Origin of the sequence: Spirillospora sp. NPDC048911 (genome assembly GCF_043198015.1) — a bacterium.
Taxonomy (GTDB): domain Bacteria; phylum Actinomycetota; class Actinomycetes; order Streptosporangiales; family Streptosporangiaceae; genus Spirillospora.
On the sequence record NZ_JBICUD010000010.1, the window covers coordinates 1 to 55,976 of the forward strand.

52 protein-coding genes and 3 pseudogenes (1 of these 55 running past the window's edge) are annotated in these 55,976 nt (G+C 69.1%); 31 read left to right on the top strand and 24 right to left on the bottom strand.

Annotated elements, in window-relative coordinates:
* Positions 1-1,145: 1,145 nt before the first annotated feature.
* The 7 genes from ACGFNU_RS36825 to ACGFNU_RS36855 all read left to right on the top strand — a co-directional run bounded on the left by ACGFNU_RS36825 (position 1,146) and on the right by ACGFNU_RS36855 (position 10,693).
* Positions 1,146-2,876 (top strand): histidine ammonia-lyase, encoded by a 1,731-nt coding sequence (locus tag ACGFNU_RS36825; protein WP_392601210.1) that lies wholly within the window; start codon positions 1,146-1,148, stop codon positions 2,874-2,876.
* Positions 2,869-4,371, top strand: coding sequence for an NAD(P)/FAD-dependent oxidoreductase (locus tag ACGFNU_RS36830; protein WP_392601211.1), 1,503 nt, complete (start codon positions 2,869-2,871; stop codon positions 4,369-4,371). Before ACGFNU_RS36825 ends, ACGFNU_RS36830 begins: the two co-directional genes overlap by 8 nt.
* 474 nt (positions 4,372-4,845) lie before the next feature.
* Positions 4,846-5,430 carry a hypothetical protein gene (locus tag ACGFNU_RS36835; protein WP_392601212.1) on the top strand — a complete coding sequence of 195 codons (585 nt, stop codon included), beginning with the start codon at positions 4,846-4,848 and terminating at the stop codon, positions 5,428-5,430.
* Between the two features lie 155 nt (positions 5,431-5,585).
* Positions 5,586-5,759, top strand: a complete 174-nt coding sequence (locus ACGFNU_RS36840) for a hypothetical protein (RefSeq protein WP_392601213.1) — start codon at positions 5,586-5,588, stop codon at positions 5,757-5,759.
* Positions 5,760-6,232: 473 nt separating this feature from the next.
* Positions 6,233-7,243 carry a septum formation family protein gene (locus ACGFNU_RS36845; protein WP_392601214.1) on the top strand — a complete coding sequence of 337 codons (1,011 nt, stop codon included), beginning with the start codon at positions 6,233-6,235 and terminating at the stop codon, positions 7,241-7,243.
* A gap of 313 nt (positions 7,244-7,556) precedes the next feature.
* Entirely contained in the window at positions 7,557-8,549 is a 993-nt protein-coding gene (locus tag ACGFNU_RS36850; protein WP_392601215.1) for a serine hydrolase domain-containing protein, read from the top strand.
* Positions 8,550-8,695: 146 nt separating this feature from the next.
* Positions 8,696-10,693, top strand: coding sequence for a protein kinase (locus tag ACGFNU_RS36855; RefSeq protein WP_392601216.1), 1,998 nt, complete (start codon positions 8,696-8,698; stop codon positions 10,691-10,693).
* Between the two features lie 50 nt (positions 10,694-10,743).
* Here ACGFNU_RS36855 and ACGFNU_RS36860 read toward each other — a convergent pair whose 3' ends face one another.
* The 5 genes from ACGFNU_RS36860 to ACGFNU_RS36880 form a co-directional block, all read right to left on the bottom strand.
* The gene (locus ACGFNU_RS36860; protein ID WP_392601217.1) at positions 10,744-11,190 is read right to left on the bottom strand and encodes a hypothetical protein; all 447 of its coding nucleotides are present in this window, start codon (positions 11,188-11,190) and stop codon (positions 10,744-10,746) included.
* 154 nt (positions 11,191-11,344) lie between these two features.
* On the bottom strand, positions 11,345-11,587 hold the full coding sequence (locus tag ACGFNU_RS36865; RefSeq protein ID WP_392601218.1) for a hypothetical protein: 243 nt from the start codon (positions 11,585-11,587) through the stop codon (positions 11,345-11,347).
* 52 nt (positions 11,588-11,639) lie between these two features.
* Complete coding sequence (locus tag ACGFNU_RS36870; protein ID WP_392601219.1) at positions 11,640-12,317, bottom strand: hypothetical protein; 678 nt, start codon at positions 12,315-12,317, stop codon at positions 11,640-11,642.
* A 124-nt stretch (positions 12,318-12,441) separates the two neighbouring features.
* Positions 12,442-12,975, bottom strand: coding sequence for a phenolic acid decarboxylase (locus ACGFNU_RS36875; protein WP_392601220.1), 534 nt, complete (start codon positions 12,973-12,975; stop codon positions 12,442-12,444).
* Positions 12,976-13,116: 141 nt separating this feature from the next.
* The gene (locus tag ACGFNU_RS36880; RefSeq protein WP_392601221.1) at positions 13,117-14,262 is read right to left on the bottom strand and encodes a hypothetical protein; all 1,146 of its coding nucleotides are present in this window, start codon (positions 14,260-14,262) and stop codon (positions 13,117-13,119) included.
* A 271-nt stretch (positions 14,263-14,533) separates the two neighbouring features.
* Between ACGFNU_RS36880 and ACGFNU_RS36885 the strand changes: the two genes are divergently transcribed.
* Positions 14,534-17,371 (top strand): hypothetical protein, encoded by a 2,838-nt coding sequence (locus ACGFNU_RS36885; RefSeq protein WP_392601222.1) that lies wholly within the window; start codon positions 14,534-14,536, stop codon positions 17,369-17,371.
* Here ACGFNU_RS36885 and ACGFNU_RS36890 read toward each other — a convergent pair.
* A complete protein-coding gene (locus tag ACGFNU_RS36890) occupies positions 17,366-20,281 on the bottom strand; it encodes a glycosyl hydrolase (RefSeq protein ID WP_392601223.1) in 2,916 nt (971 codons plus the stop codon). The two genes, ACGFNU_RS36885 and ACGFNU_RS36890, sit on opposite strands and share 6 nt — an antisense overlap.
* A gap of 167 nt (positions 20,282-20,448) precedes the next feature.
* Here ACGFNU_RS36890 and ACGFNU_RS36895 point away from each other — a divergent pair, with 167 nt between their 5' ends.
* Positions 20,449-20,817 carry a bleomycin resistance protein gene (locus ACGFNU_RS36895; protein WP_392601224.1) on the top strand — a complete coding sequence of 123 codons (369 nt, stop codon included), beginning with the start codon at positions 20,449-20,451 and terminating at the stop codon, positions 20,815-20,817.
* A 16-nt stretch (positions 20,818-20,833) separates the two neighbouring features.
* Here ACGFNU_RS36895 and ACGFNU_RS36900 read toward each other — a convergent pair whose 3' ends face one another.
* The 4 genes from ACGFNU_RS36900 to ACGFNU_RS36915 all read right to left on the bottom strand — a co-directional run bounded on the left by ACGFNU_RS36900 (position 20,834) and on the right by ACGFNU_RS36915 (position 23,160).
* Positions 20,834-21,232, bottom strand: coding sequence for a helix-turn-helix domain-containing protein (locus ACGFNU_RS36900; protein ID WP_392601225.1), 399 nt, complete (start codon positions 21,230-21,232; stop codon positions 20,834-20,836).
* Complete coding sequence (locus ACGFNU_RS36905; RefSeq protein WP_392601226.1) at positions 21,151-21,522, bottom strand: DUF6879 family protein; 372 nt, start codon at positions 21,520-21,522, stop codon at positions 21,151-21,153. The genes ACGFNU_RS36900 and ACGFNU_RS36905 overlap by 82 nt, the downstream gene beginning before the upstream one ends.
* A 355-nt stretch (positions 21,523-21,877) precedes the next feature.
* Positions 21,878-22,552 (bottom strand): hypothetical protein, encoded by a 675-nt coding sequence (locus tag ACGFNU_RS36910; protein WP_392601227.1) that lies wholly within the window; start codon positions 22,550-22,552, stop codon positions 21,878-21,880.
* Between the two features lie 20 nt (positions 22,553-22,572).
* Positions 22,573-23,160 (bottom strand): hypothetical protein, encoded by a 588-nt coding sequence (locus tag ACGFNU_RS36915; RefSeq protein WP_392601228.1) that lies wholly within the window; start codon positions 23,158-23,160, stop codon positions 22,573-22,575.
* Between the two features lie 234 nt (positions 23,161-23,394).
* Here ACGFNU_RS36915 and ACGFNU_RS36920 point away from each other — a divergent pair, with 234 nt between their 5' ends.
* Both ACGFNU_RS36920 and ACGFNU_RS36925 read left to right on the top strand, forming a co-directional pair.
* Complete coding sequence (locus tag ACGFNU_RS36920; protein WP_392601229.1) at positions 23,395-25,737, top strand: WD40 repeat domain-containing protein; 2,343 nt, start codon at positions 23,395-23,397, stop codon at positions 25,735-25,737.
* A 136-nt stretch (positions 25,738-25,873) separates the two neighbouring features.
* The gene (locus ACGFNU_RS36925) at positions 25,874-26,239 is read left to right on the top strand and encodes a hypothetical protein (RefSeq protein ID WP_392601230.1); all 366 of its coding nucleotides are present in this window, start codon (positions 25,874-25,876) and stop codon (positions 26,237-26,239) included.
* Positions 26,240-26,293: 54 nt separating this feature from the next.
* Here ACGFNU_RS36925 and ACGFNU_RS36930 read toward each other — a convergent pair whose 3' ends face one another.
* Positions 26,294-27,304 (bottom strand): BtrH N-terminal domain-containing protein, encoded by a 1,011-nt coding sequence (locus ACGFNU_RS36930; protein ID WP_392601231.1) that lies wholly within the window; start codon positions 27,302-27,304, stop codon positions 26,294-26,296.
* Between the two features lie 113 nt (positions 27,305-27,417).
* Between ACGFNU_RS36930 and lexA the strand changes: the two are divergent.
* Positions 27,418-28,073 (top strand): annotated as a pseudogene (gene lexA, locus ACGFNU_RS36935) (transcriptional repressor LexA).
* A gap of 59 nt (positions 28,074-28,132) precedes the next feature.
* Here the strand turns inward: lexA and ACGFNU_RS36940 are convergent.
* On the bottom strand, positions 28,133-28,960 hold the full coding sequence (locus ACGFNU_RS36940; RefSeq protein ID WP_392601232.1) for a helix-turn-helix transcriptional regulator: 828 nt from the start codon (positions 28,958-28,960) through the stop codon (positions 28,133-28,135).
* Between the two features lie 102 nt (positions 28,961-29,062).
* Here ACGFNU_RS36940 and ACGFNU_RS36945 point away from each other — a divergent pair, with 102 nt between their 5' ends.
* Both ACGFNU_RS36945 and ACGFNU_RS36950 read left to right on the top strand, forming a co-directional pair.
* A complete protein-coding gene (locus ACGFNU_RS36945; protein ID WP_392601233.1) occupies positions 29,063-29,809 on the top strand; it encodes an SDR family oxidoreductase in 747 nt (248 codons plus the stop codon).
* A gap of 9 nt (positions 29,810-29,818) precedes the next feature.
* The gene (locus ACGFNU_RS36950) at positions 29,819-30,577 is read left to right on the top strand and encodes an SDR family NAD(P)-dependent oxidoreductase (protein ID WP_392601234.1); all 759 of its coding nucleotides are present in this window, start codon (positions 29,819-29,821) and stop codon (positions 30,575-30,577) included.
* A gap of 37 nt (positions 30,578-30,614) precedes the next feature.
* On the opposite strand, the gene ACGFNU_RS36955 is transcribed toward ACGFNU_RS36950, so the two are convergent.
* From ACGFNU_RS36955 to ACGFNU_RS36970, 4 genes are all read right to left on the bottom strand, one after another.
* Positions 30,615-31,064, bottom strand: coding sequence for an RNA polymerase sigma factor (locus tag ACGFNU_RS36955; protein WP_392601668.1), 450 nt, complete (start codon positions 31,062-31,064; stop codon positions 30,615-30,617).
* A gap of 392 nt (positions 31,065-31,456) precedes the next feature.
* Positions 31,457-31,681 (bottom strand): hypothetical protein, encoded by a 225-nt coding sequence (locus tag ACGFNU_RS36960; RefSeq protein WP_392601235.1) that lies wholly within the window; start codon positions 31,679-31,681, stop codon positions 31,457-31,459.
* Positions 31,678-32,133, bottom strand: a complete 456-nt coding sequence (locus tag ACGFNU_RS36965) for a hypothetical protein (protein ID WP_392601236.1) — start codon at positions 32,131-32,133, stop codon at positions 31,678-31,680. Before ACGFNU_RS36965 ends, ACGFNU_RS36960 begins: the two co-directional genes overlap by 4 nt.
* A 167-nt stretch (positions 32,134-32,300) precedes the next feature.
* A complete protein-coding gene (locus ACGFNU_RS36970) occupies positions 32,301-33,149 on the bottom strand; it encodes a hypothetical protein (RefSeq protein ID WP_392601237.1) in 849 nt (282 codons plus the stop codon).
* A gap of 198 nt (positions 33,150-33,347) precedes the next feature.
* Here ACGFNU_RS36970 and pafA point away from each other — a divergent pair, with 198 nt between their 5' ends.
* On the top strand, positions 33,348-34,706 hold the full coding sequence (gene pafA, locus ACGFNU_RS36975) for a Pup--protein ligase (protein ID WP_392601238.1): 1,359 nt from the start codon (positions 33,348-33,350) through the stop codon (positions 34,704-34,706).
* A gap of 95 nt (positions 34,707-34,801) precedes the next feature.
* Here the strand turns inward: pafA and ACGFNU_RS36980 are convergent, their stop codons facing one another.
* Positions 34,802-36,364: a cellulase family glycosylhydrolase gene (locus ACGFNU_RS36980; RefSeq protein WP_392601239.1), complete on the bottom strand. Its 1,563-nt coding sequence runs from the start codon at positions 36,362-36,364 to the stop codon at positions 34,802-34,804.
* 579 nt (positions 36,365-36,943) lie between these two features.
* Positions 36,944-37,450, bottom strand: coding sequence for a hypothetical protein (locus tag ACGFNU_RS36985; RefSeq protein WP_392601240.1), 507 nt, complete (start codon positions 37,448-37,450; stop codon positions 36,944-36,946).
* Between the two features lie 397 nt (positions 37,451-37,847).
* Here ACGFNU_RS36985 and ACGFNU_RS36990 point away from each other — a divergent pair, with 397 nt between their 5' ends.
* The 3 genes from ACGFNU_RS36990 to ACGFNU_RS37000 all read left to right on the top strand — a co-directional run bounded on the left by ACGFNU_RS36990 (position 37,848) and on the right by ACGFNU_RS37000 (position 39,024).
* Positions 37,848-38,423: a transposase gene (locus ACGFNU_RS36990; RefSeq protein ID WP_392601241.1), complete on the top strand. Its 576-nt coding sequence runs from the start codon at positions 37,848-37,850 to the stop codon at positions 38,421-38,423.
* Positions 38,424-38,599: 176 nt separating this feature from the next.
* Positions 38,600-38,788 (top strand): hypothetical protein, encoded by a 189-nt coding sequence (locus ACGFNU_RS36995; protein WP_392601242.1) that lies wholly within the window; start codon positions 38,600-38,602, stop codon positions 38,786-38,788.
* Complete coding sequence (locus ACGFNU_RS37000) at positions 38,770-39,024, top strand: IS30 family transposase (protein WP_392601243.1); 255 nt, start codon at positions 38,770-38,772, stop codon at positions 39,022-39,024. Before ACGFNU_RS36995 ends, ACGFNU_RS37000 begins: the two co-directional genes overlap by 19 nt.
* Positions 39,025-39,043: 19 nt before the next feature.
* Here the strand turns inward: ACGFNU_RS37000 and ACGFNU_RS37005 are convergent, their stop codons facing one another.
* Positions 39,044-39,478, bottom strand: a complete 435-nt coding sequence (locus ACGFNU_RS37005; protein WP_392601244.1) for a hypothetical protein — start codon at positions 39,476-39,478, stop codon at positions 39,044-39,046.
* Between the two features lie 625 nt (positions 39,479-40,103).
* Here ACGFNU_RS37005 and ACGFNU_RS37010 point away from each other — a divergent pair.
* Positions 40,104-40,733, top strand: coding sequence for a class I SAM-dependent methyltransferase (locus ACGFNU_RS37010; protein WP_392601245.1), 630 nt, complete (start codon positions 40,104-40,106; stop codon positions 40,731-40,733).
* 14 nt (positions 40,734-40,747) lie between these two features.
* On the opposite strand, the gene ACGFNU_RS37015 is transcribed toward ACGFNU_RS37010, so the two are convergent.
* Positions 40,748-41,646 (bottom strand): IS5 family transposase gene (locus ACGFNU_RS37015; RefSeq protein ID WP_392601669.1). Its coding sequence is split into 2 segments (ribosomal slippage): positions 40,748-41,308 and positions 41,311-41,646, totalling 897 coding nucleotides; the frame shifts between segments, so codons are not numbered across the junction.
* A 301-nt stretch (positions 41,647-41,947) separates the two neighbouring features.
* On the opposite strand from ACGFNU_RS37015, the gene ACGFNU_RS37020 reads away from it, so the two are divergent.
* The 3 genes from ACGFNU_RS37020 (at position 41,948) to ACGFNU_RS37030 (ending at position 44,836) form a co-directional block, all read left to right on the top strand.
* Positions 41,948-43,057 (top strand): SDR family oxidoreductase, encoded by a 1,110-nt coding sequence (locus tag ACGFNU_RS37020; RefSeq protein WP_392601246.1) that lies wholly within the window; start codon positions 41,948-41,950, stop codon positions 43,055-43,057.
* A gap of 7 nt (positions 43,058-43,064) precedes the next feature.
* Positions 43,065-44,408 (top strand): wax ester/triacylglycerol synthase domain-containing protein, encoded by a 1,344-nt coding sequence (locus ACGFNU_RS37025; protein ID WP_392601247.1) that lies wholly within the window; start codon positions 43,065-43,067, stop codon positions 44,406-44,408.
* A gap of 182 nt (positions 44,409-44,590) precedes the next feature.
* Positions 44,591-44,836, top strand: a complete 246-nt coding sequence (locus ACGFNU_RS37030) for a hypothetical protein (RefSeq protein WP_392601248.1) — start codon at positions 44,591-44,593, stop codon at positions 44,834-44,836.
* Positions 44,837-44,856: 20 nt separating this feature from the next.
* Here the strand turns inward: ACGFNU_RS37030 and ACGFNU_RS37035 are convergent.
* A pseudogene (locus ACGFNU_RS37035) lies at positions 44,857-45,363 on the bottom strand (hypothetical protein); the annotation flags it as partial.
* Positions 45,364-45,406: 43 nt separating this feature from the next.
* Between ACGFNU_RS37035 and ACGFNU_RS37040 the strand changes: the two are divergent.
* On the top strand, positions 45,407-45,622 hold the full coding sequence (locus tag ACGFNU_RS37040) for a hypothetical protein (protein ID WP_392601249.1): 216 nt from the start codon (positions 45,407-45,409) through the stop codon (positions 45,620-45,622).
* 100 nt (positions 45,623-45,722) lie between these two features.
* Here the strand turns inward: ACGFNU_RS37040 and ACGFNU_RS37045 are convergent, their stop codons facing one another.
* Positions 45,723-46,355, bottom strand: a complete 633-nt coding sequence (locus tag ACGFNU_RS37045) for a WS/DGAT domain-containing protein (RefSeq protein ID WP_392601250.1) — start codon at positions 46,353-46,355, stop codon at positions 45,723-45,725.
* A 519-nt stretch (positions 46,356-46,874) separates the two neighbouring features.
* Here ACGFNU_RS37045 and ACGFNU_RS37050 point away from each other — a divergent pair.
* From ACGFNU_RS37050 to ACGFNU_RS37080, 7 genes and pseudogenes are all read left to right on the top strand, one after another.
* Complete coding sequence (locus tag ACGFNU_RS37050; RefSeq protein WP_392601251.1) at positions 46,875-47,981, top strand: zinc-binding dehydrogenase; 1,107 nt, start codon at positions 46,875-46,877, stop codon at positions 47,979-47,981.
* Complete coding sequence (locus ACGFNU_RS37055; protein WP_392601252.1) at positions 47,978-49,510, top strand: aromatic amino acid lyase; 1,533 nt, start codon at positions 47,978-47,980, stop codon at positions 49,508-49,510. The genes ACGFNU_RS37050 and ACGFNU_RS37055 overlap by 4 nt, the downstream gene beginning before the upstream one ends.
* A gap of 254 nt (positions 49,511-49,764) precedes the next feature.
* Positions 49,765-50,412: a hypothetical protein gene (locus tag ACGFNU_RS37060; RefSeq protein WP_392601253.1), complete on the top strand. Its 648-nt coding sequence runs from the start codon at positions 49,765-49,767 to the stop codon at positions 50,410-50,412.
* Positions 50,413-50,460: 48 nt separating this feature from the next.
* Positions 50,461-51,147 (top strand): O-methyltransferase, encoded by a 687-nt coding sequence (locus ACGFNU_RS37065; protein WP_392601254.1) that lies wholly within the window; start codon positions 50,461-50,463, stop codon positions 51,145-51,147.
* A gap of 250 nt (positions 51,148-51,397) precedes the next feature.
* Positions 51,398-51,997, top strand: a complete 600-nt coding sequence (locus ACGFNU_RS37070) for an SDR family NAD(P)-dependent oxidoreductase (RefSeq protein ID WP_392601255.1) — start codon at positions 51,398-51,400, stop codon at positions 51,995-51,997.
* Positions 51,998-52,722: 725 nt separating this feature from the next.
* A pseudogene (locus tag ACGFNU_RS37075) lies at positions 52,723-52,935 on the top strand (ISL3 family transposase); the annotation flags it as partial.
* A gap of 55 nt (positions 52,936-52,990) precedes the next feature.
* Positions 52,991-53,773 carry a transposase gene (locus ACGFNU_RS37080; RefSeq protein WP_392601256.1) on the top strand — a complete coding sequence of 261 codons (783 nt, stop codon included), beginning with the start codon at positions 52,991-52,993 and terminating at the stop codon, positions 53,771-53,773.
* Between the two features lie 14 nt (positions 53,774-53,787).
* Here ACGFNU_RS37080 and ACGFNU_RS37085 read toward each other — a convergent pair whose 3' ends face one another.
* On the bottom strand, positions 53,788-55,281 hold the full coding sequence (locus tag ACGFNU_RS37085; protein WP_392601257.1) for a transposase: 1,494 nt from the start codon (positions 55,279-55,281) through the stop codon (positions 53,788-53,790).
* Between the two features lie 180 nt (positions 55,282-55,461).
* Between ACGFNU_RS37085 and ACGFNU_RS37090 the strand changes: the two genes are divergently transcribed.
* Positions 55,462-55,593, top strand: coding sequence for a hypothetical protein (locus ACGFNU_RS37090; RefSeq protein ID WP_392601258.1), 132 nt, complete (start codon positions 55,462-55,464; stop codon positions 55,591-55,593).
* Here ACGFNU_RS37090 and ACGFNU_RS37095 read toward each other — a convergent pair.
* Positions 55,581-55,976 carry the 3' portion of a pyridoxamine 5'-phosphate oxidase family protein gene (locus ACGFNU_RS37095; RefSeq protein WP_392601259.1) on the bottom strand. The gene runs 33 nt beyond the window's last position, so 396 of the gene's 429 nt are visible here — the last part of the coding sequence; its start codon lies off the right edge, out of view; its stop codon occupies positions 55,581-55,583. The genes ACGFNU_RS37090 and ACGFNU_RS37095 overlap by 13 nt on opposite strands.

Genomic DNA, 55,976 nt, shown 5'->3' on the forward strand with positions numbered 1-55,976 from the left:
CCGTGCACCTCCCCGGTCGAGACGGTCAGGTCCAGACCGTCGAGCGCCCGGGTCCGCCCGAACGTCTTCACCAGCCCGGAGATCGCGATGGCGGCCGAATGCTCGGGGGCGGCCGGACGTCCTGGCCCGGAACGCGAAGAGGATCCCAACATGAACTCCAAGCTCCGCCAGCGCCGGAGCCGGCGCAAGAGACCTTGGTGCCGGAATCAGAGCCCCACCAAGACACCCCGCCTCGAGCCACCGATCTCGGCAGCTCGTGCCAGACCTGACGCAAAGGACCAAAGACCCTTCCATCGCTCTGCCGTGACCCGGTTCTGACCGCGCGTATCAATCGCCGGCAGCCCGGCACTTTAATGTCTGGCTATTCAAACCCGCGAACACAGGCGGGAAAGTTGAGATAGATGCCCTGCATGTTAAGACGGAACGCCAGAGTGAGGGAGGATTGCCGGAGTGACAGTATTGTATCCGTTTGAATAGGTATCGCATCGTGATGTGTCGATCTAGCGTGTGCAACTGATCGTCAGGACCGAGGCATGGGAGCCCGGATGAGCCTCTTTCGCGATTTCGCCGAGCTATGCCAGGTCCCGGGAAAGCGGCCCCGTCAGGACGAATACCTCGTCATATATCAGGAGAGTGCCGACAGGTTCACCCACGGCGACCGACGGCTATCGGCGGAGGTGCCTCGACGGCGAATGTCCTGGTCAGAGCGGGTTTTGTGGGAGAGTGGCCCGCAAATTCCTCGCGCTGGCGCCGCTGCCCCTCCTGCTAGGAGAGATGTATCTCACAAGCCGGGATGCGTACACATTCAATTACAGACTGGAGCGTCTGCGCTCGCCGGGCTCTCTTCCTGGCGAGGAGCCAAGGGTGCGGGCGCGCTGCAATTTCTGCCGGTCACATCCAATGTGGATCCAGTTCTTACCGTGGACCGTGCCGCCGCCGAGACATATGACCATTCCCAACTCGGCCGCGCCGTGGACATGAGCCGCCGGCTCGGCAGCGCTTTTCATGCCGAAGTTAATGCCTTCCGGAGAGTGATGGACACGTTCCGGCCGGGCGCTGGTGATCCAAGACCGCTGCCTGAGGCTCGACCACACCATCCACGTCAGCGACGACCTCACCGAAAGCCGCCGCGTTGAGGAGAACCCATGCCCCTCCCTCTGGTCGAGATCGGACCGCGACCCCTGACCCGTGACCAGATCATCGCGGTAGCGCGCGACAACGCCGACGTCCGTGTCTCCGAAGCCGCGCTGCGCGCCATGGGGATGGGCCGGATGCAGCTGGAGGCCCTGGCCGCCGCGGGACTCCCCGCCTACGGGCTGACCACCGGCGTGGGGGCGCTGATGAACGAGCGCGTCGCCCAGCATCAGCTCGCCGAGATCCAGCAGGCCCTGGTCGATTCGCACGCCGCGGGGGTCGGCGCGCCGGTCGAGGCCGAGACCGTGCGGGCCATGGCCCTGCTCAGGCTTCGCACGCTGGCCACCGGACGCACCGGAGTCCGCCCGGTCATCGCCCGCGCGCTGGCAGGCCTGCTCAACGCGGGCCTGGTCCCGGTCGTGAACGAGTACGGATCGCTGGGCTGCTCGGGTGACCTGGCCCCGCTGGCCGCCGTGGCCGCCGCGCTCACCGGCCGCGGCCACGTCCTGGTCCAACGCGAGCCACATCCCATCCCGCCCGCGTCCGTCACCCCCACCGCGTCCGTCACCTCGACTGCGTCGGTTACGCCGACTGCGTCCGTTACGCCGACTGCGTCCGTTGCGTCGGCCGCGTCCAACGGGCTTGCCGCGTCGGCTGCGTCGGTCACGTTCGCCGCGTCCGGCGCGTCGGCCAGGTCTGGGCGGGTGCGGCCTGCCGCTCAGGCGTTGCGGGAGGCGGGGTTGAGTCCGGTTCGGCTGGCGCAGAAGGAGGCGCTGGCGTTGATGAACGGGACGGAGGGCATGCTCGGCATGCTCATTCTGACCACGGCCGACCTGCGGGCGTTGCTGGACGTCGCGGACCTCACCGCCGCGCTCAGCCTGCAGGCCCTGCATGGCACGGACCGGCCCTTCTCCGCTGAGCTTCAAGAGCTGCGGCCACATGCCGGGCAGGCCCAGGCCGCCGCGCATCTGCGTGCCCTTCTCGCCGGGTCGGGGCTACTGCGCGTCCATGGTGACGGGACGCAGGATCCGTACTGCCTGCGCTGCGTCCCCCAGGTGCACGGCGCCGCGCGAGACGCGCTGGCGTACGCCTTGGGAGTCGCCGATCGCGAGCTGGCGGCCTGCGTCGACAACCCGGTGCTGGTGGACGGACGTCTGGAGTCCAACGGCAACTTCCACGGCGCGCCGCTCGCCCATGCCATGGACTTCCTCGCGATCGTCGTCGCCGACCTCGCCGTCATGGCCGAGCGACGCACCGACCGGATGCTCGACCGGACGCGGTCCCAAGGGCTGCCGCCGTTCCTCGCGGCCAGGCCCGGGGTCGACTCGGGCTACATGATCGCGCACTACACGCAGGTGTCGCTGGTCGCCGACCTCAAGCGGCTGGCGGTTCCGGCCTCGGTCGATTCGACGCCCACGTCCGCGGGACAGGAAGATCACGTCTCGCTGGGCTGGTCGGCGGGCCGCAAGCTACGCCGAGCTTTGGAGCTGCTCCGGGGCGTGCTCGGGATCGAGTTCGTCACCGCCGCGCGCGCCGTCGAGCTGAGGGCTCCCGACCGGCCCGCGCCGGCGTGCCAGGACGCGATCGACCTGCTGCGCACCGAAGTTCCCGGGCCCGGGCCGGACCGCCATCTCGCCCCCGACCTCGCCGCCGCCATCGACCTCGTCACCTCACCCGCACTGCTCGGCATCGTCAGCCGACCGGCCGCCGATCTCCTCGAAGAAAGGTCCACCCATGTCTGAGCGCATCCTTGTCATCGGAGGCGGGCCCGCAGGAAGCACGGCCGCGGCCCTGCTCGCCCGCGCGGGCCGCGACGTGCTGCTGCTGGAGCGCGCCGTCTTCCCCCGCTACCACATCGGCGAGTCCCTGCTGCTGTCGTGCGTGCCCGTGCTCCATGCGTCCGGCGCGTACGACCGCGTGGCCAAGCACGGATTCCAGGTCAAACGGGGGAGCGTCTTCCGCTGGGGCACCGACGCGTGGGTGATCGACTGGCCGAACATGGTGCATCCGGACGCGCATTCCTGGCAGGTCCATCGCGCCGAGTTCGACCACGAGCTGCTGCGGAACGCCGCCGACCAGGGCGCGAAGATCGTCGAGGGCGCCACCGTGAAGCGGATCGTCTTCGAGGACGGACGGGCCGTCGCCGCCGAATGGGTGCACCGCGACGACCCGGAGAACGTCCGCGTCACCGAGTTCGACTTCCTGGTGGACGCCTCCGGCCGCACCGGCGTCCTGACCAAGGGACACTTCGACAACCGGCAGCAGCACGACGTCTTCCAGAACGTCGCCACCTGGTCGTACTGGAAGGACGCCGAGATCCTGGCGGGGTCGCCGGAGGGCTCGGTCAACTCGATCTCGACCGACGGCGGCTGGTTCTGGGTCATCCCGCTGGCGGGCGGCGAGATCAGCATCGGTCACGTCACGCACAAGGACCTCTTCGCTGAGGAGCGTCCCAAGTTCGCGTCGCTGCAGGAGTACTACCTGCACCAGATCCGGTCCTGCGAGACGCTCGATCCGATCGTCGAAGGCGCCACGCAGGTCGAGGACGTCCGCGCCGAGCAGGACTACTCGTACGTGGCGGACGCGTTCAGCGGGCCGGGGTACGTCGCGATCGGCGACGCCGCGTGCTTCCTGGACCCGCTGCTGTCGACCGGGGTGCACCTCGCCCTCTACAGCGCGCTCACCGGCGCGGCGGCGGTCAACTCGGCGCTGAACGGCGACCTGTCCGAAGAGGAGGCGCTGTCGTTCTTCGAGTACGCCTACCGGCGCGCCTACGCACGCCTCATCACGCTGGTCTCCCACCTCTACCAGCGCTACGACGGCAAGGACTCCTACTTCTGGCAGGCGCAGCGGCTGGTACTGGCCGACCACGCCGACCGGCCGCCGATCCACTCGTTCATGGAAATCATCTCCGGCAACACCGACATGCGGGAGGTCTCGGACGTCAGCACCCGCATCATGACGGACGAACTGATCGTCGCGGCGGACCAGGCCCAGCGGACCGCGGGGGAGCACCGCGTGTCCGGCACCCTCGGCGTCGACATGCAGCCCCTGCGGGACCTGTGGGCCGATCCGTCCGACCCGAGCCGGCTCTCCGCCGACCTGGACGGCGTGTACGTCACCACCGACCCCGTCCTCGGCCTGGCCCGCGCGCCGAAGCCCCAGACCTCGAACGGCAACGGCGCGGAGGCGCACGCGTCGAACGTCGGCGGCGTCCCGAAGGAGGCGAAGGCGTGAGCGCCGTCCAGGACGTCCGCCACTGAAGCGCTCTCCGAGGCGGCAGGTGCCACGCCAGGTGCCTGCCGCCTCGGGACGCGGGCCATTGCGAATATGCATCGCGGCAAGCGGATGTCAAGATGCCGCCGGGCCATTTTTGGCGTTGCGCCTCGCAGATTATCGCGGGCGACTCTCGCCAATCCTCGCCAGATGACTCAAGAGAAATCTGAATGAAGTAATAGTTAATTCGCCGCTAATAATGGCGAACGAGGGCCATGTGGAGACGCCGTGACCGGCGAGCCGATCGGAATGACACTGCTTTTTGGCCTTCGGGTGTGGGTTTCAGGGACGATGTGAATAGTGCCAAGGGGCCTATGGGCAACGGATCTTGATTCTCGATAATCAAGTTGCCGTCGATCGCGGCGATCCCAGGGATCGTCGGTGATTATCTGTGACGGCGCCCAGTCCCCATCTCCTTTCCAGGAAGGCACACACGTGTCGCTGAAGAAGCTTGTGCCCCTCTCCGCCGCCGCGCTGACCACGGCGAGCCTCGTGGCGGCCGCCCCGGTGGCCTCCGCCTCCGCGGTGGCCTCCACCGCCCCGTCCGCCGCCGCCCCGTCCGCCGCCGTCGAGGTGGAGGCCGGCAAGGTCACCGTGGCCAAGGCCGGTAAGGCCACGCATGTCGCCTACACCCAGTGCAAGGCGAAGGGCCGTTGGGGAAAGGGTTACATCAAGACCGCCGGCAAGCCCACCAAGAAGCGTCCGCTCGTCACGGTCGTGGAATGGGGCTACGCCATCCAGAAGACCAAGGGCAACCACAAGAACTCGAGCGTCAAGTCGCTGCCGGCCGTTCACGAGAGCGGTGACAACTGGCGCCTGTCCGGTGGCCCCGGGTACACCGGATGGAAGGCCATCGAGGACAACAAGTGGCACAAGGGCAAGCAGATCCAGCGGCCGTCCATCGGCAGGGGAGCCATCGGCGAGAACGCCATCAATTTCTGGTTCGACTTCGACAAGGGCACCGGCGGCTACTGTGATGCGCCGCTGATCCGCTACTCCAAGCTCAAGCCCATCAAGTAGCGCGATAACGTCGTCGGCCATCGGAGCCCTTTGCAACGGTGGCCGACGGCATCGATTCACACCGGGGCGCCCCGTCCTCTCGCTCGAAGGGCGGCGGGGCGCCGTCCGGCCGGCACCGGTCGCGGTGATGGGCGGGTACTGAGAGCTTGATCGTCATGCCCGTGCCCCGCGCCGGCCTGGAGTGGATGCTCTCGCCCGGCCTCCGCAAGGAGCACCTCCAGGCCGACGACCGCGCCCTTGTCGCACGCCTCGCCGCCGAACTCGACCTCCATCCCACCCCCGAGCACGGCGTCACCGCGGACGGTTTCGACGTGGAGGTCCCCCCTTGAGCTGGACGTCCCGACCGGGTGGAGGCGCGAGCCCGACGTGAACGGCGCGGGAGTCGGAGCTCCCGATGTACGAACGCCTCCGGTGCTCAGGGGCCGGACGATCACAACCTCGCAACGCCGTCCATTTCGCTCTATTACGTCCCATATCGTTCCACCTTGTGACTGTGCCACTAGACGGTGACGAGAACGCCTGGGTCTCGCCCGACGCCGCCGACCCCGCCGGACCGCCGACCCCGCCCGCTCCATCCGCTTCCGACCCCTCCGTTCCAGGCCAGTCCGACTCCGGCACGTCCGAGCCTGGCGCGTCCGACTCCGGCACGTCCGAGCCCGGTCTGCCCATGCCCGACGCATCCGTCCCCGGCCAGCCCATCCCTGGGACGTCCACGCCGGGCGTATCCACACCGGGCGTATATGCGCCTGGCGCTTCCGCCCCCGGCGCATACGTACCCGGCGCATATGTGCCTGGAGCGGCCATGCCTGGTCCGTTTGTCTCTGGTCCGTATGCCTACCAGCCGCCGGTCGCGCCGAAGACCAACCGGCTCGCCATCGTCGCGCTGGTCGTCGGGCTTGCCGGTGGGGTCGTCTTCGCGGTGGGCTTCGCCATTGCCGCGCTCGTGCAGATCAAGCGCCGGAACGAGAAGGGGAAGGGCCTGGCCATCGGCGGTCTCGCAGCCGCCGCGGCCTGGGTGGTCGGCATCGTGGCCGTCGTGGTCGCCGCGTACTCCTTCGTCCCGGATCGCGACGAAGCCGGCCGGATCAGCAAGAGCGGCAAGGCCCTCGTCTCGACCCTGAAGGTGGGCGATTGCTTCACCGGCTTCGGCGCGGACGCCACGAACATCCTCGTCACGGCGTTGCCCTGCTCCAAGCCCCATGACGGCGAGGTCGTCGCCAAGGTCAAGCTCCCTGACGGCTCGTTCCCCGGCAGGGCCGAGACCGAGCGGCAGGCCGAAGCGGTATGCGAGAAGGAGATCGGGACGGTCTACGACCGGAGCCGCTACGTGGACGACCTCGACCTCTACGCGTCCTCGCCCGACAAACTGGCCTGGGACGACGGCGACCGGAGCGTGGTGTGCATCATGCGATACACCGGCGGCGGCCTGCTGACCTCCGCTCTCACCGACACCATCGACCGCGACCTCACGGCGTGGCAGGACGTCCGGCAGGGCCAGTGCCTTCGGAAATGGACGAACGAAGGCTTGCTGCGCACCATCGCGTGCACCGAACCCCACAAGGTTCAGGTCATCGCCACCCACGAGGTCACCTGGGGGCCGCGTTGGCCGGGTGACAAAGCTGCGAAGAAAAAGGCCTGGGAGGGGTGCGAGAAACGCATCGACTCCATCTTCGGCAAGCGCGAGCCGTCGGCGCGCGTCGAATGGCAGTACGTGAGTCCGACGAAGTCGCAATGGGAGGCGGGCATGCGCAAGGTCATCTGCCTGGCCGAGGCGGAGTCCGGCACTCTCGACCGTTCCATTCTCCCGCGTTGACATGGAGGGCGTCTGACGGCGTTCGCTGCCGCCGATCCGGTGCGTGCGTCCCCTGGAAGAGGGACGCCGCGTTCGCTCGGCGGGGGGACGACGCCGGTCGGCGTTCTCCGTAGCGTTCCGGAGCGTGAACGCCAATCGTTGTTTCCGAGATGTGAGAACGGTCGCGGTAGCGGCCGTCGCGATCAGCGCGGTCAGCGCCTGCGGGGTGGCCCGGGATCCGGGTAACGCCGCCCTTCAGGGCGCTGACCGCCCGAGCGCGGCACCGTCGCACGAGCCCGCCGATCCGTCCATTCAAAGCTTCCTGGACAAGGCCATGCCGAAGGGGCCTGGCGGCACGGTCGTCGCGGCCCATAATGGCCGGCTCGTGCATTGCAAGGGATTCGGGCTCGCCGATCGCGCGAAGAAGATTCCAGCGAGCTGCGATACCGCCTACGACATCATGTCGATGACCAAGCAGTTCACCGCCGCCGGAATCATGAAGCTGGAGATGCTGGGCAGGCTGCGGGTCACCGACCCGATCAGCACGTTTCTCGGCCCGGTGCCCGCCGACAAGCGGCACATCACGGTGCACCACCTGCTGACGCACACAGCCGGCTTCGACGACGAGGCGACCGGGGGCGACGACTACGATCCGGCCTCTCGCGAGGTCATGCTGGACGCGGTATTGAAGTCCAAGCTCCAGTCCAAGCCCGGAGCGGAGTTCCACTACTCCAACGCCGGATACAGCCTCCTCGCGGCGATCATCGAGAAGGTCTCGGGCGTCGGCTATGAACAGTTCCTCGCCACACATCTCTTCGCGCCGTCCGGAATGACACGGACGGGGTACGTGCTGCCGCGATGGGAACGTGACCAGATCGCGGTGGAGTACGACGAGCACGGAAAACCGCAGGGCAAACCATACGAACATCCGTGGACCGCCGACGGCCCCTACTGGTTCCTTCGCGGCAACGGCGGCATGCTGTCGACGCCGCGCGACATATTCCGCTGGCACCGCGCCCTGGAGGGCGACGAGGTTCTGTCCGCGTCCGCCAAGCGCAAGATGTTCAAGGCGCACATACGCGGCGGCGAATGGCATGGCGGCACGCTCTTCTACGGATACGGCTGGGCCATCACCCTTTCCGGCGGCCGCCGCATCATCGAGCATGACGGCGGCAATGACTGGTCGTACGGTGAATTCGCCCGCTTCCCCGACACTCGAGCGCTGGTGTTCTGGATCAGTAACCAGGCCTCCCAGGACGGGCAGTGGAACCTCCAGGATCAGAACGTGAAGCTGACCCTCGGAATCGAGAAACGCGCCCGCGACTGAACGATCGCCGGCCCACCGCCTGGCGCGCCGACCACGTCAGAACCGCCGCGAGGCCGCGTCGCCCCCCGCCGTGCGGTTGTTTCCGCCGACCTTGTCGGCTTTGTGGCCCTAGCATGATCCCCTTCGGCGCTTCTTCGAGGGGGACGATGGACCCGCTGCGACCGCACGATCCGCGGCAGATCGGCCCGTACCGCCTGCAGGGCCGGCTCGGTGCCGGCGGCATGGGCGAGGTCTTCCTGGCGGGCTCGCCCGGGGGCCGCGAGGTGGTGGTGAAGGTCATCAGGCCCGAGCTCGCCGACAGCCCCAACGCGCGCCGCCGCTTCGCCCGCGAGGTCGCGGCGGCGCAGCGGGTCGGCGGGTTCCACACCGCGCAGGTCGTGGAGGCGGCGCCGGACGCCGATCCGCCGTGGATGGTGACCGAGTACATCCCCGGTCCCTCCCTGCAGCAATTGGTCAAGGAGGCCGGGCCGTTCTCCCCGGAGAACGTGCGCGCCCTCGCCGCCCAGCTCAGCGAGGGCCTGGCCGCGATCCACGCGTGCGGGCTGGTGCACCGCGACCTCAAACCGGGCAATGTGATCATGGCCGGCGACGGGGCACGGATCATCGACTTCGGCATCGCGCGCCTGGACGACGCGAGCGTGCTCACCGAGAGCGGCGCGGTGTTCGGGACGTACGCGTTCATGTCCCCGGAACAGGTTCACGCCGGTGACATCGGGCCTGCCAGCGACGTCTTCTCGCTGGGCGCGGTGCTCATGTTCGCGGCCACCGGCAGCAGTCCCTTCGCCGCCGCCACCATCCCGGCGATCGTTCACCGGATCGTCACGACCGAGCCCGCTCTGGAAATGCTTCCCGATGACCTGCGCGGGCTGATCGCGGCCTGCCTGGCCAAGAACGCGGCCGACCGCCCGTCCGCCGCCGACCTGCTGGGCTGGCTCTCCGGCTCGGGCGGCGCCCTCCGCCTCCCCGCGACGGTGCCCTCCACCGCCGTCCCGCCGCACGCCGTCCCGCCACACGCCGTCCCGCCACACGCCGTCCCGCCACACGCTGGAACGACGACCAGCGGAGGCGCGCCGGCCGGTGGCCCGGAGACGACGCGGCCGGGCTCGATGCCGCGCCGCCGTTTCCTGCTGGCCGGGGTCGTCGGCACGGGCGCCGCGGTCGCCGTTCCGGCCGTCATCGTGTCCATGCGAGACGACGGTGCGAAGGCCGGGCCCAAGAACACTCCGAAATCGAGCCCGCAACCGGCGAAGAAGGTCTTCGACGGGGCGCTGGCCGGGCATGGCGCCGAGGTCACCGGCGTGGCGTTCAGTCCCGACGGCGCGATCCTGGCCAGCGGCGGCGCCGACGGCCTCATCCTCGTGTGGAACGCGATGACCGGTCAACGCGTCCGGTCGCTGGAGGGCCACACCTACCCGCTGGTCTCGATGGCCTTCAGCGCGGACGGCAAGACCATGACCACCGGCGCGGAGCTCGTCCGGATCTGGAACCTGGACACGGGCCGGCAGCTCCGCGGCATCGCCACCCAACGGCGGACCGGGTTCGACTCCGGGCTCTCCGCGCTGGCCTGCAGCCCGGACGGGCGCTACCTGGCCACTGACGGACGCGACGGAAAGGCACTCCTCTGGAACGTCACCCCCGGCAGAATCATCCGTTCGCTCACCGGGCAGGCCGGCGCCGCGCTGGCCTTCACACCGGACGGCCGCGGGCTGGTCGGCGGTGGCCGCACCCTACGTCAGTGGAACGTGGCCGACGGTGCGCTCGTCCGGACGTTCGCCAAAGCGTCGGGGCCGGTCCACGCGATCGCGCTCAGCGCGGACGGGCGGTTCCTGGCCGCCAGCAGCGACACAAGCCCCGTGGCGCTCTGGGACTTCGCCACCGGCAACAAGATCCGCGACTTCACCGGCAGGGGGAACTCCTCCGGCCCGATCGCCCTCAGCCCCGACGGCAAGCTTCTGGCCAGCGCTTCCCGCGCCGAAGATCCGGCGGCCGAGGAGATCACCGTGTGGGACGTGGGCACCGGCCAGGTCAACCGCATCCTCAAACGCCATACCGGCAGCGTCCAGGCGCTCGCCTTCCATCCCAACGGCACGGCACTGGCCAGCGCGAGCCAGGACCGAAGCGTCCGCCTGTGGAACCTGACCTGACCACGGCGGCACCACCGTCCGGAAGGCCTTGACCTGGCCCGCGCTGGAAGTCAGATGTGGGCTCTGACCTGCCGCACCGGATGCCCGAGCGCGTTCGACAATGCCGCCAGCTCCTCCTCGTCGAACCAGGTTCGCTTCGGGTTCCAGAGGGTGATCTCGAAACGGGCGAAGCCGGACGGCCAGTCGTAGCGCAGCGCGTCGAGCGTCGTCCGGCCGCCGCAGCAGGGGACCCGGACGTCGACGGTCGTGCGGCCGGAGAAGTGCGCGTCCAGGCGGCCGGACCACCATTCGGTGTCGACCGAAGCGCCGCACAGCGGGCACTCGATCTGTACCAGCTTCTCGCCGCGGGGGATCACGGTGAGCGTCTCGTACCAGGTGACGTCCATGCCGTCGGGAACCGCGAGGGCCGTCGCCAGCGCGGCGGCGCCGTCCGCGGCGTCCTGCTCGGGCTGCCAGTAGGGATCCGCCGGAAAAATCGACAGTACTTCGTCACGCATTCGATCCCTCAATCAACGACGCCCGCGAGAGTGATCATGATGCTCGCACCGCCGGGCCGCGTCGTTGACTATCTGCGCACACTTGCTGCACATCCGCGCAGTGCGGAGCGTCACGATGCGGTCGCTGGCCGCAGGGCGTCGTGGAGGCCGACCGCTAGCCGACGTCCTCGCCAGCGGCGGGGCCGTGGAGGCGGCTGAGATCGCCCGCGACCTCGGTGAGCTCCTCGATGTCGGCGCAGTAGGCCAGCAGGGCGCCGTGCCGGGTGACCAGGTAGAGCTCCTGGCCCTTGCGGGCGCGCGGGCACCAGTTGCGGGCCAGGGTCAGCTGGGCGTCGTCCAGGACGATCACGTCGACGCGCAGACCGTCCGGTCCGATCAGGTAACGCCCGTGGCCCATGAGGAGAGTGTCCTCTTTTGCATAGGTATGGGCTAGAGCCTGAGCCGCGCCGTCAGCCGTTGCGGACGACGAGCCATTCGGCGTCCTGGACGTAGTAGCCGAACTCGCTGCGCAAGGCGCTGACGACGGCGTACATGTGTCCGGCGCCCCAGACGACGGCCACGTCTATCGAGTCGTCATGGCGCTTGCGGTGGATCTCTCCGAGGGTCGCGACCAGCCGTTCGTCACGGTCGTCGATGACCCTCTTGCGTATCGCGCGCGCCATCCGGCCCCGCACCCAGCGGTCGTCGTGCACGTCGGCCTCGTCCAGGCTCGACATGCCGCGCGGGTCCCGGTAGCGGCCGAGCAGCCGCAGGCCCACCGCGGCCGCGGAATCCACGGCGGTGTCCAGCAGCCGTTCGGTTCCGGTCCGCTCGGGCTCGGGCTCGTCCGTCGCGCTCTCGAAGATGACCGGGACTCCCAGCGACTCCAGGTCGAGGGCCGCCGTCTGATCGATCAGCCCGTCCCAGCGGAGCCTCGCGATCCGTTCCTGGACCGGAGCGCTGCCGGCCCGCGCGCCCTCGGCCACGATGAGGGCGCAGCCGGCGGCGCGCCCGGCGACCTGGTCATAGAAGCTCTGCTCGCCCACATGGACCATCGGAAAGAGCACGAAGCGCAATGCGGACGTCCGCCGTCCCAGAGTCAGGACGGCCGACCGCACGCCGATGACACTCGACTCGATGAATTGCATCGGCGCCCCCTACGGCAACCCACCCCCACTCATAAGACTCGTAAGAGGGCATTTCGGTTGCATGCCGTTCCAGGGGGTCGCCAGGCTGAGCCTTACTTTGTCAAGGCCAGCGGTTCGGAGGCCGTCAGTTCGTGCGTCCGGCGAAATCGGGCGGCAGATCACCAGGGGCGACGGAGATGACCTCCTCGTCGTCCTCGCCGACCTTCTCGAAGAGGGTGATCTTCGCGAACTCCGGCACGGTGACGATCGGGTGGGTGGGGCCCGCGTCGCGCAGGGCGCGCATCTCGTCGAGATGGTCGTTCTGGAACAGGACCGTTCGTCCGGGATCGTCCTCCACCCAGCGCGGGAAGAAGATGACCCCGTGCAGCAGGCGCTTGGCGGGCAGCACGTTGACGCTGACCGACGTGCCCGTGGGCTCGTTCCACGACACCTTGTAGACGTCGTCGTCCAGCCGGACCAGATCCACCTCCTGGTCTTTGACCCAGCGACCGCCGACCATCCCGCTGTGGATGCGGTAGTCGATGGTCGTGGCGTTCTTGACGTACATCTCGTACCGCCAGCCGTTGGCGTACGTGTAGATGAAGCGATGCCCCACGATGCCCGACAGATCCTGTGCGGGCACGACGTCCTCGACGATGCTCTCCCCCGAGCCGTCCATGCTCATCCCCTCCCGGCCCTGATTCGCGATGCCGAGGTCGTACCCGCCGGAAACCGTTCATCACGCCTTTCACCCGGGGGGTAGCGCGGGCCGGTGGGGAGCTGGCACCGGCCCGCGCGGGCTTGTCAGGCGGACGCTGGTTCAGGGGCGGACGGCGTGCTCGGCGCAGGTGCCAGAGGTGGCGGGGGAGTGCCGGCGCGCGCCCGTGACGCAGGGGTTGGCGCGGCTCGGGCTACGGGTCGCCGCACGCGCCGAACGCGGCGGCAGGCCGCCGAGATCCTCGACTGTCCCGTCCAGGTTCCAGCGGACGGCGTGCAGGACGCCGTTGACGTTCGCGTCACCGACGATGACGCCCGCGTCGTTGATGCCGGCCGCGTTGCCGCCCGAGCTGCCGGGCAGCAGGGGGAGCGCGGTGATCGTTCCGTTCGCGTCCCAGCGCACCGGGGTGCCGGTGTTGGTCGCGGAGATGGACGTGCCCACCGCCACCCCGCTGTCGTTGATCCGGTACGGGCTGGCCTCGACGTGACCTGGAAGGGTGCCCAGCAGCGTGGCGGCCCCGCTGGGCGACCACCGCACCGCCTTCGGCCGGCCGGAGATCGTCGCGGTGCCGACCACGGTGCCGGATCCGTTGATGTCGCCGCCCCACGAGGACGTCTCGCCGGGGACGGCGTCGAGCGGGGTGACGGTTCCGGTGGGGCTCCAGCGCACCGCCCTCCCGCGGGTCCCGGTGGCGTCGGCGTCGCTCCATCCGGTGATCTGGCCGTCGTCGTTGACGCCCCACGCGCCGCCGTCGACGCCGCCCGGCAGGAGGGGCAGGACGGTTCGCTGCCCGTTCAGGCTCCAGCGGAGCGCGCCGTACTCCCACGACCAGCCGACCGCGTCGCCGGAGGCGTTGACGTCGGTGGCGCTGGAGAGATTGTCCACGCCGGGCTCGAGATCGGTGATCTGCCCGTTGGCGTTCCAGCGCACGGCGTGGAAGTTGACGGTGAATTCGAGGTCGGAGTCGCCGACGACGACGCCCGACTCGTTGGCTTCGTTGGCGTAGGCGCCGGCGGGTTCGTACAGGCCGTCGAGGACGGTGATCCGCCCGTCGGTCTCCCATCGCACCGCCCGCTCGGAGGACGATCCGACGATCACGCCGTTGCCTTCGATCGCCGACGCCCATGTCCGGCCGATCGCGTTCGGTGCCGCCGGGGCGGCCTGCGCGCCGGCCGCGTCAGCCTGCGCGGCGGTCGCGCCGCAGACCACCGCGGTGACGCCCGCCACCAGCGACGCGGCAGCCGACACTCCTCGCCACCTCGGCTTTCGCGTGCCACGCCGCTTGCAGGACGTACCTCGTTCGAACCGCATCTGTGGCCTCCCAAGACTGGCGGCGCCGTGGTCCTCTGCGCCGCCTCAGAAAGGGGTGTCGGCCAAGCACCGTATTCGAGCGCGCACAGTGCATCGGGGGTCCGAACACAACAGTGCGCGCAGACTAAAGATCTGTGCACTGATCCATAAGAAGGGGAGGTTGTTGATCTTCCGGATGTGCGGCGGACGAATGCGGAAAGATCTGGTCATGGCTCGCGAACCGCTGCATCCGCTGTCCGCGCACGAGGTCGAGAAGCATCCCCGCGTGGAGATGAACGTGGACCTGGCGATGTATCGGGAGGCGCGCCGGTACGGGGTGCCGCGGTGGTCGATCGAGGCCGCCACGGAACGGCGGCTGGCGGGGGACACCGCCGGTGCCTGCGAGGCCGCCGACGTCGAACTGGACGTCGATCTCGTCGCCGCCGGGGCCCATGGGCAGGAGATCGCCGATCAGGTCGCCGACGACCTGCTCCACCTCGCCCCGGATCTGCTGCTCTGGAACGTCCCGCGGATGCTCGCGCCGCGCGGCGGGGTGGTCGACACGATCGGTGTGCTCCGGCGGTATCCCGTCCGCGGCGAGGGCCACGTGACGTTGACGATCGAACGTGGGCGCGGCGCCGATCCGACCCGTCCGCTCGTCCGGCTGCGGACCGCCACGACGGGCGAGGCGCCGCCGTTCCGCAGATACGGGATGTACCGCCTGCACCCGGCTTTCTGGGACGTCCGGCGCACCGGCGACCTGCGGGCCCTGTGCGGGGGCGCCGGCCGGATCCCGTTCTTCCACGCCGACGGCCGCCGCCTCGGCGTGGCCGAACTCCCCGGCGGCCCCCGTCCGGACGACCCGGTCGCCCACGCGGAGTGGCTCACGCTGCTGTGGGATCACCAACGCACCGCCGAGGCCCTGACGGCCTGCGGGATCACCGCCGACGAGGACGCGCTGGCCGACTGGCGGATCTGGCCGCCGATCGCCCTGGAACGCCTGGTCGCCGAGGCCCGGGGCGTGCTGGATTCGGCGTGGGCGCCATCGGGCGGGGGCGGGCCCGAGGAGATCTGGCTGGACGAGTACCGGGAGTATTCGGGGTCGCCCACTCTCCAGCTGTCGTTCGCGGCCGACGGGGCGGTGTCGATGCGGCACCGGTATGCCGGCCCGGACGAGCAGCGATTCCTGTCCACGCCCGAATACCGGCACCCGGTCGACTTCGATCTGCTCCGGTTCGGCCACCTGGAGCCGGACGATCTGCATCCGCTGGTTCGGCAAGCACTCTTTCCCGCACTGGAGCCGAATCCGCAGAGCGGTCCTCCGCCATCCGCGTCCGGTGACCAGAAGGACCTGCTGGGCCGGGCCGAGTACGGTGACTCGCCCGGGGTGATCGCGCTTCTGGACGCCGGCGTCGATCCCGCCGTGCACGCCGATCGGGGCCAGTCGTTGCTGCATCTCCTCCCCGTCCTCGACCACGAGGCTCTGCTTCCGCGGCTCCTGGCGGCGGGCTTGGACGTCAACGCCTTCGACGACATGGGCCACACGCCGCTGCATGCAGCGATGGAGGCGGCGCCACGGGGAATGCGCCACACCAGCGACCTGGTCCGCCGGTTGCGGGCCCTCGGCGGCATCGACACCTGCAAGAAACGGCAGATGCCCTGCAGCCCGCACGATTTCGAGAAGCCCGAAGACCCAGCGCGCGACGAACAGCCAGCGCATGACGAAGGGTCGACGCGCGACGAAAGGCCGGCCGCCCCGTCCGCCGTCACCCTCGCCCACGCTCGATCCGCGGCGTCGCGTTCGGACTCCCGCACGATGGCCCGCCTGGCCCGGGTGCTGTACGCCGCCGGGTCGAGCCCCCGCGACGTCCTGCGCGAATGCTTCAAGGCCGACTTCCCGGACGAGTTCTTCCTGATCGCGGAGCACCTGCTCGACGAGCAGGGAGCGTTCGACTTCACCGTCCAGCCCTGGCTCATGGCCAGACCGCCCCGCCGGGGCGAGGCCGCGGCGCACACACGGCTCGATGAATGGTCGGAGGAGCAGATCCTCGCCCACGACCCTGATCTGGTTCCCCTGGTGGACCTCCAAAGCCGCCACGCGACCCACGGCGGCATGGTGCTCTGCTACCGGTTGAGCGAACTCCGCGCCGGCCGTTCCACGGTCTTCGGCATCTCGCCGTTCGAGCTCGACGCCGGTGTGGAGCGGTGCGGCGCGTCCCTGCTGGACGCCCTGCTCACTTACCACGTCGAGGTCGAGCGCTGGCTGAAGGAGCGCGAGGGGTCCAGCCGGGGCGACGACCGCGCCGCCGACGCCAGGTCGAGGGCCGCGATCGAACCCGTCCTCGCCCGGCTACGCCGCTGGCTCCCCGACCGGGACGAGACCCTCCCGCACGAAGAGGACTCGATTCCACGTCTGCGCGCGGCGGCCTCGCGCGCGGACTTCCACTCGATGGCCCTCCTCGCGCGGGCGCTGTACAAGGCCGGAAAGGATCCGCGCGAGGTACTGCGCGAGTGCTACGGGGTCGGCTTTCCAGACGAGTTCTTCCTGCTCGCCGACGTCTATCCGGATCTCGTGGCGGACTTCACCGACCAGCCATGGAAACTGGCCGTCCCTCTGGAGAAGGGCGGGCCGCCGCTGCGGCCGGGCCCAGGGGCTCGGTTCGAGAAGCGCATCCTCGCCCTGGATCCCGATCTCCTCCCGCTGCTGTCGCTCTACACCGACTACCGGCACGCGCACGGCGACATCGAAGCACCGCCGGCCGCCCGGCACGGCGGCCTGCTGATCTGCTACCGCCTCAGCGACCTCGGCGAAGGCCGCTCCAGTACCTACGGCGTTCCCTGCACTCCCTACGGCGACGAGGCCGAAGCTTTGGCCGCGTCCGACATCACCTACTGCGGAACGTCCCTGCTCGAAGTCCTGCACGAGCACTTCGCCGACCGTCACCACCTGGACGAGTGGGAGATCATGCAACCGTGGAACCGCGGTGCCGGATCCATCGACGACGATGAGGTGGACGCCTCACGAGAGGCGATGGAGGAGATCGAGGAACTGCGGCGCCGCCTATGAGACCGGCCGTTCGCCGTACGGGACGAGCCGGACCGGGCCCGTCAGGCCGTACGGCTGGCGGCCGGCGCCACCGTAGACGCCGGGGTCGGAGACGCGCAGCCGGTTGTTGAGGGTGGTCGCCACCTCGATCTCGATGGTGTTGGTGCCGCGCCGCAGGTACGGGCCGGCGTCGACGACGGGGTTGAAGAGGTTGACGGGCGGCAGCCGGCGTCCGTTGACCGTGACCCGGCAGGTGTCGAACACCTCGCCCAGCTCCAGATAGGCGCCGCGCCACGCCGCGTCCAGGTCGACGGTCGTGATGTAGCGTCCGATGCCCGAGACGTCGGCCAGTTCCGGAATGTCGGGCCAGGGCTTGAGGCCGTCCAGCGCCAGGTCGTGGCGGACGATCTCGGTTTCGGTCGGGGTGGCGCCGGGGCGGAAGTCCTCCACCTTGAGCCGCCAGCGGGCCGGGGTCAGCGGCGCGGGCAGCGGGCCGACGGTGGTGCGGACGGTCCGGCCGGTCGAGAGGGTCGTGGTGAACGTCCCGGCGGCCGTCGACCGGAGCACCGGGCGTCCGCCGTCGTACCGGATCTCGGGGGCATCGGTCGCGGTGGCGTGCGGGCCGCCACGGCCCGGCCGCGCCAGCACGATGATCGTCGCCTCGGCGGGACGCAGCGCGACGCGAAGCGTGACCCGGTCGCCGTCGGCCCGGTACACCGCGACGCGTTCGAGCTCGCCGGTCCACGGGTCGAGCCGGTGGGGGACCGCCCGGCGATCCGTCCGGGTCAGGGTGACGTCGTGGTCGATGGGCGCGACCGGCGGCTTGACCGTTTCGGCGTGCTTGCCGTTGACCAGGTAGTAGTGGTCCTTGCCGTCCAAGACCCGGTGCGCGTTGAGCAACGTCGAGCTCGCCGCGTACCGGACGTCGGGCGTGACCCCGAGCGCGGCGAGCGCGCCCGGCACGTCGGCCTCGGCCGCGACCTGGCGGACGGTGGGCCGGGCGAACACCTCGGCGAGGACGGCTCGCAGCTTCTCGTTCTCCCCGTCCGCGGGCACGCCGGGCACGGTGGCACCGGACCAGTCGCCGAGGAAGACCAGCGGCAGCCCCGCCTTGGTCAGCCGGAGCAGCCGCCGCGCGGTGTCCAGCGGCATGGTGCGTTCCATCCCGGCGAACCGGTCACCTTCCACAAAAATCGCCTTGTAGCCGGGCCCCCGGGGCGCCAGCCGTCCTCCCGAGACGGTCGCGCTGGGCAGTTCAAGCAACGGCGCACTCACGAATTGGTGGGTCCACCCAAGCGGAACACCTGCCGCGGTCACCCAGGCCGAGCCGATTCCGGTCTTGGTGTAGCCCTTCTGGCGGAACACCGCGATGTCGACACGATTGACCCCGGTCTGCATGGTCTGGTGGACACGGCCCAGATACGCGGCGATATCCGGCGCGTGCCGCCAGCTCGGCTGGCGCGGCCCCCACGACTCGGAGAAGCCGACGGTGCCGTTGTAGGGGGTGAACGCGGCGAAACCGGGCCACGCGACGCCGGGCGCGGTCGCGTAGGAGAAACCGTGCAGGACGGTCTGGTTGAGCCCGGCGGCGTAGGCGCCGCCCATGGTGCGCAGCAGCTTCTTCCACGTCGTGTTGTACGCGCCGCCCTGGTAAGCCCCTGCCTCGCACGACAGAACAGTGCGCCCCGCCATGTCACGGCCACCGGCCAACGCGCGGTAGTCGTCAAGGTTGCGGAAGCCGAGCGATTCACCCTCGGGAACATCGACGATCGAGGCGCTCCGAATAGCGTCGGTCTCCAAGCCGTACGGCTGGGCGCGCATCTTCAGCCCGATCGAGTGCGCCCACTTCGTCAGAGCCGCGAAGTGGTGCTCGTTAAACAAATCAGACACGGTCAGCCAGAAGTCGTGCCTGACCTGCGCAGTGATCTTGGCTTCATACGCATGCACGGGGTTCTCGTTCTTGCGCACGATCACCGGGAGGTAGGGCCACAGCGCGTAGCCGCGGCGCTTCTCGAACTCCTCGGGAAGGTCCGGGGTCCAGTTGAGGGCCTTGGTCTCCAGCTCGATCGAATCCTCGAAAAGGGTTCCACCGGCCTGCCTGAGCAGACGTCGGATCTTCGGCGTGAGCAGCGCCGACTCCCAGAACCCGATGACGGCCTTCGTTCCCGCCGGGCTGAAGTGGTCGACCACCACGCAGTCAGGCGCCGAGTGCGGCCCGGACTCCGGCCGCTGCCCGCTGCCGCGCCGCCAGTACGACAACAACACCCAGTCGCCCTCGGTCGCAGTCCACTCGACCACACCGTCCCGGACAGTGAGCTCCCGCCAAGAAGTACGAGAAAGCCCCATCTCCTTACGCGTCGAGTTGGCGGCATCGATCCGCACCGCGTGCACGGCCTCCAGCCGCCGGGTGGTCACCCCCGCCGCAGGCGGGCTCACCGGCTCGGGCGCGGGCCCGCTGTACGTCTGCCCCTCGCCGACGGTCACACTCCCGTACGCGAGTTCCTGCACCGCCGCCGGACTGTCGGGCGTCAGCGTGGGCACGGCCGCTGGCCAGGCCGGTCCGATCGTCAGATCGACCGTGATGCCGCGCCGCCGGGCCTGGTCCAGCGCCGCCTCAACGCCGGCGTTCCAGGAGGCCCCGCCCCACCCATGCCCCGCCGGATCCAGGACGGACTTGTCGCGGACACTATGGTGCACGGCCACGATCTCCGCCCCGCCGAACCCGGCGTCGGCGATCTGGTCGATCTCCCGCCGGATCTCGCGGGGGTCCACCAGCCCGTCCGGCCACCACCAGCGGAAGCGAGGCCGGAAGGCGACGCTGCCAGCGAACGGTCGCACCTCGGCCCGCGCCGCAGGCCCGGGGGCCAGCAGCGCCCCCGCCCCCGCAGCAGTGCCGATCTGCAACACCCGCCGACGACTGAGCTCCGTCACCCCGGCCTCCGTAAGAAAAACGTTTTAACCAAACCCTCCGGATGACCCTAAATGTGGCCCCAATCACCCGTCAAGACCTCCCCAAACCGTCTTCGCACGTTTTAAAGCCGAGCCGACCCCGAGACACCGCGTAGCCTCACCGCAAACGCCAAGCCGCAGGAGAGACGATGGACAGCGAGGTTCGCTTCGAGGACGTGGCGCCCGTCATCCCGGTCCGGGATCTGACCGCCGCTCTAGACCGCTACCGCACCCTGGGATTCTCGGTGCGCCGAGCCGACGATGACCACCACTACGGGTTCGTCGACTGGGGCCCGGTCTCGCTCCATCTCACCCAGTGGGAAGAGCACGACCCCGCTCGTACCGGCGCAGCCATCTACCTCTATGTCTCAGACGCCGACACCCTGCACGCCCAATGGAAAGGCACAGGCGTCCCCGGCCGCCTGGTCGAGCCAGAAGACACGCCCTACGGCCTCCGAGAGTTCGCCTACGTCGACCCCGACGGAACCCTGCACCGCATCGGCTCACCAATCCCCTAAACGCAACAGCGCAGGGCTACCCGACGATGTGCGAAGGCGTGTCGAGCCACACCGTCTGCCCTTCCGCAGAGACCGTCAGGCCGAAGCGGCTTCGCACGGGTTGCACCACGGTCTCCTGCGCCTGCCGCGGCCCAGCGCGCTCCAGTCGCCGCCAATCCGTCCACATCGTCTCAGTGGCGATCAGCTTGGCCGGCAACTCCGGGTATTGGTCCTCCGCTCCACAGATCCGGCACCACGCCCGTAGGTCATCGGCACTCGGCGAGGTGGCCGCACTCTCCAACTTGGAAACCTTCGTGCGGTGCCAGCCCGCATCGGCGGCGAGCGCGACCGTGGTCAGGCCGGCCTCGCGGCGGCTCTCCCGGAGACGGGTGCCGAATGCCTTCTTGGCCTCCTGGACGCTGGACGAGGTGGGCACGTCAGACCTGGTACTCCCCGTGGTCGATGCCACGTTCCCACGCCGCGTCGAACGCTGACGCGCACAGCTTCACGATGCGGACGCGCCGCACCTGTAAGGCCGCGCCCAGTGACCCCGCGGATCAGGTCCAACCAGGGCCGCTCCAGCCGCCTCTCGAACTCGGCAGAGTCGCCGCACGCCCATGCCTGGTACCAGGGGTCGCTGCGCGTGTAGCCGTCACGCATCTCCAGGTGGGACGCGGTGCGTCGGGCGTCCTGAAGCAGCTCAACTGGGGTTGGTACCTCGCTCATCGCGTACCTCCGAGAGCAGGTCGAGCATGTCGGCCGGGAACCGGATCAGCGTCTCACCTTCCGGTACGGTCTCTGGTTCGCCGATCCCACCAGAGGGTCGGGCTCTGTCCATCGGGGCTGCCACCCCACTTACCGAGGTACTCGTACCGGTCGTCGTCCATGATCGCCTCCTGGCCGCGTTCACGTCTCGTTGACTGACTCTCACTGTGCGTGCACATGGCGGTCAAGCGGTTCAGGAGCCAAGGCTGAGTTCGGTCTGGCCGATCGGGCGCCGGCGGACGGTCAGCCGCTGCTGGAAAGTGGCGACGGCCGGCCCTTGGGTTGAGGGGCCGGCCGTCGTTGTCTTGCGGGGTTGCTATTTGAAGGTGGCGGAGAGCTGGGTGACGGTTTTGGCGTGTTTCCAGCCGGGGGGCAGGTCGGAGGGCTTGGTGCCGACGCCGAACATTTGGGTGTCGGTGCGGCCTTGGAGCCAGATGCCGTCGGTGTAGGGCGCGTACAGGGGTGCGGCGGCTGGGATGTTCGCGGGGCGGATGACGGTTTCGTCGGGGGAGGGGCGCCAGTTGGTGATGTCGTCGAGGACGGCGACGACCTTGGCTTGGGGGTTGAGCGCGGTGAGTTTGGCGGGGGAGGTGGTGCCGTCGGTGTAGACCGAGACGTAGACCTTTCCGTCCTTGACCTTGCGCGCGTCGCCGTCCAGCACCTTGTTGACGTTGACGACGAAGGTGACGTAGGCGTCCTGCTCGGGGCTTGCCTGGGCCGGGTTCGTGGCGGCGAGTTTGATCCCGTTCTCCACCTTGGTCAGCGTTCCCTCGACGATGAGGTCGGCCTTCTTCCTGGCGTCGGCCGGGGACGTCAGCGGGTCGTAGTCGACGTGGACGTTCTGGCCGGCCAGGTCGGTCAGCTCGCGCACCGAGCTGGCGTCGCTCGTGCCGCTCACGGCGGTGGTCGCGCTGTCGGCGCCGCCGCAGGCGGTCGCCGTGAACGCGAGGGCGAGCGCGGCGGCGGACATGACGACGATGTTCGTCTTCATCTTGGGGTCTCCCGCTCGGCTCAGTAGGACGAGTTGATGTGGCCGCGGTCGTGGGCGGTGAAGCTGCGCCAGACGATGGCGCGGCTGGGGACCTCGCCCTCGAACATGGCGCACTCGTGCGAGCCGGTGGCGTGGTGTTTGAAGCCGATGGTGTGGCCGATCTCGTGCAGGGCCGTCTTGCGGTAGTCGTACCAGTCGTCGGTTCCCTCAGCGAGTTTGGGGAAGTCCATGTAGACGGTGTTGCTGTCGCACCTGGGACCACTGAGCCTTGTGCATGTGGTCCGCCCGCGCAGGCCCGCTTCCAGGTTCTTGGTGCGCCAGACCACGTCGGTCTGGATCGTGCAGCTCTCGGACGAGGCGGACATGTCCGTGGTGTTGGCCAGCCGGTTCATGCCCCAGACGACGGACGTCCTGCGATTGGTCGTCCAGCCGCCGCCGGTGATGCAGTAGGTGTGGGTGGCGTTGTCGGCCATCCGCTTCTCGGGCCACGGGGTCGCCTGCGCCTGGGCTTGAACGGCCACGAGGGCGCCGGAGGCGACGGCCGCGACCGTGAGGATCCGCAGCGCGCCATGAACGCGGCGCCTCGGGTTTTCGAGGGGAGGGGTCATCTCATCATCTCGTTCGCTTAGGGGAGGGCCCACCGAGGCCCTGACAAGGAGCTAAGCCGTTCACCGGGCGGTGACGAAAGATGCCCTGGCACTACGTGGATCTAGTGCCCTGGACCTATGTTGATCTACATTGTAAAGGCCGCGGGCCGGATGGCTATGTTCAGCGAAGCCGACCAAACTCCTCCACCAAGATCACTAGGCTCTGGTCGAACTCGATGAGGAGGCGCGGCGACAATGACACTGGACCTTGCGTTGCTGAACGAGGACGGTCCGGCAATGTTGCGCGGCGCGCTGGACGGCTCGTGGCCGCCGGCCCTGCTGCGGGCCTTCCGCCGGGCGTTTCCGCGGCTCCGTGAGCTGCCCGGTTCCGAACGACTGGAGTTCCTGCGCGCGACCGCCGCGGCCGAAGAGCCCGAGGCCATGGCGGTCTTGGACGTCGCGGCGCCGGGGGAGTGGAAGGTGGCGTGGGAAGCGGAGAAGCCTTCGGCCTTTCACGTGTGCGTGGCCCGGCACGATGGCCCGGTACGGGCGGTGGCGGTCGGCGAGTTCGAGGGCCGTCTGCTGGTGGCCAGCGGGGGCGATGACCGTGTGGTGCGGGTCCGTGACGTGTTCGGCCAGCCGGTGGCGGACCTGGAGGGCCACGCGGCGAGCGTCACGGCGTTGGCGTTCGGCGTGGTGGACGGCCGTCCGGTGCTCGCCGGAGGCGATCACGACGGCACGATCCGCACCTGGGACGCGGTCACCGGAGCGAGCGGGTTCACCTGCGACACGTCCGCCGGCCACCCGGCGGCCCTGGCCTTCGTCGAGGATCAGGACGGAAGGTCACTGATCGCCGTGGCGATCGGATACGTCGACGTCGAGGGCAGCCACGACCCCGTCCGCGACCGCGACGGTGACATCTGGGGCCGTGAAGGGCGCGTCGACCTGCTGGACGCGATCACCGGCGAGCTCGTGCGCGAGCTACGCGGAGGCCAGGGGAGTTCCATGTCGAAGGGCATGCTCGATCTCGCCGTGGCCAAGGTGGGCGAGCGAACGCTGCTGGCCGCTTTGAGCTTCTCCACGCTGTACGTGTGGGACATCGACACGGGCGAGCAGTGGGGGAGTGCCGAGCTGGGCGAAGACTGGGCCGAAGTGAACGAGGAGTGGGAGAGCTTCTTCGTTCCGGAGGGGTTCGCTCCGCCTCTGCTCGTGAGCGAGGGGGAGGAGGGGCCCGAGGTCGGCGTGGTGGTCATCTCGCTCGGGGGACGCGACTTCGACGAGGTCAGCCGCACTGTCGTCCATCTGGACCTGGCAGATCTCGACGAGAAGACCCTCGGTGAGGAGTTCGAGCACGGTCAAGGGCCGGTGGCGATGACGTCCCATGACGGGCAGGCCGTGATCCTCGCGGCGAACCGCACCGAATCCGACGACGAGAATCCCGCGCGCACGAACGCGGTGATCAGTCTCCCGGATGACGAAGCGGAGGTGCATCTGGACGCGGATACCCGGCTCGTCACGTCCGCCGCGTTCGGAAGCCTGGAGGGACTTCTCCACCTGGCCACGGCCGGTCTCGACGGGACCGTGCAACTCTGGGACGCGCAGACGCCTCACGAGAAGCGGAACTCCGGCCACGGCGGGACGGGCCTGGCGTTGCTCACCACTGAGCAGGACACGCCGATCCTGGCCGTCGGCTTGTACGGCGACACCCTGATCCTGCTGGACGCGGCGAGCGGAAAGACGCTCAAAGAAGTGGGTTGCTGTTCTTACAACGGTGACCACGACTGCGACGTCTTCTCCTGGGCCGACCACTGTTGCCGAGGGTTGGCGGCTGGTCACGTGGCCGGTGAGCCGTACCTGGCGAGCAGTGGCTGTGCCGACGGCACCATGCTGTGGCAGCCGCTGCGCGAGCGACCGGAGGTCGCGCGGCAGAACGGCACCGCGGGCGAGGTCACGTTCGGCGGGTCGGCCTGCTCGTCCGCCGCCCTGGCCTTCGGCGAGGTCGACGGCAGGGTGCTGCTGGCAGCCGGTGCCGAGGTCCGGGATCCGGTCACGCAGGAACGGGTGACCACGCTGCCAGATCCCGGGTTCCTGCTGAGCGAGAGCACCTTCGGCGCAGCAGGTGACCAGCCGGTGCTGGCGACCCGGCGCGAGAACACGGCGAGCCTCTGGAACCCGCTGACCGCCGAGCGCCTCCGCACGTTCGACGTGGACAGCACCGGCACCGGCACCGGCACCGGCACCGGCGCGGGCCTGGCCATCGGCCGGATCGCCGGCCGCGACGTGCTCGCCGTCGGCAGCGGAAAACATGTGCACCTGTGGAACGCCGCCACCGGCGAACGCCTGGAGGGAATCCCGCACATCTCGACCGTCACCTGCCTGACGCTGGTCGATCACGGTGATGAGGCCCTGATGGTGACCGGGACGGAAGACGGCACCGTGACACTGTGGGACGCAGACTCCCGCCGCCGTCTCGCCGTCCTTGGCGCGTTCGCCCGTCCGGTAGGTTCCGTCGCCGCCACGACCATCGACGGGGACCTGCACGTCTACGGCCAGTCGACCTACGACCGCGTGATCGCCTGGCGAGTCGACACCCCCTGAGCCCTGCGTCCCGGCGTGGCCGAAGCCGGCGGGCACACGTGATCCTGCCTCGGTGGAACGCGAGCCGCATGGATACCGTCTTACGCCGTGATGCGCGAGCGAAGATCACCAATGAGCAGGCGACCCGTTTCATGCCATGGCCGTCATCGGAACGGCACTCCTCATGGCCCTCGCCGTGCTCGACGCGAAGTCCGGTGCCGAAAGAACGCGAATCACCCTGTCCGAAGGCGGAGCCATCAAGTGCGACGTCTCCGATCCGACGCTCTGCGCGAACCTCATCGTCGAAGGCGGCGTCCTCTTCACCAAGCCGAGCACCATGGACAGCACCGGCAAGGCGTCGATCGTCGCATTCGACCTCGCGACTGGGCGGCCCAAATGGATGCCCTCCGGCAAGGACACCGACTTCCTGAGGCCGGTCGGCTTCGAGGACGGACGGCTGCTGGTCCTGGACGACCTGGTCACCAAGCCCGGCGACGCGGCACTTCTGGTCATGGAAGGCTGACCGCAGACTCCCGGCCACGAGAGGTGGCCGATAAGGCCGGGAAGGCCACCCCCGTCAGGGCTTGGCCGCCAGGCGGCTCAGCGCCCGCATGGCCTCGCGCTCGATCCGGGCAAGATCACCGAGGGTGGTGCCCGCCTGTTCGAGGCATTGCGCGTCGCCCGATTCACCGGCCTTGGTGATCAGCGCCGCGACGTCCGTCCACAGGGCGGCCGCCTCGACGTACAGGCCGTGGCCGGTGCGCAGGTGGCTTCCGTCGACCGGCAGGTCGCCGCTGTCGACGAGTTGGACGCATTCGGCGAGGAAGTCACGGTAGAGGTTGCGGAACAGGGCGCCGCCGGTGCCCGCCTTCTCCATCAGGAGGGCGGCTTGCGGCAGGTCCCGCCGCGGGTCGTCGGTGCGCTGGAGCCAGGTGCGGACGAGCTTGCCGGCCTTCTCGACGCCTCGGTGGCCGAGGTTGGCGATCGGCGGGTTGAGGAAGGCATCGGCGCACGCGGTGATCGCGGGAACGACCTGATCGTGGGGTGAGGGCAGGTCTTTCGAAGCGGTGAGGGTGAACGATCGGTGCTTGGCGGTCATGGGTCCGCGCGCGGCTCTGGCCTGGGCGAGGCTGGCCAGGCTGGTGGTCACCGCTCCGCCTTGCTGGCCGGTGTCCACCAGGTGGACGTCGTGGTCGTCGTAGCCGTACATGGCGACGACGTGCCCGCCGAAGTGCACCTTCGAGGTGAAGTAGTCCAGGTAGTAACTGTCGAGCTGCAGCCCGACGGGCCGCCCGGCGTCGATGGGGCCCGCCACGTTCTCCCAGGCCTTGCGGGGCGAGGTGGTCTCCTGGACCGCGAGCTCCAGCCGCAGCGCGCCGGCCAGGTTTCTGGTGAGCTCGAACGGTTTGACCCGTCCTCCGAGGAAGGGGAAGCCCATGTTCTTGGCGTCCCAGTAGATGAAGGACAGGCCGGAGCCGAGGCCGAAGAGCATGGGCTCGGACAGGTCGAGTCCTTGATGCCGCAGCAGCACGCCCAGCGCCGTCGTCTCGCAGTGCTGCAGACCGCGCGCCTCGATGTCTATGGTCATGCCCTGCTCTCCTTGACGGGAACGTGACGCGACGAGCTGTCGCACGCCGTCATGATGGACTCTCCCATTGGGGGAGAGTCCAACGGCGCGTTGGCGGCCCTACACTCCTGTAGGTGATCGATGATCGTGATGTGTTCGAGGGCCTGGACACCTCCACCTTGTCCCCACGCCAGCAGCGGATCCTGGTCACGATCCGGGACTGGGTGGTGAAGCACGGGTATCCGCCGAGCACGCGCCAGATCGGCGACGCCGTGGGCCTGCGGTCGACGTCGTCGGTGTCCCGGCATCTGGCCAGCCTGGAAGAGCAGGGTTCCTGCGCCGGGGAGCCGCGATGACCCGGCCGATCGACGTGCGGATGTTCCTGCGCGAAGACCAGGCCCCGGAGCACGCCGACGCCCTGGTGACCGTGCCCGTGGTCGGCCAGATCGCCGCCGGCACTCCCATCTCCGCCGAAGAACACGTCGACGACATGTTGTCGCTGCCCCGCGAGCTCACCGGCCGCGGCACCGTCTTCGCTCTGCGCGTCCGCGGCGACTCGATGGTCGACGCCGCGATCTGCGACGGCGACATGGTCGTGGTCCGGCAGCAGCCCGAGGCGCACTCGGGCCAGATCGTCGCCGCGATGATCGACGACGAGGCCACCGTGAAGGTGTACCGGCGCCGCGGCGGCCACGTCCTCCTCGAACCCCGCAACCCGGCCTACGACGTCATCGACGGCGACAACGCGGTCATCCTGGGCGTCGTGGTCTCCGTCCTCCGCAGCGTCTGACACCTGAACGCGGGCGGGGGAGTGGGGCGGTTCTCAGGCGGTCAGCGGTTCTCGGGCGGTCAGGGGTGCTGGGATGAGGTGGCGGCCAGGGAGCCCAGGAGCATGAGGGCCTGGCTGCTCGCCGAGCCCGGCTCGGCGTGGTAGACGACGAGTTCCTGGCCGGGGCTGGAGCGGACGTCGAACGTCTGCATCGACAGCGTCAGCGGCCCGACCTGGCGGTGGTCGAAACGTTTGCTCTCCAGCGCCTTGCCGCGCGCGTCGTGCCGGGCCCATAGGCGGGCGAACTCGGGGCTGCGTTCCAGCAGTTCGGTGAGCACCTGCCGGATCCGCGGGTCGTCGGGCGCCTCGCCGTAGCCGAGCCGGAAACCGGCCACCGAGTTGCGCGCGACGTCGTGCCAGTCGCGGTAGAAGCTCCGCGCGGCGGGGTCGGTGAACACGATCCGCATGAGGTTGTGCGAGTGCGGCCAGTCGCTGAAGAGCGCGTCGGCGATCGCGTTCGAGGCGAGGACGTCGTAGGCGCGGTTGTAGACGATGGCCGGGTTGCTCGGCCAGGCGGTCATGAGCTGCAGCAGGTTCGGGTCGACGCGGTCGGTGACGGCGGCGGACCGGGCGCGCGGCCCGAGCCCGGCCAGGCGGAACAGGTGCGCGCGGCCGTCCTCGGGCAGGCGCAGCGCGACGGCCAGGGCCTCGATCACCTGCGCCGAAGGGGAGCGTTCCCGGCCCTGCTCCAGCCGGACGTAGTAGTCGGCGCTGACTCCGGCCAGCGCCGCCACCTCCTCGCGCCGCAGGCCGGGGACCCTGCGGTGCCCCGTGCTGGGCAGCCCGGCCTGCTCCGGTGTGACCTGCGCACGCCGGGCCCTGAGGTAGTCGCCGAGATCAGATGACATACGTCCCATGCTAGGTCGCAGGTCAGCGGTCTTCCTGGGTGCGCTGCTCCCAGGAGGACCGCGCCCTTCCCCGTGCCGGCCGGCGCGGCCAGGGTCGGAGTCATGGCAACGAACGAACGCAAGATCGTCCTGGTGACGGGGGCCAGCAGCGGCATCGGCGAGGCGATCGCCGTCCGGCTCGTCCGCGAAGGACACCACGTGGTGGCGGGTGCCCGGCGGATCGACCGCCTGCGGGCACTGGCCGAACGCACCGCGCCCGACGCCGCCCGCTCCGGCGGCGGCCTGCACCCGGTGCGGCTGGACGTGACCGGCCGCGCGGACGTCGCCGCCTTCGTGGAGGAGGCCCGCGACCGCTTCGGCCGGGTCGACGTCCTGGTGAGCAACGCCGGGGTCATGCCGCTGTCGCGGCTGGACTCCCTGCTGGCCGACGAGTGGGACCGGATGATCGACGTGAACGTCCGCGGGCTGCTGCACGGCGTCGCCGCGGCGCTGCCGGTGTTCACCGCGCAGGGCGGGGGCCACTTCGTCACGGTCGCGAGCATCGGCGCGCACCAGGTCGTGCCGGCCAGCGCCGTCTACTCCGGCACCAAGTACGCCGCCTGGGCGATCACCGAGGGCCTGCGCCAGGAGTCCGACCCGTCCATCCGCGTCACGACCATCTCGCCCGGCGTCGTCACCTCCGAACTCGCCGACTCCATCACCGACCCCGGCGCCGCGGAGGCCATGCGCACCTACCGGGCGAACGCCATCGAACCGGACGCCGTCGCCGGAGCTCTCTCCTACGCCATCGCGCAACCCGCCGACGTCGACGTCAACGAGATCATCCTGCGCCCCGCCCGCCAACGCTGAAAGGAAATCATGACCACCCCCTCCTCCTGGGACCTGACCGGACGCGTCGCCGTCATCACCGGCGCCGCCCGCGGCATCGGCCACGCCACGGCCCTGCTGCTGCGCGAACGCGGCGCCCGGCTCGTCGTCACCGACCGCTCCGACACCGTCGAGAAACTCGCCGCCCGCGACCCCGCCAACATCGCCGCGCTGGTCGGCGACGTGGCCGACGAGGACCTCGCGCGCTCGACCATGCGGCTCGCCACCGACCGCTTCGGCCGGCTCGACATCCTGGTCAACAACGCGGGCCGCACCCTGAACAAGCCGATCACCGAGACCACCGTCGAGGACTTCGAGGCGATCCTGCGCGTCAACGCCCGCGGCAACTTCGTCCAGGCGCGCGAGGCCTTCGCCGTCATGGAGGCCGGTGGCGGCGGCGCGATCGTGTCGATCGCGTCGGTCTCCTCGGTCGTCGCCTTCGAGACGCAGACGGCGTACGCCGCGTCCAAGGGAGCCCTGGCCCAGATGACGCGGGTGCTCGCGATCGAGGGCGGCCCGAAGGGCATCCGCTCCAACGCCGTCCTGCCCGGCGTGATCGACACCGACATCATGGAGGGCGTCGTCGACAACGGCCGCGAGATGCTCGCCTCCTTCGGCCCGGCCCACCCGATCGGCCGGATCGGACGGCCGCAGGAGGTCGCCGAGACCGTCGCCTTCCTGGTCTCCGACGCGTCCAGCTTCATGACCGGCGCCCTCGTACCCGTGGACGGCGGCTGGACCGCCCAATAACCACCCCCGTTCTGGGCGTGCGGAGGGCCGCGTGGTGTCAGGGGAGCCACGCGGCCCTCGCCGGCCGATCGGTCAGCCGCCGGATGCGGCCGGGCAGGAGTGTCCGGACGTGGACACCCCCGCCGGGAGAGCGTCGACGACCGCGATCTTGGACATGGCGACGTTCGCGATGAGGGTGCCGGGGGGCGGGGTGTCGCCGGGATCCGTCGACACGCCGCGCCAGCCCAGGAAGCGGTAGGACTTCGCGTCGAAGATCAGTTCGTCGCGCTCGCCGGGCCGGGCGTCGAAAGGCCACCAGGAACGTCTCGGCGACGATGTCGTCGGCCTCACCGTCCCCGAGCCTGCGCGCCGCGTACCGATGCAGCTGCGGGCCGTACCGGTCGAACAGCACGGCGAACCGCTCCGGCTCCCGCCGCGACCGCTCGATGACGTCGGCGTCACTGCCGGGCGAGGCCTCCGCCTCCGCCTCCGCGGCGGCGGCCATCATGGTGCCCTTCACATACCGGCCCTCCTTGATCGCTGGCAACAACACCCCTCTTTGCCAGCCGACCCCAAGAAGGTTCACGCTCACCGCTCTCCACCCCGGACGGCGCCGGCGATGCGTCCCCAGCCTGCCAGGAGGCACGAGCGTCCACACGTACACGCCGAGCGTCGTGCACGGGGTGGTGCCTGCGCGGCGATCGCGGCGCAGGCACCACCCGTTCTGCCCGGCTCGGCGTGCCCGGCCGGTGGACGTGGCCGACCGGGTCAGGTCGCCACGGCGCCCAGGTAGGCGGTCTGGCGGGCTCCGTAGCCGTACGGGCCGTTGTGACCGCTCACGAGGACCCGGACTCTGCCGCCGGCCTGCCGGTCGTGGGGAGGAGAGGGCGATCGCCGGTGTCAGCCTCCCAGCAGCGAGTCGACGGAGGCGCCTGCTCCTCCCGTCGCGGCCTGGACGGTGGAGTTGGCGGTGCCGGTGAGCTGGCTGACCGGGCTCGGCTCGCGCGGCGTCTGCTGGGACGGGGAGGACTGCCGGGACCCGGACCCGGACCCGGATCCAGACCCGGAGCCGGACTCGGCGGCCGGAGCCTGGGCCAGGAACGCGGCGCGTCGTGCGGCGGTCAATCGAGGTCGACCTTCAGATTCGCCATGACGCCGACGGTCATGGCGCATATGTCGAAGGCGAGCGTCACATCTCCCGAGACCGATCCGAAATGGTGGGCGTAGTAGTGGTGGTAGCTCACCGCCTCCCACGCTCCGTAAGGGCGCGCCTTCAGCGGCCTGCGACCACCGTCCGCCCACTGCTCGCCGATGGGCAACCACGCGTCTTTCTCATTCTCGGCGACCACCTGGAACGGGCGTCCGTTGTAGGTGAGCGTCCACCATGTCACCTCGGCGTCATCCCAGCCCGGCCCCTGCGACTCCAGCGTCGTGCGGAACTCCGCCATGATGACGCTCTTGTCCGTGAGAACGGCGAAGGGAACATCTCCTCGTCTCACTTCGCGGCCACTGCCGGAACCGGCGTCCTCACCAGGCTCATTCATGTTCTGGAACCTAAGGGCGGCCCACCCCGGCATCTGCGGACCATGACACATTCGCACTGAGAGCGCGGTCTCACCGGTCTCCCAACCGCACCGGAGCCAGGACGCGCCCGCGCCGTCGCCCAACCAGCGCACCCGCGCGCAGATGGCCGCGGCCCGACCGCATGGTGCCGGTCGGGCCGCGGACAGCAGAGCGCCGGGCTCTAGGTGATGACCTCGGTGACCTCACAGCCGACGAAGGTGTCGGCCGGTTCCAGCAGGCCGCGAAGGTCGGCGGTGCAGTGGTCGTTCCCGGCGCCGCCGTTGAGGGTGCCCCCGCCACGGCCGGTGAGCTGGTCGTTCCCGCCCAGCCCCTGGATCTGGTCGTGGCCCCCGTTGGCGTTGATGACGTTTGGGCCCGAGTTGCCGGTCAGCACGTCGTCGCGGATCGTCCCCTCGAGGTTCTCCACGTCGGCGGCGATGGTGTCGCGGGCTCCGGCCGGACCGTCGTCGGCACTGCCGTCGTCGCCGGTCGCGTCGTCGAGATCGGCCCGCACGGCGACGCGGGCCGCCGTCTCGCTGTACGCGGCGGTGTCGGAGCCCGCCCCGCCGGACATCACGTCCGCGCCGAATCCGCCGTCCAGCGAATCGTCCCCAGATCCGCCCAGCAGCCGGTCGTCGCCCGTGCCGCCGAGCAGCCGCGCGGGCAGAGCCGTCGCCGTGGAGATCACGTCATTGCCGTCGAGCCCGCGGACGCGGATGTAGTTGAGGTTCGACGAGGGGCAGTGCGCCTCGTGCTCGCTCACCATGGTGCATCCATCGCCCGCGGTGAACGTGGCGGTGGCGTCCCTGAGCGTGAGGAACCCGGCTCCCACGGTGACGCTGATCTGGTCGTTCACGCCCACCGGCGCGTCGTACCGGAGAACGCCCGCGCCCGTTCGCACCACACCCGGCTTGCAGTCGCCGTAGCACGGCGACGCCGAGGCCGACTGCACGGAGTACAGCCCGGGCAGCGCCACCAGCGCCACCGCAGCTCCCAGGACCCGTAACGATCGACGTCGAGGACTGGACATGAAGACTCCTCCTCTTCGGAAGAACGACCGGCGATACCGGCCGCTGCGGGGGAGTTGGTGTCGACAGTCATCACGGACGACGTCACCGGCCGGTTCAACGTTCAACCGGATGCCCGCGCGCCGCACCGCTTGGGCGCGGCGGTCGAACAGAGGCTCCAGGGGCTGTCAACCGGGCGTCGGGCCGCATACGCTCGCGGTGTGGACAGGCGCATTTTCGGGCTTGAGAACGAGTACGGCGTCACCTGTACCTTCCGCGGTCAGCGGCGGTTGTCACCCGATGAGGTGGCGCGCTATCTGTTCCGGCGAGTGGTGTCGTGGGGCCGTAGCAGCAACGTGTTCCTGCGCAACGGCGCCCGGCTGTACTTGGACGTGGGAAGCCACCCCGAGTACGCCACGCCCGAGTGCGACAACGTCGTGGAGTTGGTGACGCACGACAAGGCGGGCGAGCGGATCCTGGAGGGCCTGCTGGTCGACGCCGAGAAGCGGCTGCGCGAGGAGGGCATCGCGGGCGACGTCTACCTGTTCAAGAACAACACCGACTCGGCCGGCAACTCCTACGGCTGTCACGAGAACTATTGCGTCGGCCGCCACGGCGAGTTCGGCCGCCTAGCCGACGCGCTGATCCCGTACCTGGTGACCCGTCAGATCATCTGTGGTGCGGGCAAGGTGCTGCAGACTCCCCGCGGCGCGGTCTACTGCGTCTCCCAGCGTGCCGAGCACATCTGGGAGGGGGTCTCCTCGGCCACCACGCGGTCGCGGCCGATCATCAATACCCGGGACGAGCCGCACGGTGATGCCGAGCGGTTCCGGCGGCTGCACGTGATCGTGGGCGACTCGAACATGAGTGAGACCACGATGCTGCTGAAGGTCGGCGCCACCGACCTGGTACTGCGCATGATCGAGGCCGGCGTGGTGATGCGTGACCTGACCCTCGAAAACCCCATCCGCGCGATCCGTGAGGTCAGCCATGACATGACCGGCCGCCGTAAGGTGCGGCTGGCCAACGGCCGTGAGGCCAGTTCGCTGGAGATCCAGAAAGAGTACTTCGGCAAGGCCAAGGACTTCCTGGATCGCCGTGGCGGTGACGACGTTGCGATGCGGGTTCTGGACCTGTGGGAGCGGACGCTGCGCGCGGTGGAGACCGGCGACCTCGACCTGGTCGCGCGGGAGATCGACTGGGTGACCAAGTACCAGTTGATCGAGCGGTACCGGCGCAAGTACAACCTGCCGCTGTCTTCGCCACGGGTGGCCCAGCTGGACTTGGCCTATCACGACGTGCACCGTGACCGTGGCCTGTACTACCTGCTGGAAAAACGCGGCTCGGTCGAACGGGTCGCCAAAGACCTGGAAATCTTCGAGGCCAAATCGGTCCCGCCCCAGACCACCCGGGCCCGGTTGCGCGGCGAGTTCATCCGCAAAGCCCAAGAGAAACGCCGCGACTTCACCGTCGACTGGGTCCACCTCAAACTCAACGACCAGGCCCAGCGCACCGTCCTGTGCAAGGACCCGTTCCGCTCCGTCGACGAACGCGTCGACAAGCTCATCGCCAGCATGTGACACGGGGGCGCCGCCCGCCCGACGCCACGGTCGCGACGTCGCACGGCTCGGAGCAGTCTGCGAACCATCACAAGGGCTCGCGCGGCGCGGGTGGGTCAGGCGCAGGAGGGGTTGGTGGGTTGGCTGGTGGACGGGCCGTTGGTGGTGAAGCCGAAGGTGGCGGACTGGCCCGCGGCGAGCTTCGGGGACCAGCTCGGGGCCTTGGCCGTCCAGGTGGTGCCGGACTGGGTGACGGTGGCGCTCCAGCCGTTGTCGAGCGTCACGCCGGAGGGGAACGACCACGTCGCCGTCCAGTCGTCGATGGCCGAGGAGCCGGTGTTGGTGAGCGTGACCTCCGCCTGGAAGCCGCCCTGCCAGGAGCTGGTGACCTTGTAGGAGAAGGAGCAGGCCGCGGGCCCGGGGGAGGTGGGCGGGGTGCCGCCGCCCACGGGCGGGATCAGGTACGGCTGGATGATGCTCTGCTTGGCCTGGTTGACCGTCGTCCAGTCGTCCAGCACGATGCCGCCGGTGTCGCCGGAGTTGGGATTCCACGACCAGTAGGTGAACGACATGCCGTTCACCCCGGTGCCCAGGTACTTCAGCAGCTCCTGGAGCCAGATCTTGTCGGTGTTCGACGCCAGCGTCGTGCCGAACTCGCCCAGCATGATCGGGGCGATGTTCTGCTTGTAGAGGTAGCCCCAGTACTTGTCCCAGATGCCCGGCATGTTGGCCGGATAGCTCGGGTCGTCGAACCAGGACTGGTGATAGACGGAGGTGGCGTAGTCGTGCGGCGAGTAGACCAGCCGGTTCGGCACGCTGAGCCGGACGGGGTACTGCCCGGCCTTGGACAGGTTGCCGCCCCACCAGCCGCAGTCCTCGTCGTTGGACGGGTCGCCGTCCCACACGTTCGACAGTCCGCCACTGGGGCAGCTGACGCCCTCCACGAAGATCAGCCAGTTGGCGTTGACCGACAGGACCGCGTTGCCCGCGCGCTCAGCGGCCAGCCGCCAGTCGCGCTCGGGGACGCCGCACCCCCAGCAGGAGCCGGTCGCGTTCGGATTGGTGCCCTCGGCATGCGGCTCGTTGTGCAGGTCGGCGCCGATGACGGCCGGGTTGTTGGCGTAGTGCTGGGCCAGCCACTTCCAGTCGGCGATCCAGGTGCTCTCCGGGGTGGCGGAGTTGTACCAGAGCGCGGTCTGGCCGGCGCTGGTCGGACGGTGCCGGTCGAGGATGATCCGCATGCCCTTGCCGCCCGCGTACGCGACGACCTTGTCGAGGATCTGCATGGGCGTGTTGCCGACCAGGTCCGGGTTGACGTAGTCGTTGATGCCGGTGGCGGTCGCGCCCGGCTTCAGGGCGTCGTCGGAGAACGGAACGCGCAGGGTGTTGTAGCCCAGCGACGCCATCAGGTCGAGCTGCCCCTTCCACGGATTGCTCGACCACAGCCCGTGGAACGTCCTGTTGTCGGTCTCCATGCCGAACCAGTTGATGCCGGTGAGCCGCACGGTCGCGCCGGTACTGTCAACGATCTTGTTGCCGGACGTGTGCAGGTACCCGGTCCCGGTGCCGGGCCCCGCCGCCGCGACCGCCGCGGGCGGAGCCAGGCCGGCGGTCAGCGCGACGATCGCGGCCGCCAGGATCGTCGCCAGCCCTGCGAGGGCCGCTAGAGCTCGTCTCATGCGCATGCCCTTTCGGTGGGAGAAGCCGCCTCATGGTGCTCCCACCGTCCCCCGCCCGGCAACGAAAGCGCCATCCCGCCACCGCTGACCTGGGCACCCGCGTGAAAAATTTCATGGCGACGACAGAGACCAGGTTTCGCAGAACCCGATCAGCACGCCGTCTCGGCGAGGCCGTCCACATCAACCACCGACCCCACGTCGCTGAACGCACACTCAAAGGGCCCCGGCGACCTTGAGTTCTAGGGATCGTCGCAACACGGTTTCCAGATCCGGGAGGACCGACAGCGATCTCGGAGACGAGCGGGCTCGGCTCGCGAGCGCGCGGAATACTCGCGGCTCGTGCGCGAAGGCATGAACGACCGGCGGTCTCGCGAGCCCGTCGGGATGAATCTGCCGTAACCCGTCAGGCAAGCATGTGGGGCACCGCCGATCACCACGGTGGCGCCCCACATGGTCGCTCTCGTTTCCTGCGGGAGGACGAAAGCATCCATCGCCAATCGGCCACGGGAGAAGGCCTCGGCCCACTCGATCGCCGCCGAGTTGGGACGGGCTCCGTCCCGACCGGCCTGACGATCGGAGTCAGCAGCCGTTCTTGTAGCCGCTGGACGCGTCGTCGACCTCGATCGGGTAGCCGGCGAGGCGGATGTCGTACAGCACCCCGTAGGCCTTGAAGATCTTCTTCGTGCTCACCGTGTTGCAAGGGACGGACGCCGTCACGTTGGCCTTGCCCTTGAAGTTGTGGAGCCGCTTCTTGCCGGACGCCAGCATGGAATTCCCGATGATGGCCTTACGGTGCAGGACCGCGTGAATCGAAATGGTGTGCCGCTTCTTGCAGTTCACCGTTGTCTTGGCGTAGAGCCGCCCGTTGTAGACGAACACCTTGGTCGAGAACGGGCAATCGCTCTTGGTGCTCTGGATGCTCGCCGTCCCGTTGTTCTGGACGGTTCGCGGGTTCGCTGCCGCGCTCACAGACGCGGCCTGCGTGGGACTTGAGGACGCCTGGGTCACCGCCGCTACCGACAGGCCCGCGGTCAGCGCGACGCCGGTGCCCGCGATAACCATCTTGGTACGAGTCGAGGTTGCCATGAGGTCTCCTTCGGGGGGAATGAATGCCCTGTAATTCCATGGCAAGGCGGCGTTTCCCTGACAGGGCCGTAGGGCCCCAACGGGGGCCCCAACCGCCTGCCATAGAGCAACACCCATCTCCGAACAAATATGCTCTGCGCGTCTTGTCCGCGGCCGTCATTGTGGGCGCGGTGTTTCCGTCCTCAAGATGATCGGCATGACTCGGAACGGACTGCTCGCAGCACCTGGGCTCCACCGCGGAGATCCTGAAGTACTCGCAGGAGGCCGCGGGCCACGCCGAGCGAGCCATCGAGGCCGGAGCCAAGCGTCGCGCTGTCGACGGCGGCTGAATACTGACCCCCTGTGGGGCGGGCGGGTTCAAGTATTTTGTCGCAACACTCCTGGTATGTGAAGGGGTGTGGAGTTGGGGCGCAGGGGACGCAAGCGGCAGCTGGATGTTGAGGATGCCTACTGGCGTCTGATCCTGGCGGGCGTCGGAACGGTCGAAGCATGTCGTCAGGTCGGGATCACTCGGAAGACGGGCTACCGGTGGCGAGCAGAGCGGGGCGGTGTGCCGCCGGCCCGGCTGGCCGAGGACGCCCGATCGTCCCGGTACCTGTCGTTGCTGGAACGCAAGCGGATCGCGACGTTGCGCGAACGCGGCTTGGGCGTGCGAGAGATCGCTCGGCGACTGGGCCGTGCGCCTTCCACGGTGTCGCGGGAGCTGAAACGGAACATGCGACCGCACGACTACGGCGTCTACGACGCTGACCTGGCCCATGCTCGGGCCCGTGAGACCGGACGACGAGAACGAACCGGCAAGCTCCTCCGCGACGCTGCGTTGCGGAGTCTGGTCCAGGCCAAGCTCGAGCTCGACTGGAGTCCGCAGCAGATCTCCGCGTGGCTGAAGATCGCCTACCCGGAAAGGCCTGGCTGGCATGTCTGCCACGAGACCATCTATCAAGCCGTCTACTACAGCGGGAAAGTGGCCTGAGCAGGGCGCTTACCCAGCGGTTGCGCACCGGCTGACCTTTGCGATGACGCCGCCGCCGCTCTGACCAGCGAGCCGTTCGTTTCCTCGCGCCCGCGACACCGATAGATGCCCGTCCGCCGATCATCGAGCTGCGGACTCGGATCGGCGACTGGGAGGGTGATCTGATCGTCGGCAGGATGGGCCACTCGGCGATCGGGACGCTGGTCGACCGCACCAGTCGATACGTTCGCCTGGTCCACCTGAACGGCAGCCGCTCATCCCACGACTTCGCCCAGGCCGTCACCGCAGTCCTGGCCTCCATCCCCGAGCCCGCTCGTCGGAGCCTGACCTGGACCAAGGCTCTGAAATGGCCCGCCACGATCTGATCGCCCAGCAGCTCACCGATGGTGTCTACTTCGCACGCCCCGCCAGTCCATGGCTGCGCGGCACCAACGAGAACACAAATGGACTGCTCCGTCAGTACTTCCCCAAGAACACAGACCTGTCCCTATTCACCCCTGACGATCTCCAACAAGTCGAGGACCTCCTCAACCACCGCCCTCGGCGTGTTCTGGGATGGGAAACACCCGCCGACCACTTCGCCAGCCGTATGCCATCATGAGCCCTCAGCGTTGCGACGATCACGCGAAACCACCCTTGAACCCGCCCGCCCCCAGGGGGTCACGATTGGCCCGCCGTTGACACAGATCGGCGAACGCCGCGGTCACCGGTGAACCGGGAGAGCAGGAGCCGCTTTGATGCGCAATGTCGATCAGCTGACCGCATACCTGGGCGATGATGCCCAGCTCACGACCACCGGGATCGTCGAACTGGTCATCGAACAGGAAGTAGAACGCTTTGAGGTCCACCGCCAAGGTGAGGTCATCGACATCGGCATCCGGCCAGCAGCGGGCGGCTAGCCCCGCCAGATCCCATGACGAATAGGCACTGACGGCCTCCGCGCCGCACACCATCTGATACCGGCGCAGCCACCGCAGATTGCGTTGGCGAGCCTGCTGCAGGTGAGGGTTGCGCCGCGCGGGAAGCGGGATGTCAAAGCTGACGTCCTGCGGCATGCTTGTCGCTCCTGGTGATCGTCGGGAAGACGCATGGCCCGTTGCTCTAGGCACTCATGACCGAGGCGAGTCGAAGGCGTATGGGCGGGTGCGTTTGTCCTTGTGACATTTGCCGTTGCGCTCATTTGTTTCGCCCTCTCGCGCATCACCAGGGACCACGCCTCAACCGATGAGGAGATCCCCTTGGATTCAGTGGATACGCGACGACAGGCGTCCGAATATGTCGCGATTGGCCAGCTTGTCGCGCTCTGGCCCGCTGCCAGAGACAACGGCCACGACGCGAGCCATCGCCCGACCCATCGGTCCATGGCGCGGCACCACTTCCACCACGTAAACATCGACCACCGTGGACTGGCTTAGCTGGTGGAGTGGCGGGGAGCAGGTCAGGCGGCGCGGCTCAGGCGGCGCGCCATCAAGGTGATCGTGGCCCAGGTGATGTGGGCGAAGGCCACAGACAGTGACAGCACTCGCCGAGTACAGACCACTCGATCATCGAGCCTTACCAGGGTGGCACCACTAGGCCGTGTCCCGTGATTATGCGAGGGGACGGCGAGTGTCCAGGGGGCGGGGTCGGGACGGGATCCGGAGAAGCTGCGGATGTGAGCGGGTGTTAGCTTCCCTTCCTGTGATGGAGCACCAGGACGAGACCAGGGCGGCCTACGACGGGGTCGTCGAGTTGTATGCGTCGATGTTCGCTAATCGACTGGAGACGCAGCCGTTCTCGCGGAACATGATCGAGACCTTCGCCGAACTGGTGCGCGGGACGGGGAACCTGCGGGCAGTCGACGTCGGGTGCGGGCCGGGACATCTGACTGCAATGCTGCATGATCTCGGGCTGGATGCTTTCGGGCTCGACCTCTCCCCGGGCATGGTCGACCACGCTCGGCGGGCCCATCCGGCGCTGCGGTTCGACGAGGCGCGGATGGAGGCTCTACCGGTCGAGGACGGCACGCTCGGCGGTGTGCTGGCCCACTATTCGATGATCCACACCCCGTCTGAGGAATTGCCGGCACTGCTCGCCGAGCAGGTACGTGTCCTGGCGCCAGGGGGCCTGCTCTTGGTTTCGTTCTTCGCCACCGATGGACCCGAGCCAGTCCGCTTCGACCACAAAGTGACGCCCGCCTTTAGCTGGCCGGTGGACCAGTTCGCCCAATTGCTGGCCGGTGCAGGGCTCGTCACGTTCGCCCGGCTGCTCCACGACCCTGCCTCCGAGCGGGGCTTCCTCGACGCCCACTTGCTGGCCCGCCGCCTCTAGGGCGAATCCCGTGATCATGTGACGGGGTGCCGGAGCCAGATGCGGATCGAGGCGACGTCGATGGTGCCCTGGTAGATGGCTTCTCTCTTGTCGTAACGGGTGGCGACCGCGCGGAACTGGCGGAGCTTGTTGACGCAGCGTTCGACGGTGTTGCGTTCTTTGTAGGCCTGCCGGTCGAAGACCGGCGGCCGGCCGCCCTTGGAGCCTTGGTTGGCGCGGTGGGCGGCCTGGTCTTTCTTGATCGGGATGACGGCCTTGATGCCGCGTCGCCGCAGGTAGTGGCGGTTGGCGCGGGAGGAATAGGCCTTGTCGGCCAGCACGCGGGCCGGCTTGGTGCCAGGCCTGCCCACGCCGCGACGCCGGATGCGGATCGACTCCATCAGCGCGATGAACTTGGGGCAGTCGGCGTGCTGGCCAGGCGAGGTGAGCCGGGCGATCGGACGGCATCGCCGGTCGGCCACCAAGTGAATCTTCGTGGTCAACCCGCCGCGCGACCGACCGGGCGCTTCACGGCCTTTCGTCACCCGCTCGTGATCCTTACCGGCCCCCTTTGAGGGATGTCCACGGCTGGAGCGCGCCGCGCTCCAGCCGCGTGCTGGTGCGCACGAACGATTGTGGAGTCGGCGCTGACCGTCCAGTCCTCGCCTTCGGCCTCGTCACAACCCGCCCGCAACCCGTCCAGGATCTGTTCCCACGTCCCATCCAGCGACCAGCGGCGATGCCGGTTGTAGACCGTCTTCCCATTGCCGTAACACCGCGGCAGATCACGCCAGGTGCAGCTCGTCCGAGCCCGGAAGAACACCCCGTTGATCACCGTCCGATGATCGCTCCACCGCGCCCCATGAACATTCTGGGCAGGCAGCAGCGGCTCCAGCCGCTGCCACTCCTCATCCGTGAGGTCATGCCGTTTCAGACGTTCCTCATCCACACAGACGATCTACACCAAACCGCCACCAAAGATCACGGGACACGCCCTAGTAGACGACCCCCTGACGGATACCGCGCGGAAGGGCGAAGCGCGCTATGCGCCCCGCCCCGGTCGACACAAGCAACTTGCGCATCACCGCAGCTCAGAAACGGGTTCGTTGGATATTCGGCGTTCGCTACGGGGAGCCCCCGTAGCCAGGCAGATGTCCGTCACGGTTGCGGATCTCACATCACGGGAATAACGCATTGTGTAGTTGACTGACTGCATAGGGTCGCCGGGAGGGTGTATGTCCGTCCTGATCACTGGGGTGACCGGATTCCTGGGCTCACGGCTTTTGTCGTCGCTGCTGGCCCGGGACGAACCGATCGTCGCTTTGACCAACAGGCGATCAAGGACGAGCCTGCCGGCGTTGCAGCAGGTGATGCGGGCGATGGGCTGCTCGGACGAACGAGTGCGCGCTGCCGGTCGCCTAGAGCTGGTCGATATCGAGCTGACCGCACCCAGGTTCGGGTTGCCCGCCCGGCGATATGACCGCCTGGTCGCCGAAACGACCGAGATCTGGCACCTGGCTGCCTCCACCAACCTGGACCCGCGTGCGCGCGGACTCTCGCGCGTCAACGTGGAGGGGACCCGCAGCATCCTGACGTTGGCCTCGGCGGCCCGCCACCGGCCACGCCTGTGCCATGTCAGCACGGCCTTCGTCGCCGGTCGCCGTCGACAGGGCCTGGTCCTGGAGAGCGATCTCGATCGGGGGTTCGGCTTCGAGAACCCGTACGAGGAGTCCAAGTACCAGGCCGAAGTGCTGGTGCGATCGTGGGCCGGCGAGCACGACGCGCCGGTGGTGATCTTGCGCCCGAGCATCCTGGTCAGTGACCGGCCCGCGGTGCCCGGCGGGCCGCTGCATCCCTTTCAGAGCCTCCTCGGCGTGAGTTCGGCGACGGTCGCCGCGGTAGCAGAGGAGAGTCAGCGGATACCGGTGCGGCTTCCCGCTCTCCCACAGGCGCATCTCAACCTCACGCCCGTCGACCACGCCGCCGACCTCATGGTGGCCGTCGCGACGGCCCACCAGAGCCCGGGTGTCCGCACGTTCCACATCACTCATCCCGAAGAGGTCTCCATGAGCTCGGTGGTGGAGCTGTTCGAGTCGCTGCTGCCGGTTTCGTTGGAGTTGACGTCCGTGGCGCCGCCGGAACCCCTGCCCATTGAACGGATCTTCTATGCCCGGGGAGCCGGCTTCCTGCCGTATCTGTTCCATCAGCGCCGTTACGACCGAGAGGGGCTGGTCGGGCTCGGCCTCGACACGCCCATGCCGCCGGTCAGCGTGAAGTACCTCAAGAGCAGTCTGGCCGAGCCGGCACAGGAAATCGAGTCGGCACAGGCCGTGGGCAGCGGCTGAGCCGGCGATGGACGAACAGCCCCCCGATCTGCGTTCCGACCAGTCCGCCATCCGCCGAGTCCGCCCTGCGCTGTGGCAGTGGAACGCCTGCGACGGCGCCTTCCTGCACTACGCCGATATCAACCCTCACCTGCACGTCAACTGCTGCTACCTCCTGCACGTGCAGAGCGAGCCGCCGCCGTTGGCACTCCTCAAAAGGCATATAGCCGGCCGCCTGCACCTGCTGCCTGCGCTGGGTCATCGGCCCGTGCGGGGACGGTGGGGCACACGCTGGCAGCGATGTGGGCCGCTCGACCCTGACGATCACATTTTCGAGCGCGTCGTCCCGGCGGGGCGGCACCGAGACGCCGCGATCGAGGAGATCCACGGTGCCGAACTGCCACATGACAGGCCGTTGTGGCAGATCTGGCTGGTGCACGGCGGTGATCAGCCGGGCCATGTCGTGGTGGTGAAGACGCATCACGCTGCCGCTGATGGCTTGGCGAAGACCGTCGTGCTGGCAACATTGTTCGGTGAACCGCCGCCGGCCGTGTCCGCTCCGCCTGGCCGGCGGCCGACGCTGCGGTCGTGGCGGTTCGCACTGGCCGAACTGGCGCGCGGCGTTCGCCCCGGGCATCTGCTGCCGCCGCCCCGGACCCCGCTCACCGGTGCTTGGGTGAGGACCACCGCGCAGATCCCGGAGAGCCGGCTGCGTGATCTGGCCCGGCGGGCTGCGGCCCGGCCCAATGACGTTCACCTGGCTATCGTGGCCGGGGCACTGCATCACTGGCTCAAGGGGAACGCCGACTTCTGGAAGGCGAACGCACCGTACTACCTCAGCGCGGTGACACCGATCGGATTCCGGGGCCAAGGCGATCCCGCGGACCAGGGCAACAGGGTGGGTGTTGTGCGGATCGCGCTGCCGGTCGGAGAGCCGTCCCCGGCGAGGCGGCTCCGACTGATCCGGCAAGCGACTGGCAACGCGCAACCGCCCCCGGCCCACCGGGGCGCCATGCGGCTGCTGTGCCATTCAATGCCCGGCTGGCTGGTGCGGCCCTTCTTCCTGTATGCGCTGGGTCCCCGCCACTCTTGCATGCTGGTGTCCAACCTGCCGCCGCTGGCGCCGCTGGCGGTTGCCGGCCACCCCGTCAGCCAGGCTCGTCCAGTGGGCTTCCTCTACCGAGGACACGCCCTGGGTTTCTACGTAGGGCGCCACAACGGTGAGGTGGTAGCCACCTGCCTGGCCGACCGGAGCATGCCCGGCGCCGCTGACCTGGCCGGTCACCACACGCAGGCCTTCGAAGAACTCGACGCGATGTTCGACGGTGACAACCTGACCGAGCAGCCGCCCGGCGCAGAAGGCCTGGGATGACCGTTCCAACCAGCGGGCGTTGGGGTGACGCGATGCTCGTGGGCTGTGCTGTCCTCACAATGCAGGCGGGTCAACGCCTCCTGCCACAGGCCCGGCAGTCGATCCGAATCCCTGACCGCCGAATCGAACAGCAGGAAGGGGATCACCTCTTGCCCATGTTGCATCAGGACCACCATGCTGCGATGGCCAGGGAGAAGGGCCGGCAGGGCGAGTATGCGATGAACGGGCGCCCCGGCCACGCTCAGCAGGCGGACTCGGACGCTGGTGACGAAAGTCGCGATGTATCGGGGGTCGGCGAATCTGGAGAGCATCGGGCGCATGATGGCGTAGGGCATTCGCTCCAGCATCAACCGGCCGAGTTCCCGGTGACGGAGAAGGCGCCGCGGACCTGTCTGCGCCATGATCATTTGGAGCTGCTTGAGGGGTGAGGCCTCGTCGCACGGCAGGCTCACGCGTAGTATGCCGACCTCATTTCCCAGCCTGGGGGGCCGTCGGAAGGCCGCAGGTTGAACGGCATGGCGCTGTCCAGGCCCCGGTGCTCGCGCCGGTCGGCGGACGGGATCCAATCCTGAGGCGTCCATTCGCGTAGAGCGCCGGACAGGGTCGCCAGGCATACGTCGTTCGGGGTGGCTGCGGCTGCCTCTGCCGTTTCCCGCAACATGGTCTGGTCGAGGTGGACGGTTCGCAGCAGCCTCTTGTCGGAGAGCGGGTAGCGGTTGGGCGTCCACCGGACGGTCGGCTGCAGCGGCAGGGTGAGATCGGTGGGCGTCAGCCATCGCCACATTTGCGCCATCGTGGGTGCCGACCAGCCGCGGCCGCGGACCTGAGGCGGCTGTTCGCTCAGCAACGCCTTGATGGTGGCGATGATCGCCATGCCGTCTTGGAAGGCGTGATGGGCCCAGTAGCACAGCGCGTACTCCGACTCGTCGTGCCCATGCATCATGGTGATGCGCCATGGAGGCCGGTCGGCGAAGGGGCTCGGCCAGAGCCTCCAGCGCTTGGGCGACCACGTCTGTGCCGGGTTCGAGCCGGTGCTCCGCTACGTGATCGGCTGGATCGAAGCCCGGCGCGGGCTCCCACCGGGCTCGGGTCCGGCTCAGCCGGTATCGCAGTGCGGGCGTTCTGTCAATCCGGTCGGCGATGATCTTTCGCAGCTGGCCGATCTCTGGTGGCTGCCCGGAAACGAAGACTATTCCGCCGAGTTGCATGGGTGAGCGGCCACCGTCAGCGGTCTGGAGGAAAAAGCGGTCGAAGGAATTGAGCGGGGCCGTGTCCACGCCAGCTTCGTATGCGTTCACTTCCTCTTCCTTTCTCTCATGTGCTGGCTGCCTGCATTACATTTTTTAGCCGCTTTGGGGTGTGAAGCTCGATGTGCGCTGCTTTGACGGAAGTCCATCGATGGATATCCGCCAAAACGTGAAACTCTCTCCTCAGTTCTTTGGCGAACAGGTCGGCCATGTCGGCGAGACCCGCCTGAGCGCTGACGCTCACGGTCTTCCGGTATCCATAGGGCGGCAGGGAAAGGCCGTGCGAGGGGGGCCGCACCGTCACGCCGGCCAGTTCGGCAACGGGCCGCCCCGCGAGTGCGAGATGTTCATCCGGAATGGTGATGTTCGAGCAGATGAGATTGGTGTGCAGCTGCGAGGTGATGAGGCGCGAGAGCAGCTCCCGGCCAGTGCTACCGGTGTGACCCAATGTCCTCAACACGGCCGCGGCCGCGTGGGCGTGCCCGCGGGACTTGCTTCGGGACGTCACCGCAGAGATCATCGCGAGGCGGTCGGCCGGCTCAGAGACGATCGCCGCCAATCGCTCGGCGGTCGGCGGGTCGCCCGCCAGACGGGCCAGGATTCCCCACGTGGCGACTGAACGTGAGAACCGCGTCTCCTCCGCGACAAAGTAGGAGTCGAGGCCACTCATCCGGACGGCCTGGGCACCGAAATTTCCCATTGCTCCAACTCCCAATGAGCACTGCTGCTGATCTCAACCACACCCGCAGCGCCTCATTCGGTCTACCCCATCACGCACGCAAGGAACGGCCGCTTAAGGAAATATGATTGCAGAGCCAACGCAAGGGACTTTGCCTGGAAAGGGAAGGGCGACACTCCCAGCACCTTGTGCGCCACTGCGACCGGCCACGTGATGTTGTCGGAAATGTCGGACGCACACGTCAGGCGGGCCGTGGGCAGGAGTTCATGTCCATGTGGTCGGTTGATTATGGGCGGCGGTGTTTGATAGAGCTTGAATGAGGTCGATCGCAACATCGAAAGGCGCGACAGCCTACCGAATTACATCGATTTGCAAAAGAGAGGCGTGCCTTCTGTATCTCGACCGATATTGGCGCTGATGGCAGGTATTTGCGCTCTGTGACAACGCATGAGGCGTCACCGCTCATCGCGGTGACCGCCCGGTGACCACTCGTCGTGCCGATATACACCGACTGTTGGAGGGTGCCGGATGAGAGCCGTGGTGCGAAGCGCTCCCGGAGAGGTCCGGATCGAGTCCATGCCCGACGCGGCCATCGTCGAACTGACCGACGCGGTGGTCCGGGTCGTCCAGGCCGCGCTGTGCGGCACGGATCTGTGGGGCTACCGAGGCGACGGGAACCACATCCCGCCGGGCCCCCGGGCCGGGCACGAGTTCATCGGCGTGGTCGAAGAAACAGGGCGTGAGGTCGGTGCGGTGCGGGCCGGCACGCTCGTTTTAGCCCCGTTCAGGTGGTCGGACGGAACGTGCCACGCTTGCGTTTCCGGCCTGCCCTCGTCCTGCCCGAACGGCGGCATGTGGGGCGGTGACCACGACGGCGGGCAGGGCGAGGCGGTCCGCGTGCCCCACGCCGACCACACCCTGGTCGCGCTACCGCTGGACACCGAGGACGAACGGCTGCCTGCCGTGCTGACGCTGGCCGACGTGATGGCCACCGGCCAGCACGCGGTGAACCGGGCCCGAGTGCGGCCGGGTGCCCGGGTGGCGGTGGTCGGCGACGGCGCGGTGGGGCTCTGCGCGGCGCTGGCGGCCCGGCACGCAGGGGCCGAGCACGTGACCCTGCCGGGCAGGCATGACCGCAGGCTCGCACTCGGCGCCCGGTTCGGCGCGGACACCACGCTCAACAGGCAGGACGCTGCGGCGTTCGCCCAACTGAAGGAGCAGCGGATCACGGTCGTCCTGGAGTGCGCAGGGACACAACCGGCGGTCGACGCCGCGGTGGAACTGGTCGCGGACGGCGGCACCGTGGTGCTGGCCGGAGCGCCGCACGCCCGGCTGCCGGAGGCCACTCAGGTCCTCCTGCGCAACCTCACCATCACCGGCGCGCTGGCGCCGGCGCGCGCTGATCCCGCGCCTGCTCGACGACGTGCTGACCGGCCGCCTGGATCCGTCCGCGGTGTTCGACCTCACCGTAGGCCTCGACGAGGTGCCAGCCGCCTACCGGCACATGGCCGACCGATCCGCGCTCAAGGCACTGGTCCGGATCTGATCCACCGCCCGCCCGCCCGCCGTGCCGCCGGTGCCGCGCAGAGCGGCCCACCGCGCCATCGCCGACCCTGCCCAGACCAGCCGCCCAGGGGAGCACCATGACCGCCCTGCCCGTCCGCCCCCACCAGATCCTGCAGCCCGGCCGCCGCACGCTTCACCCCGATCAGCTGGAGCAGGCGGCGGGGCCGGTCGAGGTCGTCATCGACGCCGCGACACGCGGCCGGATGGAGGCCTGCCAGCAGATGCTGCACGCGTCCTTGCGGAAGGGCCGTGCCGTGTACGGGGCGACCACCGGGTTCGGGCCGCTGGTGGGCTTCCCCGGCCGGGAGGATACCGCCGACCAATGCGAGAACGTCCTGGCGCACCTGACTGCCGGGCAGGGCCCGGACTTGGACCCCGCCATCGTCCGCGCGGCGATGCTCGCGCGGTTGTGGTCGCTGGCGCGTGGCCACAGCGGCGTCGCGCCCGCGGTGGCCGACCACTTGGCCGCCGCGCTGGGCACCACGTTCGCCCCGGCCGTGCCGCGGCTGGGGTCGCTGGGGGCCAGCGGCGACCTGATCCCGCTCGCGTACCTAGTCTCGTCGCTGCGCGGACACGGTCAGGCCTACCTGGAGGTCGAGCGTCTCCCAGCCGCACGGGCGCTGGAGAAGGCTGGACTGACCGCCCTGCCGCTGGACGGCCGCGACGCGCTCGCGCTGGTCAACGGCACCTCGGTCACAGCAGCCGCCGCAGGCCTGGCCATCGCCGCATTGGACCGCTCCCGCGTCGTCGCGCTGCTGCTTTCAGCTTTGCTGGCCGACATTCTGGGGGCCGCGCCGGCATTCCTGTCCTCGGCGCTGCTGGAGGCCTTCGGCCACCCGGACGCGGCCGCCGTGGGCGCGGAGCTGCGCGGGCGGCTCGCCGGACTGCGTCCCTGCCTGGCCCGGCCACTGCAGGAGTCCTACTCGGTGCGCTGCACACCGCAACTGCTTGGCGCGGCACGTTCAGCGATCTCCTACGCCGGCATGACCGTCCGCGATGACCTCAACGGTGTCAGCGACAACCCGCTGCTGTTCCCCGACCACGACGAGATCGCCCACGGCGGCAACTTCTTCGGGCAGCCGGTCGCCTTCGCCGCCGACCTGCTGTCACTGGCCGCGACCCAGCTCGGCAACCTGGCCGAGCGGCAGCTGGACCTGCTGGTCGACCCGCATCGCAACGGCGGCCTACCTCCGATGTTGTCCGCCGATCCCGGACGCCAGCACGCCCTCCAGGGCGTCCAACTCGCCGCCACCGCGATCGTCGCCGATATGCGCCGCCACGCGACCCCCGCCTCGATCCAAAGCCTGCCCACCAACCTGCACAACCAGGACGTGATCCCCTTCGGCACCCAGGCGGCGCTCAACGCCCTCAATCAAGCCCGTTCCCTGCGGCTGCTGCACGGCTCGCTCGCCGTCGCCCTCCGGCAAGCCGTCCACGTGGGCGAACGCGCGCCCACCGCCCCGTCCTGCGCGCGGCTGCTGGACACACTAGCCGACGTCGTTGCCCCCATCACACACGACCGGCCCCTCGATCGCGACGTCCGCGCCGCCGCCGACCTGCTCGACAGGGCCGCCGACGAGCACAGGCAGGCCTCGGCGGAGCCGCGATGAAACAGGGCACCGGCCTCTGCACATCCGTGCCCGACGCCTACCCCGACGATAACGCGGGATCGCTGCTGCTGCCCTGGCCGCGCCAGGAACCACTGCCGTGCCCCCGAGGCGGATGTGCCCGAAACACGGCGACGGATTTGGAGCGGATCCGCAGCGCCGTCTCCGATGCACCTCCGGCGGCGCCGCGTCCGCCAGCCGAGGCCGACCGACGCGCACGATATCGCTGGCACGTCGGCCACCACCTGGCGTTCGGGGTGTGGCGGCTGCAGGCCGATGCGCTCCGCGAGATCAGCGAACGGCCCGCACCGCCCCCGGCCCTGGTGGAAAGGGCTGCATTGCTGTTCGACGTGTACTCGCTGCTGCTGCTCTACAGCGGAAGCTGCTCGTCCACGCGCTACGCCGCGACGGTGCGCGCCGACATGGCCGCCTTTCATCCCGGCTTCAGCGGCACCTGGGCCAGGGACCACGAGCCCATCCCAGTGCTGCTGCGGTCCGTGCGGCACCGGCACTCTTCCACACTGTCGGCGCCCTTGACGCGCGCCGCCACCACCAACCACCGCGTGCACATGGCCGTCGCCACCAAACTGGTGCCGACCGGCCGGTCGCTGCTCCAACAGCACGGCGACGTTGACGTCCGCGAGGTTCCCGACAGCGCGCGGGCCTTGTACGACGCGTTCTTCCACGTGCAGCGAGGGCCGGTGTGCCAGGCCGCCGTCGCGGCGCAGTTACTTCGCCGCCTGGCCCAGATGGCCTGCGACATCGCCGTCCATGGTCTGGACGACTCCGGCTGGACGCCACCTTCCGCAGTGGCAGGCGTAGCGGGCCGCAGTCACGACCTGCTGCTCACCGCTGCGGAGACCTTCGCCTCCAGCGCCAACCTCGTCGACGGCGCTCACCCCTAGCCCGACTTGTGACCGCTACCCGTCCGCACTCACGTTCACGGAGGCCACATGGCGAACCTACCGCTCGCCACATCGCAGACAGCCAAGAACGTCGAGCTGACCCCGGCCGTGCACGCCTACCTGCTGGCACAGGCAGAGCCCCCGACGGCCGTTCAGCGTGACCTGATCGCCCGGACGCAGACGCTCGGCGGCCCGGCGGAGATGCAGATCCCGCACGAACAGGCCGTGTTCCTCACGCTGATCGGCAAGCTGATCGGCGCCCGCCACATCGTCGAGGTGGGCACCTTCACCGGGTATTCGACCCTCGCGTTGGCCCTCGGCCTGGTACCCGGCGGCACGGTCACCACCTTCGACGTCTCCGAAGAGTGGACGCGCATCGCCCAGGACGCCTGGCGGGCCGCCGGTGTCGCCGACCGGATCGACCTGCGGCTCGGCCCCGCCGCCGAACACCTGCGCGCCCTCCCGCAGCTGCCCTGGGTGGATCTGGTGTTCATCGACGCCGACAAACCCGGCTACTCCACCTATTGGCAGGAGCTCGTTCCGCGCGTACGCCCAGGCGGGCTCCTTCTCGCCGACAACGTCCTGTACGCGGGCGAGGCGGCCGACCAGGACGCCACCGGCAACGCATCGGCGATCCGGGCGTTCAACACCATCGTCCGCGACGATCCGCGGGTCGAGTCGGTCCTGCTGCCGATCGCCGACGGGCTGACGCTGGCCCGCAAACGGGAACCATGACCGCCGGTCTACCGGACACCGTGCCGGACCGCTCCGCCGGCCCGCTCGCCGGAACCACCGCGCTGCTCACCGGCGCCACCCGCGGACTGGGTCCGCGGCCTGGCGACCGCGCTGGGCGACGCAGGCGCCGACCTGGTGATCACAGGACGGGACCGGGCCGCACTGTCGAGCCTGCACGACCGGCTCACCGCCCACGGAACCACGGTGGCCGCCGTGCTGGCGGATCTGACCGACGCCGACGGGGCCCTGCGTGTCGCCCGGGGCCGCCGAACGGTTCGGCGGCATCGGCCTGCTGGTCAACAACGCCGGTGTGCCCGGCCCGCACGGGCCGCTCTGGGAGACCTCGGACACCGACTGGTGGCGCGCCATGGAAGTCAACCTGCACGCCACGGCCCGCACCATGCACGCCGCCGCACCGGCCATGCTCGCCCGCGGCGGCCAAGGCCGCGTGATCAACATCGTCAGCGCGGCGGGCCGGCGGACCTGGCCCGGCGCCTCGGCCTACTCGGTCTCCAAGGCCGCCGTGATCAAGCTGACCGAGAACTTCGCGCGGGAAGTACGCGGACAGGGCATCACGGCGTTCGCCTTCCACCCCGGGGTCCTCGACCTCGGCATGACCGCCGACCACCTGGCTCGCGGCCAGGTGGGAGATCCCGCCGCCGACCGCATCTGGACGTGGCTGCGCGACGAACGCGACGCCGGCCGCTTCACTGCCATGGACCGAACTCTCCACGCGTTCGTGCTGCTCGCGGACGGCACGGCCGACGCGCTGTCCGGCCAGTACCTCACGCCCGACGACATCATCGACTGCACGGGAAGCGCGGCCCGCCCTCAAATGCCGGGCCCCTGAAATCAGGATGGGTGCGGCTCGTTTCTCAGTGGTGCGACACGAGGTCGCGGTGCGCCGTGAGGCGCTGGAAGTTCCCGATCAGTGTTCGAGATCGGTCCCCGCCCTGACGTGCGTCTGGCAGGTCCTGCCTGTCGGGGGTGCGAAGCTCAGGGAAGAAGCCCAAGGTTTCCGCGTTCCGTCTGGGGAGCCAGCCGAGGGAAGACCGGACGGGTGAACGCAAGTGAACCTCTGATGAGGCCTCGTCATGGATAGCCCTGGGAAGACGGGACGAAGACCAGGGTGGTAGGGCCTGGCTGTTGGAAGAGGCAGCAAGCGGCGATCGAGCAGACACATCGGTCGGGTGAACAGCGCTGGCCTTGGGGGTTAGGAGGCGCCCACCTCGGTCGCACCTCACGTGCTTGGAACATGGAAACCCCGTCGGGTCCGGGTTGCAGAAGGTCCGGTAGGTCGATCGTAGGAGGGGCGGAACCCCTCGGCGGGACAGGATGCCCAAGAAGTGATGACGCTCGCTGAAACTGGCTCTGGCGATCTTTGTGTGGTCGCGTCACGGACGGTGGCTCAACACGTGCCGGGAGCTGATCGCAATCGAGAACAGGACGCGCATAGGTGCGGCCGCTCCGTGATGATCGGGTTCGACCAAGAACTTGATCGTCACCTGAGCGGCCGCGAGGTTCATTGTGCCCTGTGCGCAGCACGCGGCAGCGGGCGATGCCTGCTGCCTGAAGATGTTCTTCCCCCACCTGGCCGAACTGGCCGCCGAAGAGGTCGCCGACCACGGGGACTACGTACTGGTCACGGCCCGCACCCGCGGTCGGCCGGAGGCCTGCCGGAAGTGCGGCATGCTCTCGTCGCGGGTGCACGGCCACTGTCGTCGGCTGCTGCACGATCTGCCCGCCGCGGGTCGTCCGGTCCTGGTCACCCTTACGATCCGCCGTCTGACCTGCCAGAACCGGGCTTGTCCGGTGCGCACGTTCGCCGAGCCGATATCCGGGCTTGGCCCGGCGGTATGCCCGCCGCACGACGCTGCTGTGCCGGCTACTGGAGTTGATGGCGCTCGCGCTGGCCGGCCGGGCCGCTTCCCGGCTGTTGAAGCTGCTGGGAGTGCAAGTCGGCCGGGACACGTTGATCGGTCTGGTCCGGGCCCTGCCCGACCCCGAGATCGGCCAGGTCACCGTCCTGGGTGTCGATGATTTCTCCAAGAAGCGCGGGCACTCGTACGCCACCTTGATGGTCAACATGGAGACGCATCAGCCCATCGACGTGCTGGACGAGCGGACCGCCGGCGCTCTCGAGCAGTGGCTTCGCGAGCATCCCGGCGTGCAGATGATCTGCAGAGACCGCGCCGGCGAGTACGCCACCGGCGCCAGAGCCGGGGCACCTGACGCGACCCAGGTGGCCGACCGGTTTCATCTCTTTCAGAACTTGTGCGACGCGGTCGAGAAGACCGTCATCGCCTGCCGAGCTGACCTGCGCGAACCCGAACCGGACCACTGCGATCCCGGCGAAAAGGAACCTGCAGGCCACCAGCTCGGCGATGCTCCCATGCGCGACACCAGGATCTGGGACGGCACGCCCGTCGAAGACTGCCGCCTGGTCGTACGGCAACGGGAACGGTACGCCGCGGTGCAGGAACTGGTCGGCAGGGACTGGACGATCTCGGCGATCGCGCGGAAGCTGCGCCTGGATCGCCGCACCGTCCGCAAGTTCGCCCGCGCCGAAACCGTCGAGGACCTGCTCGTCAAGGCGACCGGACGATCCGACGTGCTCAGCCCTTAGCCTGTTCCTTAACGTCAGTGGTGGTTGCTGGCGGCCAGCGTCTTGGGGCGCTTGAGGAGCTTCCCAGCTTGTGGCGGGGGGCGCGGTGCCGGTTGTGTGATCCCAGTGGCCTGCCGGGGCCCGGCACACATGGTTTGGGTGCCTGTGCCGGGCTGCCCGCCTGCGGCCGGATGTTGCGAAACCCTCGCCGCACTCGCGCTGGCGACAGCCGCCCCGGCGGGGCGGGATGTTCCCAGGGCCGTCGCAAGTCCTCCACCAGGCGGCGGGCCAGACGTAGTTGGGTGTGGGCGACGATGACGAGCCAGGTCCAGACATCGGCGGCGTCGGGCGAGCGCAGCCGGGGCCGGGGCCAGCCCAGCGTCTGCTTGAACAGCCGGAAGGTGTGCTCCAGATCGAACCGGCGCAGGAACGCCTGCCACAGCCTGTCGGCGGCCGCGGCGCTGAGTTCGGTGACCGAGCACCACAGCCATACCGGCTTGGGGGCCGCGTCGCCGGGCAGCCGCTCGACCGCCAGGTGGATCACGGTGCCTTCCAGCACCGGCAGCGTGCCCGGGGTGGTCGATCCAGGCGGCGCGGCGGGTGAGACGGGGATGCAGCCGGTCCCAGGCCTGCGCGGTCGCCGTCCCATGGCGTTCGGTGGCCGTGGTGGACGCCAGGTCCGCAGTGCCCCAGGTGTCCGGGTCGGCCAAGCGGAACTCGGGCCCGTGCTTGGGCGGGCGGCCCCCGGCCGGGTGGGCCAGCACATGCTCGGCTCGGGTGGGCGCCGTCCGCCGCAGCACCCGGTCACTGCGCAGGCGCCCGAGCACCTGCACCGGCAGGTCGGCCACCAGGAACGTCAGGCGGGCCAGGTCGTAGCCGGAGTCGAACACCGCCAGCACGTCGGGGTCGCCCGTGCGCCACTGCCGCGTCGTGATGAGCCTTTCCACCAGGGTGCGGAGTTGGACGGCGGTGACGGCCACATCGTCGTCGGGGTCGAGTCGCATCGCGTCCAGCACCTGGCACCAGGACGTGCGCCCGGTCTCCAGCGCGGCGATGACCGAGTAGGGCCAGCCGGGGATCATCACGTGCTGGTCGTGGTCACGGCCGTAGGTGTGGCAGAACGCCCGGCGCGATGAGCAGGCGGCATCGGGGCGCGGCCACGGCGTCACATCGACCGCCAGCACGATCCGGCCCCGGCCGTCGGCGCCGGTCATCGGGGGCAGCGGCAGCGCCGCCAGCGCCCACCGCAACCGCCCCACCGCCGGCCGGCCCCGGTTCAAGGCGGCATACAGGGTGCCGTGCCCGCGTCGATGCTCGGGCTCCAGGCTCAGCTCCACCGGGCAGATCACCGGTCCAGGCGAGCACAACAGCGCGTCGGTCAGCTCGAACAACTCGTCGCGGTACCTGGTCAGGCAGCCATACCAGGCAGAGCGGAACCCTGTCAGCACCGCCAGATCGTGCCCGCGGTCGGGCCCGCGCCCCGCCATCGCGCTGACGGGCAGGCCGGAGGGTGTCACAGTGGAGAACACGGCCGTCGTCTTTTCCTCTGGGCATGTCTGAACCCTGAGGATGAGGCGACGGCCGCCGCTGTATCAGCACCCCTGACCGCCCCAGTCCGTTACATCACCCAACCAACCAAACGCGGCATATGTCCTGGTCAGACGTTAAGGAACAAGCTGAGAAGCTGTCCGAGAACCTCAAGGCCAACGATGCGTCTGGACCGCCGGCGGGAAGCCGCCGCGGCCGAGCGGGCCCGGCTGATGAGCCTGCTCGAACAGACCCAGCGCCACCCCGGCAGCTGGGAGGAGCCCCGCATGGACACCGCCGGTCAGTTCATGTAACGGCTCACGTTCTCGGGGTGGATGACGAGGCGAACCTGGTCCGCCGCGAGCATCTCGGCGAGTTGGTCGGCGCGGGCGGGGTCGTCGAGGTCCCAGTAGCGAGCGGCCAGGCGGGCGCACAGCTCGTGTGCTCCGTCGGGCTCCACCGTGACGCGGCCGGCGACCGACAGCCACCGCTCGCGTTCACCCACTGGAGCCGCGACGACGATCGAGGCGCGCGGGTCCCGGCGCAGCCGCCGCACCTTGGGCGAGTCCGGGCCGGTGAACAGCTGGATCGTGCCCTCGGCGGTGGCCTCGAACCAGACCGGGCGGGGCTGTGGCGGGAGCGGCCCCCCGGCCACCGACAGCAACCCGTAGAGGGGACGTCGGAGGAACTCCAGGTC

What these genes read in the sequence shown, in the direction of transcription:
- ACGFNU_RS36860 (WP_392601217.1), bottom strand. Translation starts at nt 11,190, where the DNA reads ATGCGTGACGAAGTACTGTCGATTTTTCCGGCGGATCCCTACTGGCAG.
- ACGFNU_RS36940 (WP_392601232.1), bottom strand. Translation starts at nt 28,960, where the DNA reads ATGTCATCTGATCTCGGCGACTACCTCAGGGCCCGGCGTGCGCAGGTC.
- ACGFNU_RS36830 (WP_392601211.1), top strand. Translation starts at nt 2,869, where the DNA reads ATGTCTGAGCGCATCCTTGTCATCGGAGGCGGGCCCGCAGGAAGCACG.
- ACGFNU_RS36875 (WP_392601220.1), bottom strand. Translation starts at nt 12,975, where the DNA reads ATGGACGGCTCGGGGGAGAGCATCGTCGAGGACGTCGTGCCCGCACAG.
- ACGFNU_RS37025 (WP_392601247.1), top strand. Translation starts at nt 43,065, where the DNA reads ATGGACGAACAGCCCCCCGATCTGCGTTCCGACCAGTCCGCCATCCGC.
- ACGFNU_RS36955 (WP_392601668.1), bottom strand. Translation starts at nt 31,064, where the DNA reads ATGATGGCCGCCGCCGCGGAGGCGGAGGCGGAGGCCTCGCCCGGCAGT.
- ACGFNU_RS37055 (WP_392601252.1), top strand. Translation starts at nt 47,978, where the DNA reads ATGACCGCCCTGCCCGTCCGCCCCCACCAGATCCTGCAGCCCGGCCGC.
- ACGFNU_RS36965 (WP_392601236.1), bottom strand. Translation starts at nt 32,133, where the DNA reads ATGCCGGGGTGGGCCGCCCTTAGGTTCCAGAACATGAATGAGCCTGGT.
- ACGFNU_RS36840 (WP_392601213.1), top strand. Translation starts at nt 5,586, where the DNA reads ATGCCCGTGCCCCGCGCCGGCCTGGAGTGGATGCTCTCGCCCGGCCTC.
- ACGFNU_RS36915 (WP_392601228.1), bottom strand. Translation starts at nt 23,160, where the DNA reads ATGACCCCTCCCCTCGAAAACCCGAGGCGCCGCGTTCATGGCGCGCTG.
- ACGFNU_RS37065 (WP_392601254.1), top strand. Translation starts at nt 50,461, where the DNA reads ATGGCGAACCTACCGCTCGCCACATCGCAGACAGCCAAGAACGTCGAG.
- ACGFNU_RS36910 (WP_392601227.1), bottom strand. Translation starts at nt 22,552, where the DNA reads ATGAAGACGAACATCGTCGTCATGTCCGCCGCCGCGCTCGCCCTCGCG.
- ACGFNU_RS36870 (WP_392601219.1), bottom strand. Translation starts at nt 12,317, where the DNA reads ATGCAATTCATCGAGTCGAGTGTCATCGGCGTGCGGTCGGCCGTCCTG.
- ACGFNU_RS36970 (WP_392601237.1), bottom strand. Translation starts at nt 33,149, where the DNA reads ATGTCCAGTCCTCGACGTCGATCGTTACGGGTCCTGGGAGCTGCGGTG.
- ACGFNU_RS37020 (WP_392601246.1), top strand. Translation starts at nt 41,948, where the DNA reads ATGTCCGTCCTGATCACTGGGGTGACCGGATTCCTGGGCTCACGGCTT.
- ACGFNU_RS36905 (WP_392601226.1), bottom strand. Translation starts at nt 21,522, where the DNA reads ATGAGCGAGGTACCAACCCCAGTTGAGCTGCTTCAGGACGCCCGACGC.
- ACGFNU_RS36845 (WP_392601214.1), top strand. Translation starts at nt 6,233, where the DNA reads ATGCCTGGTCCGTTTGTCTCTGGTCCGTATGCCTACCAGCCGCCGGTC.
- ACGFNU_RS37000 (WP_392601243.1), top strand. Translation starts at nt 38,770, where the DNA reads ATGGCCCGCCACGATCTGATCGCCCAGCAGCTCACCGATGGTGTCTAC.
- ACGFNU_RS36945 (WP_392601233.1), top strand. Translation starts at nt 29,063, where the DNA reads ATGGCAACGAACGAACGCAAGATCGTCCTGGTGACGGGGGCCAGCAGC.
- ACGFNU_RS36850 (WP_392601215.1), top strand. Translation starts at nt 7,557, where the DNA reads ATGCCGAAGGGGCCTGGCGGCACGGTCGTCGCGGCCCATAATGGCCGG.
- ACGFNU_RS36950 (WP_392601234.1), top strand. Translation starts at nt 29,819, where the DNA reads ATGACCACCCCCTCCTCCTGGGACCTGACCGGACGCGTCGCCGTCATC.
- ACGFNU_RS36995 (WP_392601242.1), top strand. Translation starts at nt 38,600, where the DNA reads ATGGGCCACTCGGCGATCGGGACGCTGGTCGACCGCACCAGTCGATAC.
- ACGFNU_RS37090 (WP_392601258.1), top strand. Translation starts at nt 55,462, where the DNA reads ATGCGTCTGGACCGCCGGCGGGAAGCCGCCGCGGCCGAGCGGGCCCGG.
- ACGFNU_RS36920 (WP_392601229.1), top strand. Translation starts at nt 23,395, where the DNA reads ATGACACTGGACCTTGCGTTGCTGAACGAGGACGGTCCGGCAATGTTG.
- ACGFNU_RS36855 (WP_392601216.1), top strand. Translation starts at nt 8,696, where the DNA reads ATGGACCCGCTGCGACCGCACGATCCGCGGCAGATCGGCCCGTACCGC.
- ACGFNU_RS36985 (WP_392601240.1), bottom strand. Translation starts at nt 37,450, where the DNA reads ATGGCAACCTCGACTCGTACCAAGATGGTTATCGCGGGCACCGGCGTC.
- ACGFNU_RS36825 (WP_392601210.1), top strand. Translation starts at nt 1,146, where the DNA reads ATGCCCCTCCCTCTGGTCGAGATCGGACCGCGACCCCTGACCCGTGAC.
- ACGFNU_RS37045 (WP_392601250.1), bottom strand. Translation starts at nt 46,355, where the DNA reads ATGGGAAATTTCGGTGCCCAGGCCGTCCGGATGAGTGGCCTCGACTCC.
- ACGFNU_RS36865 (WP_392601218.1), bottom strand. Translation starts at nt 11,587, where the DNA reads ATGGGCCACGGGCGTTACCTGATCGGACCGGACGGTCTGCGCGTCGAC.
- ACGFNU_RS37005 (WP_392601244.1), bottom strand. Translation starts at nt 39,478, where the DNA reads ATGCCGCAGGACGTCAGCTTTGACATCCCGCTTCCCGCGCGGCGCAAC.
- ACGFNU_RS36930 (WP_392601231.1), bottom strand. Translation starts at nt 27,304, where the DNA reads ATGACCATAGACATCGAGGCGCGCGGTCTGCAGCACTGCGAGACGACG.
- ACGFNU_RS36885 (WP_392601222.1), top strand. Translation starts at nt 14,534, where the DNA reads ATGGCTCGCGAACCGCTGCATCCGCTGTCCGCGCACGAGGTCGAGAAG.
- ACGFNU_RS36925 (WP_392601230.1), top strand. Translation starts at nt 25,874, where the DNA reads ATGGCCGTCATCGGAACGGCACTCCTCATGGCCCTCGCCGTGCTCGAC.
- ACGFNU_RS36895 (WP_392601224.1), top strand. Translation starts at nt 20,449, where the DNA reads ATGGACAGCGAGGTTCGCTTCGAGGACGTGGCGCCCGTCATCCCGGTC.
- ACGFNU_RS37030 (WP_392601248.1), top strand. Translation starts at nt 44,591, where the DNA reads ATGGCCAGGGAGAAGGGCCGGCAGGGCGAGTATGCGATGAACGGGCGC.
- ACGFNU_RS36980 (WP_392601239.1), bottom strand. Translation starts at nt 36,364, where the DNA reads ATGAGACGAGCTCTAGCGGCCCTCGCAGGGCTGGCGACGATCCTGGCG.